Annotated in this window: 50 protein-coding genes and 1 pseudogene (1 of these 51 running past the window's edge); 34 read left to right on the top strand and 17 right to left on the bottom strand. The window is 65.1% G+C overall.

The genetic code is table 11. The features are described from left to right. From H1B27_RS27650 to H1B27_RS27625, 6 genes are all read left to right on the top strand, one after another. Positions 1-904, top strand: partial view of a hydantoinase/oxoprolinase family protein gene (locus H1B27_RS27650; protein WP_197968265.1) — the 3' end only. Its footprint begins 1,106 nt before the window's first position; only the last 904 of its 2,010 coding nucleotides appear in the window; its start codon lies off the left edge, out of view; it ends in the stop codon at positions 902-904. Then, entirely contained in the window at positions 901-2,481 is a 1,581-nt protein-coding gene (locus tag H1B27_RS27645) for a hydantoinase B/oxoprolinase family protein (RefSeq protein WP_197968264.1), read from the top strand. The genes H1B27_RS27650 and H1B27_RS27645 overlap by 4 nt, the downstream gene beginning before the upstream one ends. A gap of 10 nt (positions 2,482-2,491) precedes the next feature. Beyond that, a complete protein-coding gene (locus H1B27_RS27640; RefSeq protein WP_197968263.1) occupies positions 2,492-3,787 on the top strand; it encodes a class-III pyridoxal-phosphate-dependent aminotransferase in 1,296 nt (431 codons plus the stop codon). Further along, complete coding sequence (locus H1B27_RS27635) at positions 3,784-5,466, top strand: long-chain-fatty-acid--CoA ligase (RefSeq protein ID WP_197968262.1); 1,683 nt, start codon at positions 3,784-3,786, stop codon at positions 5,464-5,466. The genes H1B27_RS27640 and H1B27_RS27635 overlap by 4 nt, the downstream gene beginning before the upstream one ends. 112 nt (positions 5,467-5,578) lie before the next feature. Further along, entirely contained in the window at positions 5,579-6,511 is a 933-nt protein-coding gene (locus H1B27_RS27630; protein WP_197968261.1) for an N-carbamoyl-D-amino-acid hydrolase, read from the top strand. 5 nt (positions 6,512-6,516) lie between these two features. Continuing rightward, a complete protein-coding gene (locus H1B27_RS27625) occupies positions 6,517-7,176 on the top strand; it encodes a flavin reductase family protein (RefSeq protein ID WP_197968260.1) in 660 nt (219 codons plus the stop codon). On the opposite strand, the gene H1B27_RS27620 is transcribed toward H1B27_RS27625, so the two are convergent. Beyond that, on the bottom strand, positions 7,173-7,835 hold the full coding sequence (locus H1B27_RS27620; RefSeq protein ID WP_197968259.1) for an aspartate/glutamate racemase family protein: 663 nt from the start codon (positions 7,833-7,835) through the stop codon (positions 7,173-7,175). The genes H1B27_RS27625 and H1B27_RS27620 overlap by 4 nt on opposite strands. 56 nt (positions 7,836-7,891) lie before the next feature. Between H1B27_RS27620 and hydA the strand changes: the two genes are divergently transcribed. From hydA to H1B27_RS27555, 13 genes are all read left to right on the top strand, one after another. Further along, positions 7,892-9,361 carry a dihydropyrimidinase gene (gene hydA / locus H1B27_RS27615; RefSeq protein WP_061883361.1) on the top strand — a complete coding sequence of 490 codons (1,470 nt, stop codon included), beginning with the start codon at positions 7,892-7,894 and terminating at the stop codon, positions 9,359-9,361. Positions 9,362-9,377: 16 nt separating this feature from the next. Beyond that, complete coding sequence (locus tag H1B27_RS27610) at positions 9,378-10,352, top strand: NAD-dependent epimerase/dehydratase family protein (RefSeq protein ID WP_197968258.1); 975 nt, start codon at positions 9,378-9,380, stop codon at positions 10,350-10,352. A 1-nt stretch (position 10,353) separates the two neighbouring features. Then, the gene (locus H1B27_RS27605; RefSeq protein WP_197968257.1) at positions 10,354-11,103 is read left to right on the top strand and encodes an SDR family oxidoreductase; all 750 of its coding nucleotides are present in this window, start codon (positions 10,354-10,356) and stop codon (positions 11,101-11,103) included. Next, positions 11,100-12,536, top strand: a complete 1,437-nt coding sequence (locus H1B27_RS27600; RefSeq protein WP_197968256.1) for an NAD(P)-binding domain-containing protein — start codon at positions 11,100-11,102, stop codon at positions 12,534-12,536. The genes H1B27_RS27605 and H1B27_RS27600 overlap by 4 nt, the downstream gene beginning before the upstream one ends. 97 nt (positions 12,537-12,633) lie before the next feature. Further along, a complete protein-coding gene (locus H1B27_RS27595) occupies positions 12,634-14,253 on the top strand; it encodes an ABC transporter substrate-binding protein (protein WP_197968255.1) in 1,620 nt (539 codons plus the stop codon). 28 nt (positions 14,254-14,281) lie between these two features. Beyond that, entirely contained in the window at positions 14,282-15,316 is a 1,035-nt protein-coding gene (locus H1B27_RS27590; RefSeq protein ID WP_197968254.1) for an ABC transporter permease, read from the top strand. Continuing rightward, complete coding sequence (locus H1B27_RS27585; RefSeq protein WP_131870041.1) at positions 15,313-16,161, top strand: ABC transporter permease; 849 nt, start codon at positions 15,313-15,315, stop codon at positions 16,159-16,161. The genes H1B27_RS27590 and H1B27_RS27585 overlap by 4 nt, the downstream gene beginning before the upstream one ends. Further along, positions 16,158-17,828, top strand: a complete 1,671-nt coding sequence (gene nikE, locus H1B27_RS27580; protein ID WP_197968253.1) for a nickel ABC transporter ATP-binding protein NikE — start codon at positions 16,158-16,160, stop codon at positions 17,826-17,828. The genes H1B27_RS27585 and nikE overlap by 4 nt, the downstream gene beginning before the upstream one ends. A gap of 140 nt (positions 17,829-17,968) precedes the next feature. Continuing rightward, positions 17,969-19,573, top strand: coding sequence for an ABC transporter substrate-binding protein (locus tag H1B27_RS27575; RefSeq protein WP_197968252.1), 1,605 nt, complete (start codon positions 17,969-17,971; stop codon positions 19,571-19,573). A 17-nt stretch (positions 19,574-19,590) separates the two neighbouring features. Further along, the gene (locus tag H1B27_RS27570) at positions 19,591-20,532 is read left to right on the top strand and encodes an ABC transporter permease (RefSeq protein WP_061883188.1); all 942 of its coding nucleotides are present in this window, start codon (positions 19,591-19,593) and stop codon (positions 20,530-20,532) included. After that, positions 20,529-21,452, top strand: coding sequence for an ABC transporter permease (locus tag H1B27_RS27565; protein WP_197968251.1), 924 nt, complete (start codon positions 20,529-20,531; stop codon positions 21,450-21,452). Before H1B27_RS27570 ends, H1B27_RS27565 begins: the two co-directional genes overlap by 4 nt. Positions 21,453-21,483: 31 nt before the next feature. After that, on the top strand, positions 21,484-22,473 hold the full coding sequence (locus H1B27_RS27560) for an ABC transporter ATP-binding protein (protein WP_197968250.1): 990 nt from the start codon (positions 21,484-21,486) through the stop codon (positions 22,471-22,473). Continuing rightward, a complete protein-coding gene (locus H1B27_RS27555) occupies positions 22,470-23,462 on the top strand; it encodes an ABC transporter ATP-binding protein (RefSeq protein WP_197968249.1) in 993 nt (330 codons plus the stop codon). The genes H1B27_RS27560 and H1B27_RS27555 overlap by 4 nt, the downstream gene beginning before the upstream one ends. A gap of 428 nt (positions 23,463-23,890) precedes the next feature. Here H1B27_RS27555 and H1B27_RS27550 read toward each other — a convergent pair whose 3' ends face one another. From H1B27_RS27550 to H1B27_RS27500, 11 genes are all read right to left on the bottom strand, one after another. Next, the gene (locus H1B27_RS27550) at positions 23,891-24,178 is read right to left on the bottom strand and encodes a YciI family protein (protein WP_197968248.1); all 288 of its coding nucleotides are present in this window, start codon (positions 24,176-24,178) and stop codon (positions 23,891-23,893) included. Positions 24,179-24,254: 76 nt separating this feature from the next. Further along, positions 24,255-25,229 (bottom strand): sugar ABC transporter substrate-binding protein, encoded by a 975-nt coding sequence (locus H1B27_RS27545; RefSeq protein WP_061883183.1) that lies wholly within the window; start codon positions 25,227-25,229, stop codon positions 24,255-24,257. Between the two features lie 42 nt (positions 25,230-25,271). Then, complete coding sequence (locus H1B27_RS27540; RefSeq protein WP_197968247.1) at positions 25,272-26,249, bottom strand: ABC transporter permease; 978 nt, start codon at positions 26,247-26,249, stop codon at positions 25,272-25,274. Beyond that, positions 26,246-27,196 (bottom strand): ABC transporter permease, encoded by a 951-nt coding sequence (locus tag H1B27_RS27535; protein WP_197968246.1) that lies wholly within the window; start codon positions 27,194-27,196, stop codon positions 26,246-26,248. The genes H1B27_RS27540 and H1B27_RS27535 overlap by 4 nt, the downstream gene beginning before the upstream one ends. Continuing rightward, positions 27,189-28,712, bottom strand: coding sequence for a sugar ABC transporter ATP-binding protein (locus tag H1B27_RS27530; RefSeq protein WP_197968245.1), 1,524 nt, complete (start codon positions 28,710-28,712; stop codon positions 27,189-27,191). The genes H1B27_RS27535 and H1B27_RS27530 overlap by 8 nt, the downstream gene beginning before the upstream one ends. A gap of 10 nt (positions 28,713-28,722) precedes the next feature. Next, positions 28,723-30,117, bottom strand: coding sequence for an FAD-linked oxidase C-terminal domain-containing protein (locus H1B27_RS27525; protein ID WP_197968244.1), 1,395 nt, complete (start codon positions 30,115-30,117; stop codon positions 28,723-28,725). A gap of 55 nt (positions 30,118-30,172) precedes the next feature. After that, positions 30,173-31,057: an intradiol ring-cleavage dioxygenase gene (locus tag H1B27_RS27520; protein WP_197968243.1), complete on the bottom strand. Its 885-nt coding sequence runs from the start codon at positions 31,055-31,057 to the stop codon at positions 30,173-30,175. A 15-nt stretch (positions 31,058-31,072) separates the two neighbouring features. Further along, the gene (locus tag H1B27_RS27515) at positions 31,073-31,975 is read right to left on the bottom strand and encodes an NAD(P)-dependent oxidoreductase (protein ID WP_197968242.1); all 903 of its coding nucleotides are present in this window, start codon (positions 31,973-31,975) and stop codon (positions 31,073-31,075) included. Positions 31,976-31,996: 21 nt separating this feature from the next. Next, positions 31,997-33,370, bottom strand: a complete 1,374-nt coding sequence (locus H1B27_RS27510) for an amidohydrolase family protein (RefSeq protein WP_197968241.1) — start codon at positions 33,368-33,370, stop codon at positions 31,997-31,999. 5 nt (positions 33,371-33,375) lie between these two features. Beyond that, positions 33,376-34,455: a maleylacetate reductase gene (locus tag H1B27_RS27505; protein ID WP_197968240.1), complete on the bottom strand. Its 1,080-nt coding sequence runs from the start codon at positions 34,453-34,455 to the stop codon at positions 33,376-33,378. Then, on the bottom strand, positions 34,452-34,775 hold the full coding sequence (locus H1B27_RS27500; RefSeq protein WP_197968239.1) for a Dabb family protein: 324 nt from the start codon (positions 34,773-34,775) through the stop codon (positions 34,452-34,454). The genes H1B27_RS27505 and H1B27_RS27500 overlap by 4 nt, the downstream gene beginning before the upstream one ends. 107 nt (positions 34,776-34,882) lie before the next feature. On the opposite strand from H1B27_RS27500, the gene H1B27_RS27495 reads away from it, so the two are divergent. Beyond that, a complete protein-coding gene (locus tag H1B27_RS27495; RefSeq protein WP_197968238.1) occupies positions 34,883-35,806 on the top strand; it encodes a LysR family transcriptional regulator in 924 nt (307 codons plus the stop codon). 55 nt (positions 35,807-35,861) lie between these two features. On the opposite strand, the gene H1B27_RS27490 is transcribed toward H1B27_RS27495, so the two are convergent. The 3 genes from H1B27_RS27490 to H1B27_RS27480 all read right to left on the bottom strand — a co-directional run bounded on the left by H1B27_RS27490 (position 35,862) and on the right by H1B27_RS27480 (position 40,184). Then, positions 35,862-37,394, bottom strand: coding sequence for a glucosamine inositolphosphorylceramide transferase family protein (locus H1B27_RS27490; protein WP_197968237.1), 1,533 nt, complete (start codon positions 37,392-37,394; stop codon positions 35,862-35,864). A 29-nt stretch (positions 37,395-37,423) separates the two neighbouring features. Beyond that, positions 37,424-38,599: a glycosyltransferase family 4 protein gene (locus tag H1B27_RS27485; RefSeq protein WP_197968236.1), complete on the bottom strand. Its 1,176-nt coding sequence runs from the start codon at positions 38,597-38,599 to the stop codon at positions 37,424-37,426. 238 nt (positions 38,600-38,837) lie between these two features. After that, the gene (locus H1B27_RS27480; RefSeq protein ID WP_197968235.1) at positions 38,838-40,184 is read right to left on the bottom strand and encodes a lipopolysaccharide biosynthesis protein; all 1,347 of its coding nucleotides are present in this window, start codon (positions 40,182-40,184) and stop codon (positions 38,838-38,840) included. 464 nt (positions 40,185-40,648) lie between these two features. On the opposite strand from H1B27_RS27480, the gene H1B27_RS27475 reads away from it, so the two are divergent. Then, positions 40,649-41,872 (top strand): FAD-dependent oxidoreductase, encoded by a 1,224-nt coding sequence (locus tag H1B27_RS27475; RefSeq protein WP_197968234.1) that lies wholly within the window; start codon positions 40,649-40,651, stop codon positions 41,870-41,872. 24 nt (positions 41,873-41,896) lie between these two features. Here H1B27_RS27475 and H1B27_RS27470 read toward each other — a convergent pair whose 3' ends face one another. Beyond that, positions 41,897-43,033, bottom strand: a complete 1,137-nt coding sequence (locus H1B27_RS27470; protein WP_197968233.1) for a GNAT family N-acetyltransferase — start codon at positions 43,031-43,033, stop codon at positions 41,897-41,899. A 655-nt stretch (positions 43,034-43,688) separates the two neighbouring features. Here H1B27_RS27470 and H1B27_RS27465 point away from each other — a divergent pair. The 11 genes and pseudogenes from H1B27_RS27465 (at position 43,689) to H1B27_RS27415 (ending at position 54,837) form a co-directional block, all read left to right on the top strand. Then, positions 43,689-44,849 (top strand): transporter substrate-binding domain-containing protein, encoded by a 1,161-nt coding sequence (locus H1B27_RS27465; RefSeq protein WP_035669415.1) that lies wholly within the window; start codon positions 43,689-43,691, stop codon positions 44,847-44,849. Then, on the top strand, positions 44,846-45,511 hold the full coding sequence (locus H1B27_RS27460; protein ID WP_061883167.1) for an ANTAR domain-containing response regulator: 666 nt from the start codon (positions 44,846-44,848) through the stop codon (positions 45,509-45,511). Before H1B27_RS27465 ends, H1B27_RS27460 begins: the two co-directional genes overlap by 4 nt. Before the next feature lie 10 nt (positions 45,512-45,521). Further along, the gene (locus tag H1B27_RS27455; RefSeq protein ID WP_197968232.1) at positions 45,522-46,775 is read left to right on the top strand and encodes an urea ABC transporter substrate-binding protein; all 1,254 of its coding nucleotides are present in this window, start codon (positions 45,522-45,524) and stop codon (positions 46,773-46,775) included. A gap of 93 nt (positions 46,776-46,868) precedes the next feature. Then, positions 46,869-47,741 (top strand): ABC transporter permease subunit, encoded by an 873-nt coding sequence (locus H1B27_RS27450; RefSeq protein ID WP_061883165.1) that lies wholly within the window; start codon positions 46,869-46,871, stop codon positions 47,739-47,741. Positions 47,742-47,756: 15 nt separating this feature from the next. Beyond that, positions 47,757-48,661: pseudogene (locus H1B27_RS27445) on the top strand (branched-chain amino acid ABC transporter permease). Beyond that, positions 48,661-49,377, top strand: coding sequence for an ABC transporter ATP-binding protein (locus H1B27_RS27440; RefSeq protein WP_197968231.1), 717 nt, complete (start codon positions 48,661-48,663; stop codon positions 49,375-49,377). Before H1B27_RS27445 ends, H1B27_RS27440 begins: the two are co-directional and overlap by 1 nt. Continuing rightward, positions 49,370-50,098 (top strand): ABC transporter ATP-binding protein, encoded by a 729-nt coding sequence (locus H1B27_RS27435; protein ID WP_197968230.1) that lies wholly within the window; start codon positions 49,370-49,372, stop codon positions 50,096-50,098. Before H1B27_RS27440 ends, H1B27_RS27435 begins: the two co-directional genes overlap by 8 nt. Positions 50,099-50,131: 33 nt before the next feature. After that, positions 50,132-51,121 (top strand): acetamidase/formamidase family protein, encoded by a 990-nt coding sequence (locus H1B27_RS27430; protein WP_197968229.1) that lies wholly within the window; start codon positions 50,132-50,134, stop codon positions 51,119-51,121. A gap of 13 nt (positions 51,122-51,134) precedes the next feature. Next, positions 51,135-52,874: a nitrilase-related carbon-nitrogen hydrolase gene (locus H1B27_RS27425; RefSeq protein ID WP_197968228.1), complete on the top strand. Its 1,740-nt coding sequence runs from the start codon at positions 51,135-51,137 to the stop codon at positions 52,872-52,874. A gap of 33 nt (positions 52,875-52,907) precedes the next feature. Then, entirely contained in the window at positions 52,908-53,669 is a 762-nt protein-coding gene (locus tag H1B27_RS27420) for an SDR family NAD(P)-dependent oxidoreductase (RefSeq protein WP_061883159.1), read from the top strand. Between the two features lie 172 nt (positions 53,670-53,841). Further along, positions 53,842-54,837, top strand: coding sequence for a Bug family tripartite tricarboxylate transporter substrate binding protein (locus H1B27_RS27415; protein ID WP_197968227.1), 996 nt, complete (start codon positions 53,842-53,844; stop codon positions 54,835-54,837). A gap of 249 nt (positions 54,838-55,086) precedes the next feature. Here the strand turns inward: H1B27_RS27415 and H1B27_RS27410 are convergent, their stop codons facing one another. Then, positions 55,087-55,323 carry a hypothetical protein gene (locus tag H1B27_RS27410; protein WP_061883157.1) on the bottom strand — a complete coding sequence of 79 codons (237 nt, stop codon included), beginning with the start codon at positions 55,321-55,323 and terminating at the stop codon, positions 55,087-55,089. A gap of 495 nt (positions 55,324-55,818) precedes the next feature. On the opposite strand from H1B27_RS27410, the gene H1B27_RS27405 reads away from it, so the two are divergent. Continuing rightward, positions 55,819-57,108, top strand: a complete 1,290-nt coding sequence (locus H1B27_RS27405) for a c-type cytochrome (protein ID WP_197968296.1) — start codon at positions 55,819-55,821, stop codon at positions 57,106-57,108. Between the two features lie 156 nt (positions 57,109-57,264). Then, on the top strand, positions 57,265-57,671 hold a 407-nt coding region (locus H1B27_RS27400), incomplete at its 3' end, for an IS110 family transposase (protein ID WP_197968226.1).

Below are 57,671 nucleotides of genomic sequence, written 5' to 3'. Positions count from 1 at the left end.
GCTCGGCTATCTCAATCCCGAGACCAAGCTTGGTGACCGTATTGGCATCGACATCGAGGCAGCCAGGCGCGTCATCGCGCCGATCGCGGGCGCGCTCGGACTGAGCCTGACGGAGACGGCGCTCGGCATCATCAAGGTCGCGAACGCGACCATGGCCCGCGCGCTTCGCCGCGTCACGGTCGAACGCGGCATCGACGGACGCGATTGCACGCTGCTCGCCTTCGGCGGCGGCGGCCCGATGCATGCCGCGGGCCTCGCCGATCTCTACGGGATCGCGGAGGTCGTCGTGCCCAGTGCATCCAGCGCCTTCTCGGCGCTGGGCTGTCTAACCGCCGATTTCAGCTTCCTGCAGCAGCAGACCCTTCGCGCCGCCCTCGACGGCATCGACCTCGCACGCGTCTCGGAACGGATCGAGGCCCTGATTGCCGATGCCTCGGCGCCGCTTCTCGCAAACGGAGTTGCGAAGGCGGAGATCCAGGTCGAGCTGGTGGCCTTGATGCGCTATGCGGCGCAGAACGACGCCATTCCGGTGCCGTTCACACTGCCGCTCGATGTCGCCAGGCTGAAGCAGGATTTCCTGACGCGGCATCACGAGTTGTTCGGCTATGCGACCAGTGAGCCCTGCGTCATCGAATCCGTGCGGGTGCAGGCGCGCCGCCCGTCGACGACGGTCGTCAGCCGGCCCGCGACGGCAGTGAGGGCGGTGTCTACGGGCACGCGCAGCTGCTCGTTCGACGGCTTCCATGACATTCCGACCGCAATCATCGACCGCGCCTCGCTCACTGAGACCGTCAACGGTCCGGCTATCATCGAAGACGCATGGTCCACCGTGGTGGTGCCGCCGGGCTGGCAGGCAAAGCCTGATGTATCTGGCAATCTGTTCCTGACGCGGAGGGAGGCATGAAGCTCGACCCGTTCGTCGTCGAGGTCATCAGGCACGGTCTCTCGGCCGCAGCCGAGGAGATGAGCCTGGTGATGACGCGCTCGGCGCGCTCGCCGCTCTTGCGCGAGGCCGGCGACCTGTCGTCGGCGATCACCGACGGCCACGGCGGTCTGGTCGGGCAGGGGCGCGACATCCCGATCCACCTCGGCGCGATGGCCTACACCATCCCCGAATTGCTGAAGGTGGTGCCGCGTGACAGCCTGAACGACGGCGACGTCGTGATCTACAACGTCGGCGCGCTCGGCGGCAATCATCTCAACGACGTCAAGGTCGTGCGGCCCGTCTTCGTCGACGGCGACATCGTGGCGTTCGCGGTCAGCCTTGCGCACTGGCCCGATATCGGCGGCACCTGGCCCGGCAGTTATTTTGCCAAGGCAATCGACACCTTCCAGGAGGCGATGCGGATTCCGCCGGTGCTGATCGCGACCGCGGCCGGCGTCAATGCGCCGATCGTGCAGCTGCTCAAGGCCAATGTTCGCGACTCCGAATCCTGCGAAGGCGACCTCCTCGCCCAGATCGCCGCGACCAAGGCCGGCGAGCGGCGCATCGTCGAGCTTTGCCGCGAGCACGGCAAGGCCGTCTTCATGGCGGCGCAGTCGCGCCTGCACGATCTCTCCGAGATCGAGATGCGCGCGGCGCTGCGCGACCTTCCGGACGGCGTCTATGAGGGCGAGGATTACCTCGACGACGGCAGCGACAACAACGCGCCGGCACGCATCCATGTGAAGATCACCATTCGCGGCGACGAGGCGACGTTCGACCTCTCCGGCAGCTGCGACCGCGTCTCGAACTTCTGCAACACGACACCATTCATGGCGCGCTCGGCCGTCGCCTATGCCGCGCGCATCATGAGCGGGCGCGACATGCAGCAGAACGCCGGCGCGCTCAGGCCACTGACCATCATCACGCGCCCGGGCTCGATCCTGGAGCCCGGCTGGTCGGCATCCGTCGCGGCCGGCAACCATGAAACGTCCATGCGCATCGTCGATGCGATCTTTCGGGCCATGCAGGACACCATCCCCGAACGCCTGTCGGCCGGCGGGGCGACCACGGCGGGCGTGCTGTTCTTTGCCGAGCCGCGGCCGAACGGCTCCTGGAAGATGCTCTACGAGGTCCACGGTGGCGGCGAAGGCGCGCGCCATGATCGGGCCGGCATGTCGGCAACCCGGGTGCATCTGTCCAACACCTCGAACACGCCGGTCGAGGTGATCGAAGCGAATTACGCCATCCGGCTGGAGCAGCAGGCCATCCGCCGACAATCCGGCGGCGGGGGGGCGCACCGCGGGGGCGACGGCTCGGTCCGCACCTACCGCATCCTCGCACCGTCGATGCACCTGACCACTTGCATCGAACGGATGGTGATTGCGCCCTGGGGCATGCAGGGCGGCGAATCCGGCAAGGCGTGCCGTATCTCGCTGGTCAGGCACGGCGCGAACGTCGCGATCGACGGCAAGTCCAACCTGGTGTTGCAGCAAGACGATCTCGTCACGATCGAGATGTGCGGCGGCGGTGGCTATGGCGCCGCGGCTGCAGAGTGAGGAGATGGCGATGAGCAGATTGTTGCGAACCGGGCTGAATGCGGGCGAGGCCGCCCCGATGGCCGTGGTCGGCGGCGAGGGCGTCTACTTTCACCTGTCCGATGGCCGCAAGCTCATCGACGGTAGCAACACCGGCGGGGGTCTCGGCCATCGGCACCCCGCGATGGTGGAGGCGATCCGCCGCGCGGCGGATACGCCCGTCGTCAACGAGGGCTGGACCTGGATCGGCCGCGAGCAGGCCGCGGACGATCTGATGGCGACAGCTTTCAAAGGCGAGGAGGACTGGGTCGGCGCGGTTCGCTTCTGCATCAGCGGCAGCGAGGCCAACGACATGGCGTTGTCGCTCTGTCAGGCGCTGACGCAGCGGTCCGCATTGGCGACGCGCGAACGCGCCTATCATGGCATCACCGGCCTGTCGCGCAGCATGACGGTGCAGCCGCAATGGCATGGCGGGCTCGCCGTGCATGCCGGTGGTTCGAAGCTGCCGGCGCCGATGGCGCCGGTGCGGATCCTGCCGGCCCCGGATGGGGCGATCTACGGCGCGCCGGCCAACAATACGCCGCCGAGCGAGTATCTCGCGGACGCCACGCGCCTGCTCTCGGACACGGCGGCAACCATCATCGACTACACCCAGGGCGGCATCTATTACGACGGCGAATATCAGGATGAAGTGGCGCGCTGCGCGCGGCAGGCGGGCTCCTACTGGATCGCCGACGAGGTCGTCACCGGCGCCGGGCGCGCGGGCCGCTGGTTCGCGTTCCAGGGCGCGCAAAGCCGCCCGGACATCGTCACGCTTGGCAAGTCGCTCGGCGGCGGCGCCGCAGCGGTGGCAGCGGTCGTGGTGTCCAAGGACATCGTCGAGCGGCTCAAGGGGACGAGCTGGCAGAACTATGGCACGCTGCGCGGCCATCCCATCAGCATGGCGGCCGTCAGCGCCTATCTGAACGTTGTCACCGAGGACGGGATTCTGGAGCGTGTGCAGCAGCTCGAGAAGCTGTTCATCCGCCGCCTGCTCGCGATCGCGCAGAAGCATCCGAGCGTGCAGCGCGTCGCGGGGCAGGGGCTGCACTGGACGGTGGAGCTGCACGGGCCGGACTGGCGGACCTGGCATGCCGACACCGCGGAGGTGCCGATCGCCTCGCGCGTCGCGGAGCGGGCGCTGGAAGCCGGTGCGGTGATCGGCACCAGCGGCGAGCAGACCTCGCTGTTCCTGGCGCCGCCGCTGGTCATTTCCGAGCACGAGGCTGACCAGCTTCTGGATGCGCTCGATCACGGTCTCGATATCGCCGACGAGGAACACGGGTGAGCGCGGATCACGCAACGCCACGCCGGTCGCCGGCCTGGCCGGCGGATGAACCCTGGCATCTCGCGATGCCGGAGGGAACGCTCTACGACGCGCTGGCGCGTGCAGCAAGTGAACGGCCGTCGCATCCGGCGACGGTGTTTTACGGCGCAAGCCTGAGCTACGCCGAGCTGCGCGACCGTGTCGATGCCATGGCCGGCTTCCTGCAGGGCGCCTGCGGCGTCAAGCGCGGCGACCGCGTCATGATCGCGCTGCAGAACTCGCCGCAATATGTCATCGCCTATTACGCGGTGATGCGGGCGGACGCCGTGATCGTACCCGTCAATCCCATGAACAAGACCGCCGAGATCGCGTATCTCGCCGTGGACAGCGGGGCCAAGGTCGCGATCATCGGGAGCGAACTGAGCGATGTGTTTGCCCCGCTGCTGGGCGAGGCCATCAGGCATGCGATTGTCGCGCAGTATCGCGACGAGATTCCAGCCGCGACGCCCTATACGCTGCCATCATGCGTGACGGAAGCGCCGGCGGAGGTGCCGTCATCGCCGGGCTGGCATTCCTGGTCGTCCGCGATCGCGCAAGGCTTGAAGCCGGGCATGATGACCGCGGGGCGGGACGATCTCATGATCCTGCCCTACACCTCGGGTACCACGGGCAAGCCCAAGGCGTGCATGCACACACATCGCAGCGCGCTGTTCACCGCCGTGTTGCAGGCGCGCTGGTATCAGCTCGATGGCAGCGACGTGATGACCGGCTTCATGCCTTTGTTCCATGTTGCGGGCATGCAGGGCTCGATGAATGCGGCGATGGTCACCGGGGCCACGCTGCTCCTGATGGCGCGCTGGGACAAGGATCTGTTGCCGGATCTGTTTGAGACCCATGGCGTGACGTTCTGGAACGCCGCGCCGACCATGATCGTCGACGTGCTCGCCAGCGCGCGGTTTCGCGACAAATGCTTTGCGAAGCTCAAGGTTCTGACCGGAGGCGGCGCGGCGATGCCGACCGCGATCGCTGAGCGGCTCAAGGGGCGGTTCGGTCTCGATTTCGTCGAGGGCTACGGCATGACCGAGACGATGTCGCCGACCCATCTCAATCCGATGGCGGCGCCCAAGCGGCAGTGCCTCGGCATCGCTGTGCAGGAGACCGACGCAAGGGTCGTCGATCCCGAGAGCCTGATCGAGCTCGGCGACAACGTGGTCGGCGAAATCGTCGTGCACGGACCGCAGGTGTTGCAGGGGTACTGGAACAGGCCGCAGGCGAATGCAGAGGCCTTCATCGAACTTGACGGCAAGCGGTTCCTGCGTACGGGCGATCTCGGCTATCGCGATGCCGAAGGCTATTTCTTCGCCGTCGATCGCCTCAAGCGGATGATCAATGTCAGCGGCTTCAAGGTCTGGCCGGCCGAGGTCGAGGCCGCGATGTATCAGAACCGCGCGATCCGGGAGTGCTGCGTCATCTCGGCGCCGGACGATTACCGCGGCGAGACCGTCAAGGCGCTTGTCGTGCTGGACGAGGCGGCGCGGGCAACGACATCGCCCGATGACATCGTTGGCTGGGCGCGTGGCGCGATGGCGAGCTACAAGGCGCCGCGCGCGGTCGTCTTCGTCGACCAGCTGCCGCGCACCGCAAGCAACAAGATCAACTGGCGGCTGTTGCAGGATGCCGAATGGGGGCGAACGGCATGAAATCTGCTTGGCTGGAAAACGGACGCAAGGCGGCGCTATGCTGCCGCTACGCCCTTGAAGCTGCGATCCCCAGCCTCGCCAGGAAATTCGTGAAGAGATCAGGAAGTCGCTGATGCGAATCGTCAATGTCGCCGCCGCCCAGATGGGCCCGATCCAGAAAGCCGATAGCCGCGAGGCCGTGGTCAAGCGCATGATCGCGCTGATGGACGAGGCCAAGAGCAAGGGCGCCGACTTGATCGTCTATCCCGAATTGGCACTGACGACGTTCTTCCCGCGCTGGTATGTCGAGGACCGGGCCGAGTTCGACGTCTGGTTCGAGCGGGAGATGCCGAACGCGGCGACAAGGCCGCTGTTCGAGCGTGCCGCGCAGCACGGAATGGCGATGAACTTCGGCTATGCGGAGCTGACGCCCGACGGTCATCACTTCAACACAGCTATTCTCACCGACAAGTCCGACAAGATCGTCGGCAAATATCGCAAGGTCCATCTTCCGGGCCATGTGGAGTACGACACCAGGCGCTCGCACCAGCATCTGGAGAAGCGTTATTTCGAGCCGGGCGATCTCGGCTTCAAGGTCTGGCGCGAGCTCGGCGGCATCATCGGCATGGCGATCTGCAACGACCGCCGCTGGCCCGAGACCTATCGCGTCATGGGCCTGCAGGGCGTCGAGATGGTGCTGATCGGCTACAACACGCCGTCGGTGAATGCGGAGAAGAGCGAAGAGGGCGTCGAGAAGCGCCTGTTCCACAACCGCCTCTCGGTGCAAGCCGGTGCCTACCAGAACGCGACCTGGGTCGTGGCGGTGGCCAAGGCCGGCGTCGAGGACGGCCACCCGCTGTTCGGCGGGAGCCTGATCGTCGATCCCAATGGCGAGATTGTTGCGGAAGCCAAGACGGACGAGGACGAGGTCCTGGTCCACGCTTGCGACCTCGATGCGACGACCTTCGGCAAGACCACGATCTTCGATTTCGCCCGGCATCGCCGCATCGAGCACTACGGCCTGATCACCAGCCAGACCGGCGCGGTGCCGCCGCCGGAGACGTGACGCCGATGGCTGACAAGGGCATCTCCCTGCGCGAGCTCGACGCGCGTGACCGCTACAAGCTGCTCTGCGGCGTTGTGGTGCCGCGGCCGATCGCGCTGGTGACGACGCTGGACGAGAACGGAGCTGTCAATGCCGCGCCGTTCAGCTTCTTCAATGTCTTCTCGGAAAGCCCCGCGCTGATCGTGCTCGGCCTGCAGCACAAGCCTGATCACAGCCCGAAGGACACGACCCGCAATATCCATCGCGACGGCGAGTTCGTCGTGCACATGGTGGATGAAGCGCTGTCGGTGGCGATGAACGACTGCGCGGTCGATTTCCCCTCCGGCGACAGCGAGGTCGCCGCAACGGGCCTGGCGACGCTTCCGTCGGTGGACGTGAAGGTGCCGCGCCTCGCCGCGGCGCCGTTCGCACTGGAATGCCGGCGCCATGTGGTGCTGACCTTCTCGCCCGATCGCGAGCTCCTGGTCGGCGAAGTCTTGCGTGTTCACTCCCGCGAGGGCCTTGTCGACGAAACCAACATGTATGTCGATCTCGCGGCCTACCGGCCGATCGGTCGCATGTTCGGCAATCTCTACACCACGCAGCGGGACACCTTCGCACTTGTCCGCGAGAGCCATGCGCAATGGCTCGCCCGGCAGGACGCCAAAGAGCTGAAGGACGCCTAGTGAGCCGAGAACTGCACCGTGCCCAGCGCCATGGTGACGGCCGCCTGCGTCGGGTCGATCACGGGAATGCGCAGCGCCTCTTCCAGGGCACGGCGGTGGCGCGCCATGCCGGCGCAGCCCATCACGACAGCGCGGGCACCGTCCTCGTCGCGCAGCGCGCGGCCGACCTCGATCATCTTGGCAAGCGTGCCTTCGCCCGAAGCGGTTTCGGCGACGCTCATGTTCAGCGGCCGCTCGCCGGAAAAGCGGTCGGTCAGACCCATCTGCCTGAGGTAGCGCATGTGCCGCGGGATCGAACGCTGGGCGATCGCGATGACGCCAAAGGTCTCCGCGCGGGAAAGCGCCGTCAGCACGCCGCACTCGGCGATGCCGAACACGGGGCGGTCGGTGCCTTCGCGGCAGACCTGAAGCCCGGGATCGCTGTAGCAGGCGATGACGAAGGCGGCCGAACTGTTGTCGCTTTCGACGAGCTTTCGCAGCGGCATCGCGACGCTGTCGGCGTCCGCCTGGCTTTCGATGCCGAAGGGCCCCTCGGCCAGCGTCTGGCAGACCACTTCGGGCCCGCCCTCGAAGTCGAGCGGCTTCAGCGCGTCCTCCAGCCCTTGCGTAACCTTGTGGTTGGAGTTCGGGTTGATGACGAGAATGCGCGGCCGGGACATGATGGTCTTCCTGCAAAATGGAGATCACTTGTTTCAGGCATATCATGGAGTGCCTCATGACTGAACCAGTTTACGACCTGATCATCCGCGGCGGCCGCGTCGCCACCACCACCGACGTGTTCGAGGCCGACGTCGCCATCTCCGGCGAGACCATCGCGGCCGTCGGGAAGGGCCTTCCCCCCGCCAAGCGCGAGATCGACGCGCGCGGCAAGCTGGTGCTGCCCGGCGGTGTCGACAGCCACGCCCATATCGAGCAATTGTCGGCCGCCGGCATCATGAATGCCGACACCTTCGAGAGCGCGACCGTCTCTGCCGCTTTTGGCGGCACCACCACGGTGATTCCGTTTGCCGCCCAGCATGTCGGGATGAAGCTGCCGCAAGTGGTTGAGGACTATCACGCGCTCGCAAAGAAAGGTGCCGTAATCGACTACGCCTTTCACATGATCATTGCGGACGCGACGAAGGAAACGGTCGAGGAGCACATTCCCGCGCTGGTGAAGCAGGGCCATGCCTCGATCAAGATCTTCATGACCTATGATCGCCTGAAGGTGGACGACGAGCCATTGCTCGACATTCTTCTGGCCGCGCGCCAGTCCGGCGCGATGCTGTGCGCCCATGCCGAAAATCACGGCATCATCGCCTGGATGGTGAAGCGGCTGCTGGCGCGCGGCTACACCATGCCGAAATACCACGCCGTCAGCCACGCCCGCGTGTCGGAGGCGGAAGCCTTCACCCGGCTGATCGGCATGGCTGCGCTGATCGACCAGCCGATCATGATCTTCCACGTCTCGACCGCCGAAGGCGCCAAGGTGATCCGCGACGCGCGCGGGCAGGGGCTCAAGGTCTTCGCCGAGACCTGTCCGCAATATCTGTTCCTCACGGCAGGCGATCTCGACAAGCCCGGCGCGGAAGGCGCCAAATGGATGTGCAGCCCGCCGCCGCGCACGCATTCGGACCAGGAGGCGCTGTGGCAGGCGCTGTCGCTCGGCGATCTCCAGACCATTTCGTCGGATCACGCGCCGTATCGCTATGACGAGACCGGCAAGCTCCGCGCCGGTCCCAATCCGAACTTCAAGCAGGTCGCCAACGGCCTGCCGGGACTGGAGCTGCGGCTGCCGCTGTTGTTCGACGCGATGGTGTCGAAGGGACGCTTGGGCCTCGAAAAGTTCGTCGAGCTGACCGCGACGGCGCCGGCAAAGATCTACAATCTGCATCCGCGCAAGGGCTCGATCGCCGTCGGCGCCGATGCCGACATCGCGATCTGGGATCCGAACCGCGAGGTCACGATCGCGGACGAGATGATGCATGACCTCACCGGCTACACGCCGTTCGCGGGCCGCAAGCTGAGGGGCTGGCCGGTGTCGGTATTATCGCGCGGTCGCGTGATCATCGAGGGCAACAAGTGTCTCGCGAGCGCGGGCAGCGGAAAATTCCTGGCGCGCAGCGGCGGCGAGGCGGCGAAGCCGACCGGCCGGCTCGTCGCCGACATGGATCCGGAACGGAACTTTGGGGCAAAACTGCTGTGATGGCGGATCGCGCGCGATGAAGATCGTCATCTTCGGCGGCACCGGCTTTGTCGGCCTCAACCTGGCGGAGGCGTTGCTCGCGCGCGGCCACGACGTGACGCTGTATGATCGTTCGCCGCTGCCGCCGGCCGCGCAGCGATCCCTGCTGGATTTTCGGGAGCGGTTCCGAATCGTTCAAGGCGATATCACCGACGCGGCCGGTATCGATACCCTCATCGCTGAAGGCTGGGACGCAATCGTGCTGGGGGCGGCCATCACCGCCGGGGATGATCTCGAGAGGGCGTCGCCCGCGCGCGTTCTCGAGATCAACGTCATGGCGCAGATCCCGATCCTGCAGGCGGCGATCCGTCACGGCGTTCGCCGCGTCGTCAATCTGTCCTCGGCGTCCGCCTATGGCGCCGCAGGCCAGCGTCACCAAGTCCTGGACGAGGAAACGGCCTGCGATCCCGTCTCGTTCTACGCCATCAGCAAATTCACCTCGGAGCGCTCCGTCGCGCGCCATGCTGAGCTCTTTGGCGGCGATTTCCTCAGCGTGCGGCTGAGCGCCGTGTTTGGCCCGTGGGAGCGGGCCGGCGCTCTGCGCGATACGCCCAGCCTCCAATTCCAGATCCTGGCGGCGTTCGCCCGCGGCGAGCCGGCGATCATGCCGGGACCAGGCCTTAAAGATTGGACCTACGCGGTCGACGCGGCCGAGGCCGTGGCTGTGCTGATCGAGGCCGAGCGGCCACGCCATCGTCTCTACAACATCTCCAGCGGCGCAGCCTGGTCGGCGCTGCAATGGGGCGAGGCCTTTGCGGCACTTCATCCCGGCCTGCACTGCCGGCTGGCGGTGCCCGGAGAAAGCACGGTTATCAAGCTCCATGGGGGTGATCGTGCACCGCTCTCGGTTGCACGGATGGCCGACGAATTCGGCTGGCGCGCGCGGTTCGGCTGCGCCGAGTCCGCTGCTGCGATGAACGCCTGGTGGGTGCAGCACAAGGAGGGGATCTGATATGCGGCTGCAGGGACGCACCGCCATCATCACCGGGGCCGGCTCGGGCATTGGCCGCGCCAGCGCAAAACTGTTTGCAGAAGAAGGAGCGCGCCTCGCTCTGGTCGATCGCGATGCCGCGGGGCTCCAGGAAACGCTTCGCCTGCCGGGCGAAGCAACGACGCATGTCGGCGACGTCGGCGATGCCGCATTCGCCGAAACTGTTGTCGGCGAGGTCATCGCGCGGCACGGTAGGCTCGATATCCTGATGACGGCAGCAGGCTTTTCCTGCGGCGGCACCGTGTTGACGACGAGCCCGGAAGACTGGGATGCGGTGTTCCGCGCCAATGTCGGCGGCACATGGCTGTGGGCGCGGGCGGCGGTGCCGCAGATGCAGCGGCAGAACAGCGGCTCGATCATCACGCTGGCATCGCAGCTTGCGATCGCCGGCGGCAGGGGCAACAGCGCCTATATCGCTGCCAAGGGCGCGATCGTCAGCCTGACCCGGACGATGGCGGTGGATTTCGCAACGGACGGCATCCGCGTCAACGCCATCGCGCCGGGCGCGATCGATACGCCGATGCTTCGCCGCAGCTTCGCCCGTCACGCCAATTCCGAGGAAGTGCGCGAGGCCTCGCGCAACCGCCACGCCATGAAGCGGTTCGGTCAGGCGGAGGAGATCGCCCAGACCGCGCTGCATCTCGCCAGCGATGCGTCCTCGTTCACGACCGGCACCGTGATGGTGGTCGACGGAGGCTGGCTCGCGGCATGAGTGAGGCGCTCACCCAGCTCGAAGCGGACGTGCGCGCCGATCTCGCTCGGATCGCGCATCCCGGTGCCGCATGGCTCGAACCGAAGACCGGGCCGGACGGCAATCCTGCGCTGGATGTGCTCATCATCGGCGCCGGCCAATCCGGCATCGCCATCGGCTTCGGCCTGATGCGCTCCCGCGTCAGCAACATCCTGCTGATCGACAAGGCCGAGGAGGGCAAGGAGGGCCCGTGGCTCACCTATGCCCGGATGCCGACGCTGCGCAGCCCGAAGGATTACACCGGGCCCGATCTCGACATCCCGAGCCTCACCTACCAGTCCTGGCACGAAGCCCGGTTCGGCAAGGAGAGCTGGCAGACGCTCGATCTGATTCCGCGCGCGCACTGGGCCGAGTACCTGCTCTGGCTGAGGCGCACGATCGGCTTGCCGGTATGCAACGGCTGTGAGCTCCTGGAGATTGCGCCAGCGGCCGACGGCCTGCTCGCCGCGCGCGTGAAGCATGCCGCAGGGGTGGAGACGCTTTATGCGCGCAAGATCGTGCTGGCGACGGGGCAGGAGGGCATGGGCTGCTGGATGATCCCGGCGCAGCTAGCGCATCTGCCGGCGAGCTCGATCGCGACCGTCGCCGACGACATCGATTTCGAAAGCTTGCGTGGCAAGCGCGTGGCCGTGATCGGTGCCGGCGCATCCGCCTTCGACAATGCGGCCACCGCGTTGGAGGCGGGTGCTGCCGAGGTGCACCTGCTGTGCCGCCGGACGCAGATCCAGGTGATCCAGCCCTATCGCTGGCTGACCTTCCGCGGCTTCCTGCGCCATCTCAGCGATCTCGACGATGCCTGGCGCTGGCGCTTCATGCGCAAGGTCCTTGAGATGCGGGAAGGATTTCCGCAACCAACATATGACCGCTGCGCGCGGCACGCCAATTTCATCCTGCACGAGGGTGCGCCGGTTGAGGCGGCGCGCGAGACAGGCAAAGCGATTGAGTTGCAGACGCCGCGGGGCGCCATCACCGCCGATTTCGTCATTTGCGGCGCAGGCATCGACATGGACTTTGCCGGGCACGGCGAACTCTCCAGGTTTGCCGGCAACATCGCCACCTGGGCCGACCGCTACCAGCCGCCGGAGGGCGACCGCAATGAACGGCTCGGCCGCTTTCCTTATCTCGCCGACGACTACGCCTTCACCGAGCGCGTGCCCGGCAAGACGCCGTGGATCTCCGACATCCATCTCTTCGCCATCGCCTCCACCATGAGTTTTGGTGCCTCGGGATCGTCGATCAACGCGATGACCACCGCAGTGCCCAAGCTCGTGAATGGCCTGACACGCGGCCTGTTTCGCGCCGATGTCGAGCGGCACTGGGCCTCGCTCAGCGCCTACGACGTGCCGCAGGCGGTGGTTGCGCGGTCGGCGCGAAAGACGGAGGAGCAGCGATGATCATCCATGCCCCGCCGCAGCGAAGATTGGCGCGCAACTTGCTTCTTTCTTGACCAGCCTTGGCGACCTTCCTGTTCGACAATTCAAGGGAAAACGAATGCGTTTTGTGTCTTTCAGATCCGCGACCACGATCCTCGCCACCACCGCGCTGTTGCTGATCGCGACCGCGCCGTCGCATGCGCAATCCAGGGCGGAAACGCTGCGCTATGTGACCGGCGCATCGGTCAACACGCTCGATCCAAACATCCCCGGCGCGACCCGCGAGTCCTTCGGGCTCAGCATGAGCACTTACGATCGGCTGGTGTCGTTCGGTCGCAAGCAGCTCAACGGCAAATGGGTGTTCGATCTCGACACCATCAACGGCGAGCTCGCCGAATCCTACGACGTCAGCCCCGATGGCCTGAAGATCACCTTCCGCCTGCGCAAGGACGCCAAGTTCCAGGACGGCTCGCCCGTGACGGCGGACGACGTGAAGTGGTCGCTCGACCGCTGCGTCACCGCGCCGATCCTCGGCAAGGCGCAGCTGCTGACGGGATCGCTCACCTCGGCCGACCAGTTCAAGGTGATCGATCCCCTGACAATCGAGGTGACGCTGCCGAAGCCCGACAAGCTGGCGCTGCCGAATCTCGCTACTGTCTATCCGATGATCATCAACTCGAAGCTGGCCAAGGAGCATGCGACGGCGGACGATCCGTGGGCGATGGCCTGGCTGAAGGAACACACCGCCGGCAGCGGCGCCTATGTGATCGAGAGTTTCAAGCCCGGCGAGCAGGTGACCCTCAAGCGCAACGAGGCCTGGAATCGCGGTTCTCCCGACCGGCCCGCCTTCTTCAAGCGCATCATCGTGCAATCGGTGCCGGAGCCGGCGACCCGCGCCAATCTGGTCGAACGCGGCGATGCCGATATCGTACTCGATCTGCAGGCGAGCGACGTCCAGTCGCTCGAAGCCAAGGGCAAGCTGAAGGTGGTCTCGACGCCGCAATACAACGCGATCACCTACGTCTCGATGAACAACCAGATCCCGCCGTTCGACAACGTCAACGTCCGCCGCGCCATCGCGTTCGCGCTGCCCTACGAGGACATGTTCAAGGCTGCCTTGTTCGGCCGCGGCATGCCGCTGTACGGCGCCAGCTGGCCGGACGGCAAACCGCTGAACGGAATCTATCCGTTCCAGCAGCCGGTCAAGCTCGACCTCGACAAGGCAAAGGAATATCTCAAGGCCGCCGGATTCCCGGAGGGCTTCTCGACCACTTTCAGCTTCAATGTCGGGTGGGCCTCCCAGGCGGAGCCGATGGCGGCGCTGATCAAGGAGTCGCTCGGCAAGATCGGGATCAAGGTCGACATCCAGAAGCTGCCTGACGCGCAGATGTCGACGCTGATCAACGAGAAGAAGCTGCCCTTCTTCACCGAAGGCATCGTCGCTTGGCTGCCTTCGACGGACTACTTCTACCGCAACTTCTATACCGGCAATCAGCGCTGGAACTACTCGTCGATCAACAATCCCGACCTGGTCGCGATCGCGCAGGGAGCCCGCTTCGAGCCGGACAAGGCCAAGTACGAGGAGGCCGGCCGCAAGCTCAATGCGATGCATTTCGACCTGATGCCGCAGATCATGCTGTGGCAGCCAAATCAGGATGCGGTGATGGCGGCCACCGTCGAAGGCTACACTTACGAGTTCCACCGCCAGGTCGACTATCGCAACCTGAGCCGCAAGTAGCTTCCGAAAGCAGGAGAGGTGCCGAAAAGTGAAGACCGGTCTTGGTGCAACGATAGTGAGAGCGGGCAGGCGGCTTCTGTCGTCGCTGCCGGCATTGTTCGGTGTGCTGGTCTTCACCTTTCTCCTGATGCGCGTCCTGCCCGGCGACCCCGCGGTATTCTTCGCCTCGGGGCCCAATGCCGGCAAGGAGGAGATCGAGCAGATCCGCAGGCAGATGGGGCTCAACAAGTCGGTGCCGGAGCAGCTCGTGTTTTATCTCTCCGACATCGGCCACGGCAATCTCGGCCGCTCCATGATGACGGGACAGCCCGTGCTCAAGGACCTGCGCGAGCGGCTGCCGGCCTCGCTGGAGCTCACCTTTACCGCGCTCCTGATCGCGCTGATCGCGGCGGTGCCGCTCGGCGTGGTCGCGGCCTTGCGGCCCGGATCGATCGTCGACCATGGCGTGCGGCTGTTCTGCGCGCTCGGTGTCTGCGTGCCGACCTTCGTCTCGGGACTGCTGCTGATCTACGTCTTCTACTATCTGCTCGGGCTCGCGCCTGATCCGACCGGGCGGATCGACGTCTTCACCTCGCTGCCGCCGCAGCACACCGGTTTTCTCTCCATCGATTTCCTGCTCGCGGGCGATTTCGAGGGCTGGTGGGCGGCCTGCAAGCAGTTGGTTCTGCCGGCGGTGAGCATGGCCCTGTTCGTGATTGCGCCGCTGGCGCGGATCACGCGCGCGTCGATGCTGGTCTCGCTCGGCAGCGATTTCGTGCGCACCGCGCGCTCGATCGGATTGTCCTGGCGCAAGGTGGTCGTGACCTACGCGCTGCGCAATGCGATCCTTCCCGTCATCACCATCGCCGGCATCGTGTTCTCGACCATGCTGGGTGCCAACGTGCTGGTGGAGAAGGTGTTCTCCTGGCCGGGCGTCGCCTCCTACGCGCTCGATGCGCTGCTGTCCTCCGACTATGCGCCGGTGCAGGGCTTCGTGCTGCTGATGGCCAGCCTGTTCGTGCTGGTCAATCTCGTGGTCGATATCTGCTACGGCATCGCCGATCCCAGGGTGTCGATCGAATGACCAGTGCAACCCTTCGCCACTCGGTCTGGATCCTGCGCGGCAATCCGCTCACGGCCGTCGCTGCGGCCGGGGTGACGCTGTTCGTCCTGGTCGCGATCTTCGGACCGTGGATCGTGCCTTACGATCCCGTAGCCTCGAACGTCTCGGAGGCGTTGCAGCCGCCGAGCGCGACGCACATTGCCGGTACGGACCAGCTCGGGCGCGACGTGTTCAGCCGTCTCATCATCGCCGCGCGGCTCGACCTTGCCATCGCGGTCTCCGCGGTCGGAATCTCCTTCGTGATCGGGGCCGTCGTCGGCGCATTCTGCGGCTATGCCGGCGGCCGGCTCGATCGCGCCGTCGGCCGTTTCGTCGATGTGATGATGGCGTTCCCGCTGTTCGTGCTGGCGATGGCGATGGTGGCTGCGCTCGGCAACCGGATCGAGAACATCGTGATCGCGACCGCGATCATCAATCTTCCCTTCTACATCCGCTTTGCACGGGCCGAGGTCAACGTCAGGCGCAATGTCGGCTGGGTCGAGGCCGCACGCGCCTGCGGCGAGAGTCATTTTTCCGTGGTGCTGCGCTTCCTGCTGCCGAACATCCTGCCGGCGATGGCGGTGCAGATCTCGCTCAATCTCGGCTGGGCGATTCTGAACGCGGCGGGCCTGTCCTTCATCGGCCTCGGCGTCAAGCCGCCGACGCCGGAATGGGGCATCATGGTCGCCGAAGGCGCGCGCTTCATCTCGACCGGACGGTGGTGGCTGGTGGCCTTTCCGGGCCTCGCGCTGATGATGGCGGTGCTGTGCTTCAATCTCCTCGGCGACGGGATGCGGGACATTCTCGATCCCCGGATGCGCACATGAGCGAGGACCTGCTCAGGATCGACGACCTCCACGTCGCCTTCTCAACGCGGCGCGGAATGGTCGAGGCTGTGCGCGGCGTGACGCTGACCGTCAAGGCCGGCGAGATGCTCGGCCTCGTCGGCGAGAGCGGCTCGGGCAAGTCGGTCACCGGCTTTGCGACGACGCGGCTGCTCGATGCCGCCGGGCGCGTCACCGGGGGCAAGATCCTGTTTCGCGGGCAGGACGTCACAAAGCTCAGGGGCGATGACCTCCGCCAGCTCCAGGGCGCCGCGATGTCGATGATCTTCCAGAACCCGCGGGCGGCGCTCAATCCGATCCGCGCCATCGGATTGCAGATTGCGGATGCGATCCTCACGCACAAGCGCATCTCGAAGGAGGCCGCGCGCGCCGAGGCGCTGGACCTGCTGCGCGCGGTCCAGATCCGCGATCCCGAGCAGCGGATGAACGCCTATCCGCACGAGCTCTCGGGCGGCATGTGCCAGCGCGTCATGATCGCGATTGCGATCTCCTGCAATCCTGCTCTGCTGATCGCCGACGAGCCGACGACCGGGCTCGACGTGACCACGCAGAAGGTGGTGATGGATCTCCTGGCGGACATTGCCGCCGCGCGAGGCATGGCGACGATCTTGATCACGCATGACCTCGGCCTCGCCGCGCGCTATTGCCGCCGCATCGCCGTGATGGAGCGTGGCCGCATCGTCGAGGAGGCGAGCCCCGGCAAGCTCTTCAGCGCGCGGCAGCACGCCTATACGAGGCGCCTGGTCGCGGCATCGCCGACGGCGACGTCACGGATCGAAGACCTCGTGACTGAGGAGGAGAGAGAGCGTTACAACGCCGTTCTCGACAAGCCACGGCCGGTGCTGCCACATGGCACACCGCCGCTGCTGGAAGTGCGGAAGCTCGCGAAGCGCTTCGACCAGGGCTCCGCCGCGGTTGCCGACTTCTCGATGACCATGGCCGGCGGCGAGAGCGTCGGTCTGGTCGGCGAGTCCGGCTCCGGCAAAAGCACGACGTCGCGGATGATCTGTCGCCTGATCGACCCGAGCGAAGGCGACATCGTGTTCGACGGGCAATCGATCGGCCACGTGGCGTCGCGTGATTTTCACCGCTCGCCGCTCCGCAAAGACATCCAGATGGTCTTTCAGGATCCGAACGAGAGTCTCAACCCGCGCTTCACGGCGTTCGATTGTATTGCCCATCCCTTGATGCGGCTCGACGGAATGCGCACGGGTGAGGCGCTGCGTCAGCGTGTGGAAGAATGCGCGCAACGGGTTGGACTGCCGCTTGATCTGCTGCCGCGGTTTCCGCATCAGCTCTCCGGCGGGCAGAAAGCCCGTGTCGGTATCGCTCGCGCCATCGCCTGCCGGCCGCGGCTCCTGGTGCTGGACGAGCCGACCGCCGCGCTCGACGTTTCCGTGCAGGCCGTGGTGTTGCAGCTGCTCGACCGCCTCAGGCGCGAGAACGACATCGCGCTGCTGTTCGTCAGCCACGATCTCAACGTGGTGCGCATGCTCTGCGACCGCACCATCGTGCTGCGCAATGGCGGCATCGTCGAGCAGGGCGAAAGCCGGGCGCTGTTCGACAATCCGAAGACCGACTACACGCGCAAACTGGTCGAGGCGATCCCGCACATCGAGACCGGACCGACGCTGGCGGCCGCTCTTTGAAGCCTGGACCGGCCAAAAAGAGCGATGTGATCCGACTGGCGAGGCCCATTAGTGGCATACCATTTGCTTGCAAATGGGCTCGGTTTCACTTGCCCTTTGCCAATGAATAGCTGGCATCACGGCGTTTCTGGGAGGACTTCATGGATCGCAGGACGGTATTGAAGGGACTGGCGGGCGCGGGCGGTCTGGCATTGACGGGAGGCCTGTCGGCCCCGGCGATCGCCCAGGGCGCGGCTGCACGCACCCTGCGTTTCGTGCCGCAGGCCAATCTCGCCAATTTCGACCCGATCTGGGGCACGCAATATGTCGTGCGCAATGCCGCTGCGATGGTCTGGGACACGCTCTACGGCATCGATTCCTCGTTCCAGCCGCAGCGGCAGATGGTCGAGTCCGAGGAAGTGACCGACGACGGCACGACCTGGACGTTCAAGCTGCGGCCCGGCCTCAAGTTCCACGATGGCGAGCCGGTGCTCAGCAAGGACGTCGTGGCAAGCCTGACGCGCTGGTCGGCGCGCGATCCGATGGGCCTGATGATCAAGGCGCTCCAGCAGGAGCTCACGGCCGTCGACGACCGCACCTTCAAATGGGTGCTGAAGCAGCCCTTCCCGAAATTGCTTTACGCGTTGGGCAAGAACAATTCGCCTTGCGGCTTCATCATGCCGGAGCGCATCGCGCAGACCGATCCGTTCAAGCAGATTTCTGAATATATCGGCTCCGGTCCGCTGAAGTTCGCCAAGAGCGAGTGGGTCCCCGGTGCGAAGGCCGTTTTCGAGAAATTCGCCGACTATTCACCGCGGCAGGAGAAGTCGTCATGGCTGGCCGGTGGCAAGCAGGTGATGGTCGACCGCGTCGAGTGGGTGATCATGCCGGATCCGGCAACCGCGGCGGCCGCGTTGCAGAACGGCGAGATCGACTGGTGGGAGAACCCGATCGCGGATCTCGTTCCAGTTCTGAAGAAGAACAAGAATATCAGCGTCGATATCGGCGATCCCCTCGGCAATATCGGCTCGTTCCGCATGAACTTCCTCTATCCGCCGTTCAACGACGTCAAGGCGCGGCGCGCGGTGCTGATGGCGCTCAGCCAGGAAGACTACATGCGCGCGATCGTCGGCGACGACAATTCGTTGTGGAAGCCGCTGCCCGGCTACTTCACGCCGGATACGCCGCTCTACACCGAAGTGGGCGGCGATATCCTGAAGGGCAAGCGCGATCTGGACGCGGCCAAGAAGCTGCTCGCCGAGAGCGGCTATTCCGGTCAGCCGGTTACGTGCCTGGTGGCCCAGGACCAGCCGATTACCAAGGCACAGGGCGACGTCACGGCGGATCTGCTGAAGAAGCTCGGCATGAATGTCGACTTCGTTGCAACCGATTGGGGTACGGTCGGCTCCCGCCGCGCGCAGAAGACGCCTCCGGGACAGGGCGGCTGGAACATGTTCCACACCTGGCACGCAGGCGCGGATTGCGTCAATCCGGCTCCCTACACCGCCATTCGTGCTAACGGCGACAAGGCCTGGTTCGGCTGGCCCACCAGCGCGGCCACCGAAAAGGAGGTCGCCTCGTGGTTCGAGGCCAAGAACCTCGACGAGGAGAAGGCCGCCATCGGCCGCCTCAACAAGGCGGCGATCGATGACGTCGTCTACGCGCCGACCGGTTTCTTCCTGAGCTACACCGCGTGGCGCAAGAACGTCTCCGGCGTTGCCAAGGGACCGCTGCCGTTCTTCTGGGGCGTGTCGAAGTCCGCATGATCGTGCGCTGAGGCCAGATGCTCTCCTACATCCTCCGTCGCATCGTCGCGACCTTGCCAGTCATGGCGATCGTCGCGCTGTTCGTGTTCAGCCTGCTCTACATCGCGCCGGGCGATCCGGCCGTGGTGATCGCGGGCGACCAGGCGAGTCCGGAGGATGTGGAGCGCATCCGGCAGAGCCTCGGCCTCAACCGGCCGTTCCTGGTCCAGTTCGGAAGCTGGGTCTGGCGCATCCTGCACGGCGATCTCGGTACCTCTATCTTCACCAATCTGCCGGTCTCGGCGATGATCGGGCAGCGTCTCGGTCCGACGCTGTCGCTGATGATCGTCACGCTGCTGCTCACGATCGTGGTGGCGGTGCCGCTCGGCGTGGTGGCGGCGTGGAAGGCCGGCAGCCTGATCGACCGCGTCATCATGGGCTTTGCCGTGTTCGGATTCTCGCTGCCCGTGTTCGTGGTCGGTTACATGCTCGCCTACGTCTTCGCGCTGGAGCTCGAATGGCTGCCGGTGCAGGGCTATACGCCGCTCGCGCAGGGCTTCTGGCCGTGGCTCGAGAACCTGATCCTGCCGGCGATCGCGCTCGGCTGCGTCTATATCGCGCTGGTCGCACGCATCACGCGGGCAGCCATGCTCGAAGTGCTGCAGCAGGACTATGTCCGCACCGCCAAGGCCAAGGGACTCGGGCAGGGCGGCATCCTGTTCATTCACGCGCTGAAGAACGCGGCGGTACCGATCGTGACCGTGATCGGGATCGGCATCGCGCTCCTGATCGGCGGCGCGGTCGTGACCGAGAGCGTGTTCGCGATCCCCGGCCTCGGTCGTCTCACGATCGATGCGATCCTGCGCCGCGACTATCCGGTGATCCAGGGCATCGTGCTGCTGTTCAGCTTCGTCTACGTCCTCGTCAATCTGATGATCGACGTCGTCTACACGCTCGTTGACCCGAGGATCCGCTATTGACCGATACCACCGTCAATCCGCAATCGCTTCCGGCCGGCCTCGTCGTCGCGCCGCAGCTGCCCGAGATCCTGCGGCCGGTCGTAATCCGGCGCGGCCTCGTCGGCCTCCTGCGCGGCCATCCGACGGTCGCGATCGGCGGCGCGCTGCTGCTGACGCTCGTGCTGATCGCGGTCTTCGCGCCTTATCTCGGCACGGTCGACCCGACCGCGCTCGCGCCCGCCAAGCGCACCCGGGCGCCGTCGGCCGATTTCTGGTTCGGCACCGACGTGCTCGGCCGCGACATCTATTCCCGCGTGCTGTTTGGCGCGCGCGTTTCGCTCACGGTCGGGCTGTCGGTCGCGATCTTCGCATCTGCGGCGGGTCTCGCCATCGGCATGATCGCCGGATTCATCCGCTGGGCCGACGGCATCCTGATGCGGTTCATGGATGGCTTGATGTCGATCCCGCCGATCCTGCTCGCGATCGCGCTGATGGCGCTGACGCGCGGCAGCGTCGGCAACGTCATCCTGGCGATCACCGTTGCCGAAATCCCGCGCGTCTCGCGCCTCGTGCGCAGTGTGGTGCTGTCGCTTCGCGAGCAACCCTATGTGGATGCGGCCGTGGCCTGCGGCACGCGCTCTCCAATGATTATCCTCCGCCATATCCTGCCCAATACGGTCGCGCCGATGCTGGTGCAGGCGACCTATATCTGCGCCAGCGCCATGATCACCGAGGCGATCCTGTCCTTCATCGGCGCCGGAACGCCGCCGACCATCCCGTCCTGGGGCAACATCATGGCCGAGGGCCGCGCACTGTGGCAGGTGAAGCCCTATATCGTGTTCTTCCCGGCGGCGTTCCTGTCGGTCACCGTTCTCGCGGTGAATTTGCTCGGCGACGGCCTTCGCGATGCGCTCGACCCGCGCATGGCCAAGAGTCTGTGATGTTGCCTGTGATGGATCGAGGCTGATCGCGATGGCTTTGCTCGAAGTCGAGAACCTCCAGACCCATTTCCGCACCCCCAGCGGCGTCAATCGCGCGGTCGACGGGGTTTCCTTCCATGTCAACGAGGGCGAGACGCTCGCCATCGTCGGCGAGTCCGGCTGCGGCAAGTCGGTGACCTCGATGTCGCTGATGCGACTGATCCCGGAGCCCCCGGGCAGGATCGCAGGCAGCATCCGCTTTGCGGGCAGGGACCTGCTGCAGCTGTCCGACCGCGAGATGCGCGCGATCCGCGGCAACGACATCTCGATGATCTTCCAGGAGCCGATGACGAGCCTGAACCCGGTGCTCACCGTCGGCCGCCAGATCCGCGAGACCCTGATGATCCATCAGGGCCTCGACAAGCAGAAGGCAGAAGCGCACGCGATCGAGATGCTGACGCTGGTCGGCATTCCCGAGCCGAAACGCCGGGTGCGCGAATATCCGCATCAGCTTTCCGGCGGCATGCGTCAGCGCGTCATGATCGCGATCGCGCTCGCCTGCAATCCGAAGCTTCTCATTGCGGACGAGCCGACAACCGCGCTCGACGTCACGATCCAGGCGCAGATCCTGAAGCTGATGCTCGATCTGAAGCACCGCGTGGGTGCTGCGATCATCCTCATCACCCACGATCTCGGCGTCGTCGCCGAGATCGCCGAGCGTGTCATGGTGATGTATGCCGGCCGCAAGGTCGAGGAGGCGCCGGTGGCCGAGCTGTTCCGTTCGCCGCGTCATCCCTATACACAGGGTTTGCTTGGCGCGGTGCCGCGGCTCGGCTCCTCGCTGACGGGAACGGCAAGACGGCTCGCCGAGATTCCCGGGCAGGTGCCGGATCTCCGCAAGCCGATCACCGGCTGCGTCTTCGCCGGCCGCTGCGCGCTCGCGACCGATCTCTGCCGGCAATATGCGCCGGGGCTGGAGGAGAAGGGCCCCCGCCACGTCGCCGCCTGTCATTACGCCGCCAAGGGAGCCATCGCGGCATGAGTCCTCCGCTGCTCCAGGTCAACGACCTCAAGAAGCACTTTCCGGTCAAGACCGGCCTGTTCAACCGCAAGTCGGAATTCGTCTATGCGGTCGACGGCGTGTCGTTCGAGATCGCGCGAGGCGAGACCCTGTCGCTGGTCGGGGAGTCCGGCTGCGGCAAATCGACGGTCGGCCGCGCCATCCTGCGGCTGTTCGAGATCACCTCGGGCCAGGTCATCCTCGACGGCCAGAGGATCGACGACGCCGCGCCGAGCACGATGCGCCAGATGCGCCGGCGCGTGCAGGTTGTGTTCCAGGATCCGTTCTCGAGCCTCAATCCGCGCATGCGCGTGCGCGACATTCTCGCCGAGCCGATCCGCAATTTCGGCCTCGCCAAGTCTGCGGAAGATCTCGAGGTTCGCGTCACGTCGCTGATGGACACCGTACGTCTGCCGCGCGAGGCGCTGAACCGCAGGCCGCACGAATTCTCCGGCGGCCAGCGTCAGCGCATCGGCATTGCCCGCGCGCTCGCGGCCGAACCCGAGCTGATCGTGTGCGACGAGGCGGTTTCCGCGCTCGACGTTTCGGTCAAGGCGCAGATCGTCAATCTGCTGCAGGATCTCCAGAGCGAGTTCGGCCTCGCGCTGCTGTTCATCAGCCATGATCTCGCGATCGTCGAGCACATGACCCATCGCGTTGCGGTCATGTATCTCGGCAAGATCGTGGAAGTGGCGCCGCGCCGGGAGATCTTTGCCGCGCCAAGGCATCCCTACACCAAGGCGCTGCTCTCGGCGGTGCCGCTGCCGGAGCCGGGGGCGCAGCGCAATCCCATCATCCTCAAGGGCGACGTGCCGAGCCCGATCAATCCGCCCAGCGGCTGCCGCTTCCACACCCGCTGCCCCTTTGTCTTCGACCGCTGCCGGACAGAGGAGCCGATGCTGCGCGCGGCGGGAGCCGAGCAATGGGTGGCGTGTCATCTCGAAGAGGCCGCGCCGGCCATGAGCAGTTGAGGGATCTGAAGCCAGTTCGCGTCGAGTTAGTCGCGCCAACGCTTGGGATCGCCTGTGGCCATCCTTCGAGACGCCCGCCGTTGGCGGGCCCTCAGGATGAGGACCGAGTGCGTTGCTCTAGTTTCAACGAGCACCGATGCCGCTTAGCCTCATCCTGAGGGCCCGCCAACGGCGGGCGTCTCGAAGGACGAGGCGCGCGCTCAGCTCGCGCAAAGCACCATATGCGATTGCTCTGACGGAGGACGGGACTGACATCGGGTGATGATGGCATTATGCTCCTGTTTTGCCCGACGAGTCAAAATCACCGCCGATCCGGGGCGGTATCGGCCTCGGATGCGAGGCCGCGCGATGCATCGGAAATTCGTAAGCGAAAACAAGCCCCGCTCTACTGTGCATGGGGTTGTTTTCGCACTTTGTCGTCGCGGGCCTCAACCCTGCCGGCGCAGGAAGCCGGTGATCGTCACCTTGTCCCAGATCCCGGCCGCGGCAAACGGATCGGCGCGATTGAAGGCCTCGACCTCGGCCCGGCCCGGCGCCTCGATCAGGAACAGGCTGCCGATCATGGCCTGGCCGTCATCGGAGACCAGCGGTCCCGGCATCACGATCTTGACGCCGAAGCGCGAGGTATCGCTCAGGAAGGCCTTGTGCGCGTCGTAATTGGCAAGCCGCGTGGGCAGCGCACCGGTGCGGTCGAGGGCGTGAATGGCGAACAGCATGATGGTCTCCGTTTCTTGCTTCAGTTCTTGGGACGGCCGCGGGGGCGGCCGTCCGGACTCGACGTGATCGGGTGGTCTACTTCGCGCCGAGCTTGCCGGCGTCCTCGAAGGTCGGACAGGTCCGCTGCTCCAGCGGGACGTCGAACGGCTGGTAATTGGCCTTGGTGATGACGGTCGGCTTCAGCACGATCTCGCTGATGACAGGCTGATTGCGCAAGGAGCGGATCGCCATCATGGTGCCGAGGCAACCTTGCGCAAAGCCGTTGTAGTCGCCGCTCGCCAGCAGCTTGCCGGATTTGATCGCGTCGATCGCCTCCTTGGTGCCGTTGATGCCGATCACCTGGGCCTTGCGATTGGCCCCGTCGAGCGCCTCGATCGCGCCGACCGCCATGGCGTCGTTGGCGGCGAGCACGCCGTCGATCTGCGAGTTCGACTGCATCAGGTTTTCCATCACCTGGAGCGCCTGGAGCCGCTGATAGTTGCCGGGCTGGGAGGCCAGCAGCTTGGCGCCCGGATTCTCCTTCAGCGCGTCGTTGAAGCCGCGGACGCGGTCGACATTGGTCAGCGAGCCCTTGACGCCCTCGATGATGACGATGTTGCCCTTGCCGCCCAGCGTCTTCAGCAGGAAGCGCGCGGTCTCCAGCCCGAGGCTGTAGTCGTCGGCGCCGACGAAGGACAGGAACTTGCCGCCGGCTGAGCGGTCGGTGATGTTGACGACCGGGATCTTGGCTTCGTTGATCTTCTCGACGCCCGGGACCATCGCCTTGTAGTCGACCGGCGTGAACACGATCGCGCTCGGCTTCTTCACCACGACGTCCTCGATCTGGCTGAGCTGCTCGGGGATCGAGTCCGGCTTGGTCGGGATGTACTGAAGCGTCTTCGCGTTCAGCGTCTTCGCCATGTTGTCGGCGCCGACCCGCACCGTCTGGAAGAACGGATTGGTCTGGTTCTTGGTGAAGACGGCGATGGTCTCGCCGTCGGCGCGTGCCCCGGTGGTGAACGCGGCCGCCATCAGCAGCGGCAGCGTCAGATAGCCAAGTTTCTGTTTCATGTTGCCTCCATCCCTTGTTTTGCTTGTTGGAATTTCAAGAACTCATTGCGCGCGGCGGCGGGTCTTCATGTCGAGCCAGACCGCGAGAATGACGATGACGCCGGTGACGAGCGGCTGCCAGTTGGCGCTGACCGAGAGCAGGTTCATGCCGTTCAGCACCAGGGTGAGGATCAGCGCGCCGATGAAGGTGCCGAACACGGTGCCGACGCCGCCGAACAGCGAGGTGCCGCCGATCAGCACGGCCGCGATCGCGGGCAGCGTCAGGCTCTCGCCGATGTCGGCCTCGGCCGAATTGAGCCGCGACAGGAAGATGATCGAGGCGAGCCCGGCCATGGTGCCCGAGACCGCGTAGACCAGCAGCAAGCGCCGCGCGACCGGGATGCCTGAGAGCCGCGCCGCGACGGGATTGGCGCCGATCGCATAGATCTCCTGGCCCCAGATCGTGCGTTGCGCGAAGAACGTCCCGATCCCGAGAAAGACCAGCAGCAGATAGACCGGGATGGGCAGGCCGAACAGATAGCCGCTGCCGATCTGGCGGAAGCCGGCCGGGAAGCCGTGCAGGGTCTCGCCCGCCATGTACCAGTAGGTGAGGCCGTTCAGCACCCACAGCATGCCGTAGGTGGCGATGAAGGAGGGGATGCGGAGCGCGGTGACCATGATGCCGTTGAGCAGGCCGACGATGCCGCCGCAAGCAAGGCCGGTGAGGATGCCGAGCGCCGGCGAGCCGGTCGTGTGGATCACGGTCCCGGCGATACAGGCGGACAGGGCGACATTGGCGCCGACGGACAGATCGAGGCCGGCGGTCAGCACCACCAGCGTCAGGCCGGAGGCGATGAAGAAGGTCAGGCTCGCCTGCCTGAGCACGTTGAGGATGTTGCCGAGGCTCAGGAAGGAATCGCTGAGCACGGCGAGCACCGCGCAGATCAGGAGCGCCGCCAGCAGGCGGTAGAACACCTGGATCGCGTCCTGCGAGAGGAACGAGCGGGGCGGCGCGATCGCGTCCTTGGTGATGTCGGTCATGCGCGGCTCCTGAGGCCGTCGAGGAACAGGGCAACGATGACGAGCACGCCGACGCTTGCGACCTGCACGGAGGACGGCAGCGAGATCAGGTTCAGCCCGTTGCGCAACACGCCGACCGAGAGGACCCCGAGCAGCGTGCCGAGCAGCCAGCCATTGCCGCGCTCGAACGAGGTGCCGCCGACGGCGACGGCCGCGATGGCATCGAATTCGAGGCCGAGGCCGGCGGTGGGGTGACCGGAGTTCATCCGCGCGGTCATCAGGAGACCGGCGATGCCCGCCATGGCGCCGCCGATCGCGTACACCGCGATCAGGAGCCGGTTCGGCGAGAGGCCGGCATAGCGCAGCGCCTCGCGGTTGCCGCCGAGGGCGAAGATGTAAGTGCCGAACCTGGTATGATAGAGCAGCACGTGGAAGACCGCGTAGGTCACGAGCGCCATCACGATCGGAACGGGGACTCCGAGAAGAGTCGCCGAGTAGATGTCGCGCACGCTGTGGGGAATGCCGACGACGCTCTGGCCGTCGCTGACGATCAGCGACAGCCCCTGCGCCATGCCGAGCGTGCCCAGCGTCGCGACGAAGGGCGGAATGCCCACGATCGCGACCAGCCAGCCATTGGCGAGGCCGAAGGCCGTGCCGACCAGCAGCCCGGCGCCCAAGCCGAGCAGCATCGACTTGGTCGCGAGCGACACGATGGCGACGCAGAGCGAGGTCAGCGTCAGCACCGCGCCCATCGACAGATCCAGCCCCTCCGTCATGATGATCAGCGTCATCGGCAGCGCGAGCATGGTCAGGATGGTCGACTGCACCAGCACGTTGGAGAGATTGGCGACCGACAGGAAGCCGGGTGCGATCACGCTGAACAGCGCGATCAGCAGCACCAGCACCATGGCAACGCCGGGGATGCGCTGCAGCGGATTGGGCTCTGAGACGATCGCGGCTTCACGCATGATGCATCCCCAATCGCACGATGTTCTCCTCCGTCAGTTCGCTGCGCGTCAGGTGCCCGGCAACGCGCCCCTCGCGCATCACATAGGCGCGGTCGCAGACATGGCAGATCTCGACCTGCTCGGACGAGATCATCAAGGCCGCCGCGCCTTCCGCGACGAGGCGGTCGATCAACGCAAAGATCTCGGACTTGGCGCCGATGTCGATGCCTCGCGTCGGCTCGTCGAAGATGAACAGCTTTGAGCCGGCAGCGAGCCACTTGCCGATCACGACCTTCTGCTGATTGCCGCCCGAGAGCAGGCCGACGGTCTGGCGCGCGCTCGGGGTTGCGATGCGGAGTTGGCGGATCAGCCCATCGGCGGTGCGCTGTGCTCTGCGCTGGTCGAACAGCCCGCTCGGGAACAGTCTGCGCAGCGCCGACACCACCAGATTGTCGCTCACCGAGCGCAGCAGCGCCAGGCCCTCGCTCTTGCGGCTCTCCGGGATCAACGCGATGCCGCGGCGGGCGGCGAGGTCCGGCTCGCCGGAAATGGTCTTGCCGTCGAAGATGATCTCACCTGACGTCACGGGATCGGCGCCGAAGATGGCGCGCGCGACCTCGCTGCGGCCGGAGCCGACGAGCCCGCACAGGCCGACGATCTCGCCCCGGCGCACCTCGATATTGATGTCCGAGATGCCGGTTGGCGCGGTCAGACCCTTGACCTCGAGCAGGAGGTCGCCGGGCTTGTCGGCAAAATGCCGCGGATAGGTCATGTCGACGTTGCGGCCGACCATCATGCGCACCAGCTGGTCCGGCGTGACGTCAGCGGGACGGACGCCGTCGATGCGGCGGCCGTCGCGCAGCACGGTGATGCGATCGCCGAGCGCGAACACCTCGGCCATGCGGTGCGAGATATAGACGATGGAGACGCCGTCCGCCTTCAGCCGAGCAATCAGCGCAAACAAGAGCTCGGTCTCGCGGTCGGAGAGCGCCGCGGTCGGCTCGTCCATGACCAGGATACGGGCGTTCTGGCTGATCGCTTTCGCGATCTCGACCATCTGCTGCTGCGCCACGCCGAGCTTGTCGACGGTGGTGGAGGGATCGATGTCGAAGCCGATCGAGTCGAGCACGCGCCTCGCATCAGCCAGGATCTTGCGGCGGTCGATGGTACCGGGGATGCGGCCCTTCGGCTCGCGTCCCAGGAAGATGTTCTGGGCGATGTCGAGATGGGGGACCAGCGAGAATTCCTGGAAGATCACGGCAATGCCGAGCTTCTGCGCGTCCGCGGTGGAGTTGATCGCGACCGTCTCGCCCTTGTAATAGAACTCGCCGGCGTCGGCGCGGTAGGCGCCGCAGAGCACCTTCATCAGGCTCGATTTGCCGGCGCCGTTCTCGCCCAGCAGCATGTGGACTTCGCCGGGGTAGACGGCAAAGGACACGTCATCCAGCGCCTTGACGCCAGGAAACTCCTTGCTGATGCCGCGCAGCTCCAGCAGCGGCGTGGGTGAGGTGACCTCGATCGGGAGCGCGTCGCTCATGACTTTGCACTCATGCCTTGGCTCCGCCTGAAAAGATCTTTCCAGGGTTCATCAGTCCATTCGGATCGAGCGCGGTCTTGATCGACCGCATCACGTCGACGGCCTCGCCGAGTTCGTCGGCGAGATAATCGATCTTGCCGAGCCCGATGCCGTGCTCGCCGGTGCAGGTGCCGTCCATGGCGATGGCGCGGGCGACCATGCGGGCCTGCAGCGCCTTGGCGCCTTCGGTCTCTTCTGGTTTTGTCGGGTCGATCAGGATCAGCATGTGGAAGTTGCCGTCGCCGACATGGCCGACGATGGGAGCGGTGAAGCCCTGCTCGTCCGCGTCGCGCCGCGTCTCGGTGAGGCATGCCGCCAGATTCGAGATCGGCACGCAGACATCGGTGATCACCGCGCGTGCGCCGGGGCGCAGGCCGAGGCCGGCATAGAGCGTGTTGTCGCGTGCGTGCCAAAGCCGGCTGCGATCTTCCGGCGCCTTCGCCCAGGCAAAGCCATGGCCGGCATGATCGGCGGCGATGGCCTGCGCCGCTTCGGCCTGCTCGGCGACGGAGGTCTCCGAGCCGTGGAATTCGAAGAACAGGGTGGGCGCCTCGCGATAGCCGAGCTTGGCGTAGGCATTGATGCCCCGCATCATGACGTCGTCGAGCAGCTCGATGCGCGCCACGGGGATCGCGGACTGGATCACCGAGATCGCGGTATCGACGGCATCGTGCAGGGTGTCGAAGCTGCACACCGCGGCCGAGATGGCCTGCGGCACCGGATGCACTTTCAGCGTGATCTCGGTGATGACGCCGAGCGTGCCTTCGGCGCCGACGAACATGCGCGTCAGGTCGTAGCCGGCGGCCGACTTGCGCGCACGCCGGGCGGTGCGGATCACGCGGCCATCGGCCAGCACGACCTCGAGCGCCATGACGTTGTCCTTCATGGTGCCGTAGCGCACGGCCATGGTGCCGGAGGCGCGCGTCGAGGTCATGCCGCCGATCGAGGCGTCGGCGCCGGGGTCGATCGGGAAGAACAGGCCGGTATTGCGCAGCTCGGCATTGAGCTGCTTGCGCGTGATGCCGGGCTGTACGACGACATCCATGTCGCTGTCGTGCACTGCGAGAACCTTGTTCATGCGCGCGAAGTCGAAGCAGACGCCACCGGCGACCGCGGCCGCGTTGCCTTCGAGCGAGGTGCCGGCGCCGAACGGAACCATCGGCATGCCCGCGCCGGCGCAGAGCTTGACGATGTCCGCGACCTCCTGCGTGGTCTCAGGGAAGACGACGATATCGTGCGGCAGGCTCTGATAGTGCGATTCGCTCTGCCCGTGCTGATCGAGCACGCCGCGCGCAACGCTCGCACGCTGGCCGATCATGCCGGTGAGGCGCTCGGCCAATATATCCGTGCTGACCCGCGGTCCCATCCTTAAGCTCCCGTCTGCTCCCTGCTGCCGGACTCTTGTTGGTCCGTAGCCCAGCTTAAGCGGCTCTCGCGTTGCTCGCGACCTGCTTCAGCCCGAAATCATAGTTGAGATGAAAATACTCGGTGTCCACCATGCGACCATCCGGCGCACGGCCGGCGGGATGACGGACGAATTCCCGGATCAGGCTGTCCTTGACGCCGAACACCACGTCGCTGTCGAGATACTGGTCGCCGGCAACGAAGACGTGCGTCACCAGCTGCTCGAAACCTGGCGCTGAGATCATGAAGTGCACGTGCGCCGGGCGCCAGGGATGGCGTCCCTGCACCTCGAGCATCTCGCCGACCGGTCCGTCATGCGGAATCGGATAGGCCGCCGGCTTGATCGACCAGAAATGGAAGCGGCCGTTGGCATCTGTATGGAAGCGGGCGCGCATCGCGAGATCGCCGATCTTGTCGAGCTGCTGCACGTCGTAATAGCCGTCATCGTCCGAATGCCAGACGTCGACCACGGCGCCCGCGAGCGGCTTTCCGTCGGCGGTCGAGACGGAGCCGGTGACCAACATTGGATCGCCTTCCATAGGGCCGGAGATATCCGCGCCGCTGTCTTCTTCCGGGGCTGCCTGAACGAAGAACGGGCCGAGCACCGTGGTCTCGGTCGCGCCCTCCGGCACCGGATGGTTGATGGCGTCGACCAGCATGGAGACGCCGAGCGTGTCCGACAGCAGGATGAACTCCTGGCGCTTGTCGTCGCACATGTGCCCGGTGCGGGTCAGGAAGTCGATGCCGTACTCCCACTCCTTCTGAGTGGGCCGCACCTCGCGGACGAAGGCGTGAAGGTGGCGCACCAGCGCTTCGCTGACCTGCTTGATCCGCGGGTCGGTTGCGCCGGCGATCCGCTCCAGCACCGCATCCGTGATCGTGTTTTCGTTGAAGTTACGCATGCAGGCCTCCGTTGATCACAGCTTCGGCTCGCCGAGGCCGGACAGCCGTTCGAGATGCTTGACGGTCGCGATGAAGTCGGTGTCGCCGTCGCCCTGTGCGACCAGCGAGCCATAAGTCTCGCGCACTTGGGCGGCTAGCTGGAGCGGCACGCCGACAGCGTGGCCGGCGCCGAGGATGAGGTCGAGATCCTTAGCCATCTGCCTGCAGGAGAAGGTGGACTCGAAGTCGCGAGTCCGCAGTGGCGCTGTCTTGTACTTCACCATCGGCGAGGCAACGGCGCTGTCGTCGAGCACCTTCAGGATGTCCTGCCAGGCGATGCCGCCCTTGCGCGCCAGCGCCAGGCTCTCGGCCATCATCGCGGCCGACACCGCGATCATCAGGTTGACGGACAGTTTTGCGTAGCGGGCTTCCTCTGCCGGCCCCAGATAGGTCTGGGCGCGGGTGAAGGCGGCGAACAGCGGCTTCGCGCTTTCGAAGGCGTCCTTCGGCCCCGACACGAAGCAGGTCAGCGCGCCGGTGTGGACGATGCTGGCATTGCCGGAGACCGGCGAACGGAGATAGGAAATACCGCGCGCCTGCGCCGCGGCGGCAACTTCGGTCGAGGCCTCGACGCTCACGGTGCTGGTCTCGATCAAGACAGCGTCGGGCGCCATCGCGGCGATGAGGCCGGAGGGGCCGAGCAACGCGCCGCGTAACGCCGCGTCATCGGGCAGGGACGTCACAACGGCCGGCTTGCCGCTCACGGCGGCGGCCGGCGAAGCTGCAACCGATACGCCGAGTGCGCGTGCCTCGTCGAGCCGTGCGGCACTCTGATCGAAAGCGGTCACGGCATACCCGGCCTTGATAACGAGCGCCGACATCGGCAGACCCATCTTGCCGATCCCGATGAAAGCAACATTCCTCGAAGCGTTAGTCATTGTTCTTGTCCAATGGCGCTGCTAGGCAGCGCGTCCCTGTCGTTCGATGTCCTGCACCAGCCGCCGGCCGGATTGCGCCAGCAGCTCCTTCTTCGTCTCCAGTCCATCGGCCAGCAACCGGCCGTTACGTTTCTTCCAGGCGCCGCCGATCATCACGGCCTCGATGTTGGCGAGGTCCATCTGCATCACGACGGTGGCGACGGGATCGTGCACCGGGACAAGATTGAGATCGGAGGCGTTGATGATGACGAGGTCGGCGAGCTTGCCCGGTGTCACCGAACCGATCTGCCTCTCGCGGCCGAGCATGCGCGCGCCTTCCGTCGTGATCCAGCGGAGCGCCTCACGCGCGGGGATCGTGGTCGTTGCCGGAATGGTGCCGCTCGTTTGTCGCGACGCCGCATTGTCGAGCGCCCGCTGCATCGAGAGCGCGAGGCGGGCGGCAGAGAAGAGATCGCCTGCCAGCACGGATTCGAGATCGATCCCGATCGTCGGCCGAACGCCGCGCTTGAGGAGGCGTCCGGTGATCGGGAAGCCGTGGCCCTGGATCATCTCGTTCTCAGGCGTCACCGAGAAGGACACGCCGAGATCGATCATCCGGTCCAGGAGTTCATCGGGCAGATCGTTGCCATGGACGATGTTGACGCCCGCGCCGACGAGGCCGGCCTCGATCAGCTTCTCCCAGCCGCCGGGCGTCTTGGCCGGACCGCCGCCCTGATGCATCGATGCGATCAGGTTCAGCTCCCGCGCCAGGCGGAAATCGTGCATGGCGACGTCGAGCGTCGAATAATGCGGACCCAGGATCGCGAGCCCGAGCGTGACGAGGCCGTCGCGGTCGGCGAGGGGACCTGCGAGCAGCCGCTCGACCTCACGGCGCGGATGCGGGATCTCCGAGAAATGCGGCTCGCCCGGTTTCGGCTCTGGCTTGGGCGAGCCGTGGAAGAAGGCGGCACGGATGCCGCTCTCGATCAGGCCGCGCACGGCGGCATCGGTGTGAGCAGGCGTCGGATTGTTGTGGCACCAGTCGACCAGCGTGGTGACGCCGTGGTGGATCTGGTTCAGCGCGCCGACCAGTGTCGCGATATGGATGTCCTCGGGCCGGAATACGGTCGCAAGCCCGGCATGCATGCGGCGGAAATATTCCAGCAGCGTCCAGTTCGCGGCATAGCCACGCAAGCCCGTCTGCCAGGTGTGCATGTGCGCGTTGATCAGGCCGGGGATGACGATGCGCCCGGCGCCGTCGACGATTTCGGTCTCGGCGGCACCGCTGCCGAGCTCGATCGATGGGCGTACGTCGACGATCCGGCTGCCTTCGACCAGCACATCACCGCTCGAAAGGTCGCCGATCGCGTCATCCATGCTGATGACGGTGGCCGATTTGATCAATGTGCGCCGCATCGCTTTCACGCCGCCGCTTTTGCAGTGCCCGGCGGCTCGCCGGCCCAGGCGCGTGCAATCAGGTCGCGGATGGCGTTTCGCTCGAGCGGCCGCGGATTCCAGTAGGCATTGGTGACGGCGAGGTCGGCCGCCTTGTCGATGCCGCTTTGGGGCATGCCGATATCGCGCAGTGCGACCTTCGCACCCAGCCGCTCCGCAAGCTCGAAAAGCCCCTGCGACGGGTCTGCAGCGCCGATCGCGCGCGAGATGCGCGCCATCGCATCGGGCACGGCCGGTGCATTGTAGGCCAGCGCGTGCGGCAGCACGATCGTGTGCGTTTCGGCGTGCGGCAGGTCAAAAGTGCCGCCGAGCGTGTGGCAGAGCTTGTGATGCAGCGCCATGCCGACGGTGCCAAGGCAGACGCCGCACAGCCACGCGCCGTAGAGCGCCTCGGTGCGGGCCTCGCGATCGTCGCTTTTCGCGGCAATGGCGGGCAGGGCTCGCGCCAGCGCGCGGATGCCTTCTTCCGCCATCAGCGACGTCACGGGATTGGCATCGCGCGCGTAGAGCGCCTCGACCGCATGCGCGATCGCGTTGATGCCGGAGGTTGCGGCGAGGCTCGCCGGCAGCGTCAGCGTCAGCTCGACGTCGTAGATCACCGTCTCCGGCAGCACGGCCGCATCGCGGACCGTGGTCTTCAGGCCGTTCTCGGTCTGCCCGACGATCGGTGTCATCTCGGAGCCGGCATAGGTGGTGGGGATGCAGAGCTGGTTGATGCCGGTGCGCAAGGCCAGCGCCTTGCCGAGGCCGGTGGTCGAGCCGCCGCCGAGCGAGACGACGCAATCCGCCTCGCACGCCTTCAGCGCCGCGAGCGCCCGTTCCGTGACCTCGACCGGCGTGTGCATGGTCGCGCCGGAAAACAGGCCGGCATAGAGCGGGCCGAGCGCGGCGCCCAAGCTCTTGCCTTGCGCCTCCTGCTGCGCCGTCGTCAGCACCAGCGCGCGTCTGCCGCCGAGCCGCTCGACCTCGGCCCTGGCGGAAGCCAGCGTTCCGCTGCCGAACACGACGCGGCAGGGCAGGTTTTCGTAGGTGAACGAGCCGATCATGCGCCGGTCTCTTTGATGGGATAATCGACCTGGAAGCGCCCGATCCGCAAGTCGCCCAGCGCCTCGCGGACGCGCAGATGTTCCGGATGGTTGGCGTAGGCGGCAAGCGCCGCCTGGTCGGTAAATTCGGAGAACAGGACGACGTCGCAGGCGTAGTCGACAGCGCTGACATCCATGCCGACTTCGATATGGGTGAGGCCATCGATCCGGCCCTTGAGGCCCTCGAACAGGGACTTGACCTTGACCCGCGCCGCGGTGCGCTCCTCGGGGGTGTCCCCGCGCAGCCGCCACATCACGATGTGCCTGATCGGGCCCGACATTTCCTGATTTCCTCGCCTGCAATTGTGCTTTGTTGGTGCCATTTTGCCTTGCAGAAAGCGGAAATAAAGGTCAAAATTTGTAAGTCTCTTTTCCTTATTTCGCAAAAATGGACCGGCTGCTCCAACTCGAGGTCTTCTCCAAAACCGCTGAGCTCGGCAGCCTTTCCAAAGCTGCCGAAATCCTTCGGATGTCGAACGCGGCCGCGAGCCGTCATCTCAGTGCGCTGGAGGAGCGGCTTGCGGTGCGGCTGATCGAGCGCAACACGCGCCGGCAATGGCTGACCGAAGCAGGACAGGAGCTGCTGCAGCGTTGCAGCACGCTCCTGAACGAGCTCGCCGAGGCCGAGGACGCGGTTTCCGACCGTGCGCTGTCGCCGAAGGGCATGCTGCGCGTGACGAGCTCGCTGTCCTTCGCGATGATCTACCTCGCGCCGATGCTGCCTGCCTTCCGCGCGCTCTATCCTGATCTCAGCGTGCAGATCATCAGCGCAAACCGCTATCTGGACTTCATCGAGGCCGGCATCGACGTCGCGATCCGCACGCGCGAGCACGAGCCGGATTCAAACATCGTCGTTCGCCGCATCGGCCAGATGCACCGCGTGCTCGCGGCGTCGCCGGCCTATCTGGAGAAGCATGGCCGGCCGGAGCACCCGGCCGATCTCGCACGCCACAATATGCTGATCTACAATCTCGCCAACGATCCCTATTCGCTGCGGCTCAGCCAGGGCAGCACGACGCAGACCATTCGGATCGCGCCGACGCTCGACAGTAATGACGGCCAGATCATCTGTGGCGCAGCCCGTGCCGGGTTAGGCATCCTGATCCAGCCGCTCTATATCGTGCAGAGCGATATCGCGGCCGGCCGGCTGGTGCCGGTCCTGATGGGCTGGGAGCTGCCTCTGCTCACCATGAACATCGCCTATCAAAACCGCGTCAGGCTGCCCGCCAAGATCAGGGTCTTTTCCGACTTCCTGGTCAGCCACATCCGCGAGCATTCGCAGCCCGGCATCTGGATCGACGCGGCGAAGTGAGCGGGCAACCCGAGAATTCGGGTCGCCGTGGGCGGATCGGCGAGCGAAACGCAGATCAAACAGCCGAACTCGGGCTGGTTCGCGCAGACACGAGCGTCGACGGAAAGTGACTCGCGAACGCGCGCGTCTTGGGTTGGACGCGCGATCCGTCGATCACTTCGAGCCGGCCGCAGCGGTTCAAGGTATGCAACTTCCTGCCGGGCCATAGCGGTCCGGGCTTCAGAGAGTGGCGGACGATCTGCTTGAACGCCGTCGGCGACAGGTCGACCACCTCCGCCAGTGCGAGCGCCGCGCCGTATCCGTCGGCACAATCCTGGACCGGTCGCCACAATTTGCCATTGAGGGTGACGAAATTCCCCGCCGGCCGCGTGCTTGCGCGGTCGATCAAGACCGGATTGCTGGCGTGGGGCAACCAGGGCCCCAAGAGGCGGTCGGCGTAGTAGATCGCCAGCGAATCCGAATAGCCACCCGCTCCGTCGCGCCAGGCGCCGAACAGATAGTGCAGGCCATTGTGCCGCGTGATCGTGGCGTCGGCCAGCTCGAGGCCGGAAAGCAGCGTCGCATATCGCTCCCATTTGTCCGGAAACCGAACGCATTTGTAGAGGGCGACGTCCCCGCGCGTCGAGCTCTCCGGGATCATCCATAGCTCGCCATCGTCTTCGATCAGAAACGGATAGGAGAGGTGCCAGGGCTCCTCCAGCACGGGCATCACCTCGCCGACCGGCCCCGCGTCACTGAACTCGATCGCCGAAATGATGCCTTTTCCGACGCGGTGATCGAGATCCTCGAAGAAGACGAATGTGCGTCCCTGCCACGTGATCGGAAACGGATCGGCGTAGAAGTGGTTTCCAGGATCTCCCAGCACGTTCCAGCCTGGGCCGGATAGATCTGCGGTCTGCCAGACGCCTCCGCCGTCATTGAAGCGCCATCCGACATGCCAATGCGGGGCATAGCAGCAGAGGCGATAGATTTCCTTGGCGATCGATGCGGCAAGGCCGCGAGCGACATAGCCGACGGGTTCGCGGCGCAAGCCATCGCCGGCGGGGCGCGCCAGTTGCGGCACAATTCGCGGTCTTCCCGACAGGACCGCCACCACCATGGTCAGGGTTCGCGCCATGACGGTTTCGAGCGCGCCACTGAGGCCCGCGGCAATCTCTCCGGATGGATGGCCGCGGTCGAGGACCGAACCGTCGACCTCGTTGACGATGTCGATCACGGGCAGGTCGCCGGCGAGAATGGCGGCGAGGGCGGCATTTTCGCCCGCAGCTCCGTTGAACAGCGGACGCAGATACAGCCGGGCAGAGCAGTCCGGATCCCGCTCGGCGCCCGTAAAATCGACGATCACGTCGGCTGCGCTGCAAGCCTGCGCCCCTTCGGGAACGATCTTCAGCCTGTCTGCGCCGCCATGCTTGCCTTTGCGCAGCACCGCGCGTTCGAGCTCGAACAGGGCGTCGAGGCCTGCGGGCCGCGGCTCCGCCGTTGGCGCCCATACGATTTGAACCGGCACGTCCCGGCCGTCGATCGACAGCGTCTCGCGGGCCATCCATTGCCGCGCGTACTCGCGTTCACAGCGAAACTCGATGATCATGTCGAGCCAATCTGTTTCAACGGATCATGTCAAATGACCTGCTCGAGAATACGAACGTATTCGTCAACCATCGCATCTACCGAATAGCGCAGTCGCAGGCCTTTGGCGTTTTGTCGCAGTTCGTCGCTCAGGTGCTTGTCCGTCAACAGCGTGGAGACGGCTGCGGAGAGCTTCGCATGATCGGAGGCATCGACGAAAAGCGCAGTCGGTCTCCCTTCGTAGGACAACACTTCGCGCAGGACGGGAAGATCGGTCACGACCGAGGGAACACCGGCGTTCGCAGCCTCGACAGCGGCGAGACCGAAGGTTTCGGCCTGTGTCGGAAACACGAACACGTCCAGGCAGGCCAGGAAGTCCGCCATCCGGCTGGGAGGAATCTCCCCGAGCCAATGCAGTCGGTCCGAGACGTTCAAGTCGTTCGCGAGCTGTCTCAGTCGGGCCTCGTCGGCGCCCTGGCCGGCAAGCGCAAGGCGCCAGGATGGCTGATCCGGCAACAGGCGTATCGCCAGATCGAGCCGCTTGTGCGGATGCAGCCTTGCTGCGCAGCCAAGCAGGACGCAGTCCGGCGGCAGGTTGAACCTCTGTCGTGCAGCCTCCTTCGACAGCGTGAGGGCCTTGTCGTCGAAGCCGTGCGGCACATGCACCATGCGCGACCGGTAGGCCGCGGGGTAGCGCGAATATTCGCGCTGCATGTCCTTCGAATTGAGCGTGATGCAGTCGAAGAAGCCGAGGCTGCCCATGACGATGTCGGCGGTGCGGACCGGCCAGCTCATCGACATTGCCGATGAAACCTGATTTGCGACAACCGGTGCACGGCTGACGAGGCGCGTCACGCCACCGCCGATGACGTTGCCGAAATGCTGGAAGGTCAGGACGGCGTCGGGCCTCGTGGCCCTGATATGGCGGCCGAGCGTCCGCAGCATCTGCAGCAGCGTCACCGGATTGCCCGGCCGGCTCTGCGCGCAGTAGAGCGTATCCGGCGGTTCATCGAAAGAGTCCGATTTGCGGAAGAAGAATAGATTGGTGACCCGGTAGCCGCGAGCGGTGAGCCCGGCGCCGAGAAGCCGCGAGATTTCCTGCGCACCGGCGTTCTCGGCCTGGGTTTGCGCGAGAAGCACGTGCAGTTTCGGCCCGCCGTTGTCCGGCCGCGCCAAAGCCGTCGCGCTCGTCTCGCCCAATTGCTTGTTTGGCTGATAGTGGAGCACGAATCCCGACCCGCTAAAGAAACGAAATCTTCACCTTCTTAACTCCGTACCTATCATGCGGGTATCGCCCGGACATCGGCTAGCGACAAACGGAGTTAATGCGAGGCCTTTGCAACCACATCGTTCGCGCGGCATTTCAGCTGTTTCCCCGAGGGTGCGCGGCGAGTGCGTTAACCAATCCGTCTTGCACGCTGCCGGCGCGTGACTGCGGATTTCCCGAGCCGCGGCCTGATGGCATCTAATCGCTCGAGTCCGCGCCGCGAACTGCATAGTTGCCGCGCCTCGAAGCAGAGAAGCGCAAGAGCACCAGGACCGAGGGATCCACCCCGGATCGCCGGCGGCAGAGGATATTCAGGGCAATGGTCGCGAGCGCGAGCGACACCGTCGCCGAAATCGCCGCGCCAAGCACCCCGAGCCAGGGAATGAGGACGATAAATCCCACGAGCCGCAGCGCGACGTTGGCCGCAACAACCGGCACATAGATTCGTTCATGGCCGGTCAGCTGCAGGATCGCAGCAGACGGGCCGCCTGCCGCCTGGATGGCGGTTCCGATCGCGAGCACGATCAAGACCGAATGCTGCGCGGTGAAATGAGGTCCGAACAGGTTGAGGAGATAGGGGCCGCCGATCCAGATGGTGACGAGGCCGGCGATCACGCAAAGTGCGGTCACTTCCGCCATCAACCGCAAGGTCCGCTCGAACTCCCGGTGGTTCTTGCTGAAATACAGCGACGGCAGCCGGCGCGCGCCGAAAGTGTACAGCGCTGCGGACAGCATGGCGAAGATGTTGGCAAGGCGCGAGGCGGCAAAGTAGATTCCGGCGGTCGCCGGATCCAGCATCCAGTAGACCAGAATGACGTCGAAATACTGATTGGCGGCTTCAAGGATGGATGCGAGCCAGAAGTGAAGGGCGCTCGATCGCCAGCGGGACGTCTCGGTGCGCGCCGGCGTACCGCGCAAATCCGGCAGCACTCGCGCGATCGAAATGATCTGCGCCGCCAGGCCCACCGACATCGCCATTGTCATCACCGCGAACAACTCGGCGGGATCGAGCTGCCGATGGCGGAGCAGCATGGCGAGCAGGAACAGGACGACGATGACACGCCAGAAGAACTCGCGATTTCCTTCGCCCATGAGAATGCTGACCAGCGAGCGAGCGATCTGGCTCCCAAGCATCACCGCGGCGTTGACGGCCGTGTAGGCCGACACCGCGAGGATCAGCAGCCACCAGTCGCCTCTCATGCTTGCCGCGATGGCGATCCCGGCGATCACGATCAGCATTGCGACCGAGGCAATCTTGAAGCTCGATAGGAGGACACCTTTGGTGAGGTCCGGCCTCTCACTGACCTGATACTCGTTGAGGAAGCGCACCAGCAGGGATTCCTGGCCGACCAGTCCCAGGACGGCTGCGATCTGGGCGACCGAGAGCCAGGTCGCAAAGATGCCGAAGCCGTCGGGCGACATCGTCCGTGCCGCCAGCGAGAACAATGCAAACGCGAGCACGCCGCTGCCAACCTTGAGGAGGATGGTCCCGGCAACTCCGCGCGTGACATCGCGCCGCATGAACTGGAGGATGGCTTCGATCATGGAGATTTAAGGGGCTACGCTCCCCTGAAGAGACGTGTTCAGATACCGGCGACAACCTAGCATGCTGCAACGGCGCGAGTGTTAATGGACGAGATGCAGGATCTCGCCGGCCGCGACGATATTGCGGCTACGTCGGCTGCCTCACTCTGGAACATCGTCGTCCTCATTGTCCCGGTTGGTGCAAAGTCCAGCTCGACCGACTGACGGCCTGGCCCCGCATCGACGACCGAAGAAGACGAGATCGGCCTTTCGAGTGCGGAATGGCGCGCGGGATCGGTCGCCGGGATGTCGAAACCCGGAATCTACGGAGCAACTCGAGCAAGACGCGTGCCGGAACGGCAACAGCGCGCCCGCCGCTTCCGGTCATTAACCTCAATCCTCGGAAATGATCGCACTTGGCTCCGCGATGCGACATCAGGCGGGAGAGTTGCACTGGAACCGCCGTTAACCTGGGAGCCGAAGCCATGACGACGGATGGAGCCGTGACCGAGCCAATCGATGAGGGCGAGACGGCAACGATCGTCTCCGACATCGTCGTTGTCGGCGGTGGCCTTGCGGGATCGCTTGCGGCGGCCGTGCTGGCGCGGGGAGGGCATCGCGTTGCTCTCGTCGACAAGCGCGCGATCTATCCGGACGAATTCAGGGTCGAAAAGATCGGCGGCCATCAGCTGGAGCTGTTTCGCAAGCTGGGCTTTCTCAACGCGCTCGAGGGCGTCGCCTGTCGATATGACCAGGTGCTCAATATCCGGGAGGGCAAGGTGGTTGATGTCAGCGTCGGCCAGGCCTACGGATTCCCCTATACCGATCTCGTCGCCATGGCGCGTCGCCAGATCCCCGATCCATCCCACCTGATCGTCGACGAGGTCACTGCGATCAGCAGCAGCGACGATGTCCAGCATCTCGAGCTGGCCTCCGGACGGCGCGTCACCGCGCGCCTCGTTGTTCTGGCCACGGGCATGGCGGGAGTTCTCGGTTACAAGCTCGGCATCAGGCGGCGCGTGCTGGCCGAGCGCCATTCGGTCTCGTTCGGCTTCACGATCGCCCGCCACGACGGCACTCCGTTCGATTTCGAGGCGTTGACCTGCTACGGCGAACGTACGGCGGATGGCATCGACTATCTCAGCCTGTTTCCGGTCCGTGCCGGCATGCGGGCCAATCTCTTCATGTTCCGCGATCCGACCGACCCGATCATGCGCGAGTTGCGTCGCGAGCCGGAGGCGACGCTCTTGCGCCTGCTGCCGGGATTGCGGGACTACCTCGGCGATTTCCGCGTGATCGACCGGGTCCAGAACTGGGTGATGGATCTGACTGTCGTCGAGGGGCATCTCCAGCCCGGCGTCGTGCTCATCGGCGATGCGTTCCAGACCAACTGTCCCGCCGCCGGCACGGGTGTCGCCCGCCTGCTGGTGGACATCGACCGTCTTTGCACCGAGTACGCGCCGCGGTGGCTCATGACCCCAGGCATGGGCCTGGAGAAGATCTCGCAGTTCTATTCCGATCGCGACAAGATCGCGGCTGACCAGCAGTCGCTGAAGATGGCGCGCTTCCGCGAGGCTCTGACGTCCCGCAGCGACATCGGCTGGGACGTACGGCGACGGTTGCACTTCCTGCGGCGCAGTCTGACACATCGCGTCGATCAGATGCGCCCGGGTTGGCTCGGGCGTGTCCGCGGCGCGTTGCGCGCCTAGTTCTGCCCCTTCGTCTGCCGTCGGTCAACGCGTGGGAGTGGGGGTGCGCGCGGGCTGGAGCCTCAAATCCGATAGCCGCTTGGCCGCCAGCTTGAGCCAGGGAGCCTGCTTCAGCGCGAAGAGGGCGATGGCGCCTGCAGCGCTGCCGGCCTGCGTGACCGCCCACATCGGCGAGGGCTGCCCGCCGAACAATTTCTTGTATGGCTCGTCGCCAATGGTGAAATCGAGCGTCTGATCTCCGCGCTCGATACAGTCCCGCGCCACCTGCTCGAACATCAGCGCGCCGAGGGACTGGCTCTTGTAGCCGGCGATGTCGAAGGCGCTCATGATGACGAGGAAGTCGCCCCGATGGCATAGGCCGAGCACGGCGGCAATCACCTCGCCGTCCATCTTCATGGCGTAGAGGCGGACAAAGGAGCCGAGGCCGCCAAGCGCGACGGCGGAATAGAAGTCGTAATATTCGGAGCGCTGCAGCAGGTCTCCGTCGCCCTGTGCGCGAAAGCGCGGACCCCGGAACTTCCTCATGATGTCCAGCGCCTCGAGCACGGACGCGCTGTCGGCGCAGCACGAGAAGCTCAGCGCGCCCTTCTTCTCGAGTTGACGGCGTTTCTTTGCGAGCTCCTTCTGATAGGAGCGATCGAGCGTGCTGGCCCGCCATTGCTCGAACGGCGCGACGAGAACCGTCGCGTAGGCATTGGTGTCCATCGCTACGCGGCGGGATGCAGCCAGGAGGTCTTCGATCGGAAGCCGTCCGTCGGGCAGCTTGACCATTCGGAGCAGATCGAAAGGACGGACAAGGCGCCGAATCTGCGCGCACGCAGCCGCGTCGTCGAGCAGTTGCGAGAACACGTCCGGGCTGCAAACCGGCGCCAAATAGTCGGAAACGCGGAGGTCGGCGAACTCGACGGTTCGTAACGGACCGCGCCGGATCCGGAGCAGGGGCAGCACCATCGCAAGGGCGCCCGTCGCGCGGTGGCGGACCACGACGATCAGAGGGGTTGCGCCCGTTTCCGGCGCGAGCCTGGTGTAGAGGCCATGCAGCCAGACCGGATGCTGGAACGCAGTGGCGGCCGAGCGATCAAACAGCTCTGCATATTCCGGAGACAGAAAGTCGAACGACTGCTCGACGACGATGTCGAACGTATTGCTAAGCTTGTTCATGAGCAATCAATGAAACCAGGTCGATTTCGCGAGCGTCGATCGCGCCTGGCCGGGCTTATAGCAAGGTCGTTACGGGGCAGACACCGGCAGCGTGCGATTTGCATTAATGCGTTCAGCGACGTTCGTATCGTTACCAAATTCTTAAAATGCCGGAGGTGCATGGACCCGGGGGCTGAGGATGAGATCGAGCGCGGCCGGCTCGATGCCAGATGATGCTCAGCCGGCCGGAATTCACACCGGCGAATTCGAGCGCCCGCAGAGATGCCTGTCGCTCGTAGCGGGAAGTGCCGACGACTTGGCTTGGCACGGATCCATTGGCAGGTTCGACCGCGCAACCTTGGATAGCGCACGTCAGGCCTGAAAGCAGGACTTCGGGCGTACCGTCATGTCGACGGCGCATCGACGCGTGGGCTCGGATCGGATGCACAGTTTTGCTGCACCACGATACGAATCGTAGCAGCTTTCGCTGCAATAACGCGCTTGACTTCGTAACTGATCTCAACGACCGTGCTGGACAAGCGTTGGGCAGTTCAGCCCGTCAACGCAGCGAGTTTCAACCATTTCCAACATCGCGCGGATTTCGCGTGCTCGGTTGGCGGCGAGGGCGCCCTCGGCTTAACGGCCGATGGGCGCCTTTTTCATTTCGGGACGAGTGATGGCGCGGACGACATACCGGATCGGCGTAATGCTCTCGACGACGGGGTCCTATAGCGTCGTGGCGCGATCGATGCTGAATGGGGCGCTGCTCGCCTTTCGCGAGATCAACGCGAGCGGTGGCGATATTGCGCTCGAGCCGGTGGTCGTGAATCCGTCCGGCGACCTCGCGAGCTATCGCTCGCTCAGCCTCGAGCTGCTCGGTTCGGGGGTCCGGCATGTGGTCGGCTGCTACACCTCGTCGAGCCGCAAGGAGGTGATCCCGTGCTTCGAGAAGCTCGACGGACTGCTGTGGTATCCCTCTCACTACGAGGGATTCGAGAGCTCCGATAACGTCATCTACACCGGCGCCGCGCCGAACCAGCACGTGCTGCCACTCGTCGACTACCTGGCATCCCGCCTGGGTTCGCGTGCCTTCTGCGTCGGCTCGAATTACATCTGGGCCTGGGAAAACAACCGCATCTTTCGAGAGGCACTGACTGCGCGCGGTGGCACCGTGCTCGCCGAACGCTATCTCTCCGTCGGCGACACCGAGGTCGATCAGGTGATCGCCGCAATCATCGACCAACGCCCCGACTTCGTCTTCAACAATCTGATCGGCACCAGCGCCTACGCGTTCTTCCGGGCGTTCCGGGCCGCCTGCCGTGCGCGCGGCATCGATCAGGCCGCGGAAATCCCGGTCGCGAGCTGCACGCTGTCGGAGCCGGAATTGCCGGAGATCGGCCCGGATGCGATCGATGGGCATCTATCCTCGAGTGTCTATTTTTCTTCGCTGAACTCGGCGGAAAACGGCGCCTTCATTCGCGCCTATACGACGTCCTTTCCGGACGGACCGGCCTCGTCGGCGGATGCCGAAGCGTCCTACATCGCCGTCAAGCTGCTCGGAGCGGCCTTGTCGCAGGCCGGCACCGACGACGCCCGGACGGTCCGCGCCGCCGTGGCGGACCAGCGGCTACATGCGCCGCAAGGCGAGGTCCGCATCGATCGCCAGACCTTCCATGCCTGGCTCACGCCTCGGATCGGCCGGTCGACAGCCAACGGACAGTTCGAAGTGCTGCTGGAATCGCGCGAGCCGATCGCGCCGGATCCCTATCTCGTTCAGTCGTCGCCGCGCTTTGCCAGCGCAATGCGCTCTCCACATTTGAAGGTGGTGCAATCATGAGCTCCCGACTGCTGCAGAACTTCAAGGGCGGCCGTGCCATCGTCGTCACCAGGCGAGGAGGGTGGGAGAGCGCGCTCGAAACGACACTGGCCAAGCTCGGCGTTTCCACGGAGTACCCGGAGATCATCGACGGTCGCGCCCAGATCGATGTCGCGAGTCTGCAGGCCGACCGTGACATCCTGTTCATCGACGGCGATCTCGAAGGCGCCGTCGCCATCGAGGTCAATCCTGCCTCGCGATTGCCGCCGGCGCCGGTGATCGGCCTCGTTGGCGTCGAAGCGCCGAGCCGGCTCAAGGCGCTGGTCAATCTGGGCGCGACTTCATTCCTGCGCAAGCCGGTGCATGGCGGCGCGGTCTACACGTCCCTGTTCATGGGCATCAACCAGTTCCTGCTGCGCGCCGAGATGTATGAGCGCTTGCAGGGTCTTGAGGAGCGCCGCCGCGGCCGCCGCGCGGTGATCCGGGCAGTCATCCTGCTGATGCGGCAGGAGGGCCTCGACGAGGAGGGTGCCTATTCCCAGCTCCGCCGCGAGAGCATGCGCGCGCGGCAGAACATGGAACTCTATTGCGAGGAGTTTCTGAGCAGGCGGGCGAAGCCGCCCGACACGTCCAGCCGCACGACCGGCATTACGCTGCAAGGCGGCAACAAGCAGGCCATCTAGGAGAAGCAAAATGAGCAAGTCTGTATTGCGGGGGCTGCGCGCCGCGGCCCTCACGGGGACGCTTGTCCTCGGATCACCCCTTGGATCACACCTGGCGCTCGCGGCAGAAAACCCGATCAAGCTCGGCGTGCTCGAGGATCAGTCCGGCGACTTCGCAGCGGCCACGATCGGCAAGGTTCACGCCATCCAGCTCGCCGCCGAGGAGATCAACAAGGCCGGCGGCATCATGGGCAGGCCGCTGGAGCTCGTCGCTTACGACACGCAGTCCGACAACACCCGCTACCAGGAGTTCATGCGGCGCGTGCTCCAGCGTGACAAGGTCGATGTCGTGTTTGCGGGCTTCTCTTCGGCCTCGCGCGAGGCGTACCGCCCGATCGTCGACCAGTTCAACGGCTTTGCTTTCTACAACAACCAGTACGAAGGCGGTGTTTGCGACGGCCACATGATCGTCACCGGTGCCGTGCCCGAACAGCAGTTCTCGACGCTCATTCCGTACATGATGGAGAAGTACGGCAAGAACGTCTACACGCTCGCCGCCGACTACAATTTCGGCCAGATCTCGGCGGAGTGGGTCCGCAAGATCGTCAAGGAGAACGGCGGCAAGATGGCCGGCGAGGAGTTCATCCCGCTCGGCGTGTCGCAATTCTCGCAGAGCATCCAGAACATCCAGAAGGCCAAGCCGGACTTCGTGGTGACGCTGCTGGTCGGCACCGCGCAGGCCTCCTACTACGAGCAGGCGGCCTCCGCCAACGTCAACCTGCCGATGGCCTCCTCGGTCAATGTCGGCCAGGGCTACGAGCACAAGCGCTTCAAGCCGCCTAGCCTGAAGGACATGTTCGTCACCACCAACTACATCGAGGAGATCGACTCGCCCAAGAGCAAGGAGTTCTACGCCAAGTTCAAGGCCAAATTCCCGAGCGAGCCTTATGTGAACCAGGAGGCGGAGAACTCCTATCTTGCCGTCTATCTCTACAAGCAGATGGTGGAGCGCGCGAAGTCGACCAAGCGCGAGGAGATCCGCAAGGTGATCGCGCTGGGCGACGTCTGCATGGATGCGCCGGAAGGCAAGGTCTGCATCGACCCGAAGAGCCAGCACATGTCGCACACGATCTATCTCGCCAAGGTCGGCGCCGATCACTCGATCTCCTTCCCGAAGGTCTGGGAGGACATCAAGCCGTACTGGCTGGGTGAGGCCGGCTGCGATCTCACCAAGAAGGATCCGATGGCCCAGTACACGCCATCGAATCCGCCGCCGAAGCCCTGACCGGCGGCTGATCGCCCCGGCGCTTGCGGCGCGCCGGGGCGGTCACGGACATCTGCGCGGCGACGCCGCATCCTCCCACATCCTGGTTGATTCATGGACATCGCGACCCACGTATTCTCGGCGCTCTATCAATTCGGCGACGCCTTCGCATTCCTGGTGCTCTCGGCCTGCGGGCTCGCGGTGATCTTCGGCATGATGGGCGTGATCAATCTTGCCCATGGCGAGTTCATCATGTGCGGCGCCTACGTCACCGCCGCGACCGTGCATGCGGGCCTGCCACTGCCGCTGGGAATATTGGCCGGCACGCTCGTCTCGGCTCTGGTCGGGGTCGTGGTGGAGCTCGCGGTCATCCGTCATCTCTACGACCGGCCGCTCGACACCATCGTCGCCACCTGGGGGTTGAGCCTGATCGCCACGCAGGGCACGCTGATCATGGTCGGCTCGACCATGGCGGGCGTCGGTACGCCGTTCGGCAGCTTCCAGGTCGGCGACTACTCCTATTCGATCTATCGCATCGTGCTGTTCTGTGCCGCACTCGGCGTGCTCGCCGCCCTCTATGCGCTGTTCAACTGGACGCGGTTCGGCGTGCTGGCACGCGCCACCATCCAGGTGCCGCACATGGCGGCCGCGCTCGGCGTCGACACGCGCCTGGTCTACAGCCTCACTTTCGCCTGCGGGGCAGGGCTCGCCGGTCTTGCCGGTGGCCTCTATGCGCCGACCATGACGCTGGTGCCGACCATGGGCGCCACCTTCATCATGGAGGCCTTCGTCACCGTGGTGATCGGCGGCGCCGACGTCTTCCTCGGCACCGCACCGGCCGGCGGCGTGCTTGCGGTGGTGAAGTCGGTGATGACGTCATGGCAGGGACAGCTGTTCGGCCAGATCGGTCTGCTGGTCGCCGTCATCATCGTCGTCCGAGTGTTGCCGAAAGGCATTTCCGGCTTCGTGCTGCGCGAGCGCACCTGACGGAGTGATGGCGTCGTGACCGGTCTTCTCGCAATGTTCCGCCGTCTCGAAGGCCCGCAGACCGTCGGTCGCGGTCCGGCCTTCTGGGGCCTGTTCGCACTCGTGCTCGCTGCCGCACTCGCCTATCCGCTGTTCAGCGACGGCTACACGGTTGGCAACACCGTCTACTTCTTCGTCTGGGTCTTCATCGCGCTCAGCCTGTGCCTGATCTGGGGCTATGGCGGCTCGCTCTCCTTCGGCCAGACCGCCTTCTTCGGGATCGCGGGTTATGGCTATGGCGTCCTTACCATCAATTTCGGCTCCGCCTACGGCTTCACGCTGCTGGCGCTGGTGATGGCGGTGGCGATCGCCGCGCTGTTCGCGGTGTTGCTCGGCTATTTCATGTTCTTCGGCCGCATCGCCGGCGTGTTCCTCGGCATCGTCACGCTCGCGGTGACCCTGATGCTGGAGCGCTTCATGGCACAGACCGCGGGGCCGGAATGGCACATCGGCAGCGCGCGGCTCAACGGCTTCAACGGCATGAGCGCGATGCCGCCGCTGACCATCCCCTGGCCAGGCGAGCCGATCGTGCTGTTCGCCGATGTCGGGCTCTACTACCTCGTGCTCGGCCTTCTCGTTTTCGTCTATCTCGCCTTGCGCATCCTGATGAACTCGTCTTTCGGCAACGTCATACGGCCGCGGCGCTGCCGCTGATCTGGGTCGCGGTCGGCGGCCGCAGCGACCTGACGTCGACCGTGATCGGCACGCTGGTGGTGCTCGCAGCGTTCCAGGCGCTCACGATCTATGGCAGCCAGTACGCGCTGGTCTTCATGGGTGTGCTGCTGGTGCTCACGGTCCTGATCGCCCCGAACGGTCTCGTGCTCGGGGTGATGAACTGGCTCGGCCGCATCGCCGCCCGCTTCACGCAGAGGGCCGGCTGATGTCGCTGCTCGAACTGCGTCAGCTGAACAAGCATTTCGGCGGCCTGCACGTCACCAATTCCGTGGATCTCACGCTGCAGGCCGGCGAGATCCATTGCCTGATCGGCCCGAACGGCGCCGGCAAGAGCACGCTGTTCCGCCTGATCCTCGGCGAGCATCATCCCGGCAGCGGCGACATTCTCTTCGCCGGCGAGAACATCACGGCGCTGAAATCCTTTGCGCGGATTCACCGCGGTCTCTCGGTCAAGTTCCAGGTGCCCGGCGTCTTCAAGGGCCTGTCGGTCCGCCAGAACCTCGAGATCGCCCTGCAGAGCCGGCATCGCGGCGCTGAGCTCGAAGCGGAGATCGGCCGGCTGCTGACCTTCCTCGGGCTGCAATCGGAGCAGGCGCAGATCGCCGGCAATCTCAGCCATGGCCAGAAGCAATGGCTCGAGATCGGCATGGCGGTCAGCCTGAAGCCGCGCCTTCTTCTGCTGGACGAGCCCACCGCCGGCATGTCGCCCGAGGAAACCCATATGACCGGCAAGATGGTGCAGCGGCTCAATGCCGACGGCATGACGGTGCTGGCGATCGAGCACGACATGGCGTTCGTCCGGCAGGTCGCGCACCGCGTCACCGTGCTGCATCTCGGGCAGGTCTTCGCGCAAGGCTCGATCGACGAGATCGTTGCCGACGAACGCGTGGCGGCGATCTATCTGGGGCAGGCCCATGCTTGATCAGCCGCGCAAGGAAGTCATCCTGTCGACCCTGGGCTTGCGCGCCGGCTATGGCGGCAAGCCAGTGCTCCAGGGCCTCGAGATCGAGGTGCGGGAAGGGGAGATCGTCGCCGTCATCGGTCGCAACGGCGTCGGCAAGTCCACGCTGATGAAGAGCCTTATCGGGCTCGTGCCGGCGATGAGCGGCTCGATCGTCTATCGCGGCGAGGCGGTGGAGCTTCTTCCCGCGCACAAGCGGGCGCGCCTCGGCATGGGCTATGTGCCTCAGGGGCGCGACGTGTTTCCGCGGCTGACCGTCGGCGAGAACGTCGCGGTCGGCGCAGCGATCAAGGGCGGCGGCATTCCGGAAGCGGGCCGGCGCAAGATCGTCGAAGCCTTTCCGATCCTCGAAGAGCGTTGGCATCAGCGCGCCGGCACCATGTCCGGCGGCCAGCAGCAGCAACTCGCGATCGGACGGGTCCTGATCGCCGACCCGAACCTCATCCTGCTCGATGAGCCCTCGGAGGGCATCCAGCCCAACATCGTCCAGGAAATCGCGCGCAACATGGTCGAGCTCAACCGCAGGACCGGGGTGACTATCATCCTGGTCGAGCAGAATCTCGACATGATCCGCGCCATGGCGCAGCGCTGCTACGTCATGGACAAGGGACGCATCGTCGCCAACCTCGATCGCGCGGCGCTCGACGATGCGGCCGAGATGCGCCGTCACCTCGCGGTTTGAAGACCTACGCCAACGACAGAAGGAGAAAAGCAAATGTCCTGGCAGAAAGACTCCATCATGGCCCGCAAGGGCGTCGCCAAGGGCGAGCGCGGCACCGGCTACACGATCACGGAAAGCGAGCAGGGCAAGTACCACTATGTCTACGGCCCCTATGTGAAGCCGGTGCTGACGGTCGATCCGGGCGCGGTGGTGGCCGCCGAAACGCATGACGCGTTCGAGGGCGCCATCAAGAACGAGACCGACAGCCCGTCGAAGATCCTCAACTTCCCGTTCCTCAATCCGCAGAACGGGCCGATCCACGTCAACGGCGCCGAGAAGGGCGATACGCTCGCGGTCTATATCGAGAGCATCGTGCCGCGCGGGCCGCAGCCGCGTGGCACCACGGTGATCATGCCGGAATTCGGTGGGCTGGTCAGTACGGGCAACACGGCGCTGCTCAATCCGGCGCTGCCCGAGCGCGTCAAGAAGCTGGAGATCGACGCCAAGACCGGCACCAAATGGAACGACAAGATCACGCTGCCCTATGAGCCGTTCATCGGCACCATCGGCACCTCGCCGGAGATCGAGGCGATCTCGTCGCTGGTCCCGGATTACTATGGCGGCAACATGGATCTGCCCGACGTCGGCGTCGGCGCCATCATCTACCTGCCCGTCAACACAAAGGGCGCGCTGCTCTATCTCGGCGACTGCCATGCGGCGCAGGGCGACGGCGAGCTCTGCGGCGTCGCCATCGAGCATCCGACCGTGACCACGGTGCAGGTCGACCTGATCAAGGGCTGGACCATCGCCTGGCCGCGGCTGGAGACCAAGGACTTCATCATGACCATCGGCTCGGCCCGTCCGATGGAAGATGCAGCCCGCATCGCCTATCGCGAGCTCTGCCGCTGGATGGCCGCGGACTACGGTTTCGACGAGATCGATGCCTACATGCTGCTGACCCAGGCCGGCCGGGTGCGTCTCGGCAACATGGTCGATCCGAAATATACGCTCGGCGCTTCCATCAAGAAGTCCTATCTCGGTTGAGGCCAGCCAGCTCATGTCCACCGTGCACAAGGTCGCCACCGTCCAGTTCGAGCCGATCATGTTCGAGAAGGAGCGCAACATCGCGCGACTGCTCGAGCTCTGTGAGCAGGCGGCGGTGGCCGGCGCGAAGCTCATCGTCACGCCGGAAATGGGAACCACGGGCTATTGCTGGTTCGACCGTGCCGAGGTTCGGCCCTTTGTCGAGAGGATTCCGGGGCCGACCACCGACCGGTTTGCGGCGCTGGCACGCAAGCATGACTGCTACATCGTGGTCGGCATGCCTGAAGTCGACGAGGACGACATCTATTTCAACTCGGCCGTGCTCGTCGGGCCCGATGGCATCGTCGGTCGCCATCGCAAGACGCATCCCTATATCTCCGAACCGAAATGGGCGGCGGCTGGCGACCTGCACAATCAGGTCTTCGACACGCCGATCGGACGGATCGCGCTCCTCATATGCATGGACATCCACTTTGTGGAGACCGCGCGGCTGATGGCGCTGGGGGGCGCGGACGTCATCTGCCATATTTCCAATTGGCTCGCGGAGCGAACGCCGGCGCCTTACTGGATCAGCCGCGCGTTCGAGAACGGCTGCTACGTGATCGAGAGCAACCGCTGGGGTCTCGAGCGCACCGTCCAGTTCAGCGGCGGGAGCTGCGTGATCGCGCCGGATGGCCAGGTGATCACGGTCCTCGACAAGGGCGACGGGGTCGCACTGGCCGAGATCGATCTCGATATCGCGCGTGCGCGCCGCGTGCTGGGCGAGCCTGTCTTCCGTCAACGCCGGCCCGAGCTCTATCCGGAGCTGCTCACCGACACTTTCAGCTGGAATCCGCGCGATTTCTTCGGCCTTTATGGCCACGAGCCCTGGCCGGAAGGCCTGCGCTCGCGCATTGCCGCGGCCCAATTCGCACCCAGTGCCGATGTTGCGCGAAATCTCGAGGCGATCGCGAACCTTGCGCGGCAGGCCAAGGCGGACGGCGCGGCGCTCGTCGTATTCCCGGAGCTCGCGGTCACCGGCCTCGCAGATCCGGCGAGATCGGCGCAGCCGATACCGGGCCCGGCCACGGAGAGCCTGCACGCGCTCGCTGCGCAGCTCCAGATCCACATCGTCTGTGGGATGGCCGAGCGCGCGGGCGAGGCCGTCTATAACAGCGCCTGCCTGATCGCGCCGGATGGAGAGATCACGCTCTATCGCAAGACGCATTTGACGGAAGAGGAGCGGAGCTGGGCTGCGGCGGGCGACGACTGGGCCGTGGTCGACACGCCGATCGGGCGAGTAGGCCTCCTGATCGGCCACGATGCGGCGTTTCCGGAAGCGGGGAGGGTGCTCGCACTTCGCGGCTGCGACATCATCGCGTGCTGCGCGGCGGTCAAGGGTCCCTTCGGTTCGCCGCATCCGGGGACATCCGTTGTGCAGCCGGCCCCAATCCCGACCGGCGCCGATCCGCATCATTGGCACCACTTCCGGGTCCGCGCCGGCGAGAACAACGTATTCCTGGCGTTTGCCAATGTCTTCGATCCCGAACACGGCTATCCCGGCCTGAGCGGTGTGTTCGGCCCCGATACGTTCGAATTCCCGCGCCGCGAAGCGATTGCAGCTGACGGCACGAACCTTGCTACTGCTCTCGTTGACACCACCAATCTCGACAGCGTGTATCCGACCAACGTCGTGCGACGAAAGGACCTCGTTTCGATGCGGATGCCACACAGCTATCGCGGGTTGGTCAAGGCAACGGCAAACAACCATTGAACGCGTGAATCTACTGGGAAGAAGGAGCCGATCATGGATCTAGGACTTGCGGGCGCCAGGGTTCTCGTCACCGGCAGCACCAAGGGGATAGGCCGTGCGATCGCGGAGACCTTTGCCGCCGAGGGCGCAAATCTCGGCATCTGTGCGCGCAATCAGGCGGACGTCGACAGCACCGTTGCAGCGCTCAAGAGCAAAGGCGTCGCGGCCTTCGGCGCTGCGGTCGACGTATCAGATGGTGCGGCGCTCAAGGCCTGGGTGGTCGACATGGCGACCAAGCTGGACGGAATTGACGTCGTTGTGGCCAATGTGAGCGCGCTCGCCATTGGGCAGGACGATGAAAGCTGGGCCAAGGAATTCTCGACCGACATGATGGGCACGGTCCGGCTGGTGAATGCGGCCATGCCCTATCTGGAGAAGAGCCGTGCCGGTGCGATCGTCGCCATCTCCAGCGTCTCCGGGCGCGAGGTCGATTTCGCGGCCGGCCCCTACGGCACGTTCAAAGCCGCCATCATCCACTACACGCAGGGTCTCGCCAATCAGCTCGCACACAAGGGCATCCGCGCCAACACGGTTTCGCCGGGCAACACCTATTTCGAAGGCGGTGTCTGGAACACCATCAAGGACAACAACCCCGAGCTCTACAAGGCGGCGCTTGCGCTCAATCCCACCGGCCGGATGGGGACGCCGCAGGAGATGGCGAACGCAGTCGTATTTCTCGCAAGTGGCGCCGCCAGCTTCATCACAGGAACGAACCTCGTCGTCGACGGTGCCTTGACGCGCGGTGTGCAATTCTGAAGGCGTGAACGCTGAAACGCGAACCTGTCACCTGTGTCATGATTGACCGTGTGATCGCAGGGCCGGCGCGGCCACTGCTGCCCGCATTGTGCAGGGCAGCGATCTCTCCGCGTGGATTTTCGGGACCTCTCATTCGTGCAAGATAGCGAGCCCGGTCCCGAATACGCAGACGATGTCCCTTCTCTCACGGCGAGAACTGCTCGATGCGGCGGCGCGTCTCACGGCGCTGGCTGCCTGGCCCGGCGGTGCGACCGCCGACGATTATCCCTCCCGCTCCATCAAGCTGGTCATTCCCTATACGGCTGGCGCCGCAGGTGATCTGATCGGCCGTCCCTGGGCCGACAAGGTCGCGCCGCTGCTCGGCCCGGTCCATGTCGAGAATATCGGGGGCGCCGGCGGTGCGATCGGCTCCGCCGCGGTGGCGCAGAGTGCTCCCGACGGCTACTCGCTTCTGCTCGGCAATGGCAGCACGAAGGTGACGATTCCGTTGTCCTCGGCGCAGCCTGCCTACGACACGATTCGCGATTTCCGTGCCATCTATCGGCTGATTACCAGCACGCTCGCATTCGCGGTTCATCCGTCCCTGCCGGTGAAGGACCTGCGGGAGCTGGCAGCGTTCGCCAAGGCGAATCCGGGCGGGCTTTCCTATGGCACTCCGGGGGTCGGCACTGGCAATCATCTCGTCGGAGAGATGTTCAGGCAGCAATCGGGTCTGGCGGCAGATTTGATCCACGTCCCTTACCGGGGCATGGCGGCCGCTACCAACGACCTCGTCAGTGGCCAGATCAACTCGGTCATTGCGGTGGTCTCGAGCCAGAACCTGCAATTGCACTTTGCAGGCAAGCTGCGGCTGATCGCCGTGACGAGCGACCGGCGGCTGAGCGGCGCGCCGGAAGTACCGACGGTCATCGAATCCGGCATGCCCGGCCTCAGATATGCCGGCTGGTTTGGCCTGTTTGCCCCAAGAGCAACCCCGGATGTGATCGTGGGGCGGATCGCTGCGGCGACCCGCACGGCGATGGCTGATCCTCAGTTGCAGGAAAGCTATCGTTCGCAAGGTCTGGAGCCGGACATCGATTCAGGCCCCGACAAATTCCAGCGCCTCGTCGAGGACGAACTCGTCCGCCTGGCTCCGATCGTCAAGTCGATCGGGCTCAAGCGCGACTGAGCGCATCTCAGAGTCGTACCGCGGACGTAGCAAACGCCTGAGCGACGGGCTCCTGGACTCGATTCAGGATCTCCATTCCCGCAATCGCGATGACCAGAGCCGCGACGCAGCCAAGTAAAAAAGCCTTCATCCTCAGCCTCCCCGATTTGGAACATCAAGCCATCTATACGACGCGACATATCGCGAGCAAGCGCGTCGATCGCGCCAAGGCATCTGTGGCAAGGCATCCGTGGCAAGGCATCCGCGATCCTATGGGCTCTTGAACACGGGATCGGCGGAAAACGCATTGCCCATCAAGCCAAGGGACTGAAGCCCGGCGCTGTTCGAATCGACTTCCAGGATTGCGAGCAGCAGCGCGAGCACGACGGCAACGAGGAGGAGGAAACGGGAGGCTTCTCGCGCGGCGGGATCTTGCAGGCCATCAATGCCGCCAAGAACGCGTAGCCGCGCAATCATCCGCAGAATTGGCCCCGTTCGCCCCTGCATGCGGTCTTCCTTGACGTGAGCAGGCAGAGTCTAGTGTTCGGCCTGTCGGCATTCAAGCGGCGGACGTACGAGGTGGGCTGTTGCGGTGCACGGTTCGGAACGGAAGCAGGCCTTGCAAGTTTCTTGCAAGCCTGGTGAGCGTATCGGAGGACCCTGCGTGACATTATCGAGAGCGATTTTGTGCTTCGCAGCACTTTGCCTTGTTGAAAGCGCCATGGCCCAGCCTGCGCAAACCAACTCACCGGCGAGGCAAACTCCACCCGAAGACAAGGGCCAGGCACAGCCGCAAGGTTGGACGGGCCCAATCAATACAGGTTCGGGTGGTGCGCCGGCGGAAAGTCCCCAAGGCCAGAGTCCGCCTGGAATGCAGGCCGCGCCGGCGGGATCCTCCAAGACCACCACGGAACCGGCCAAGTAGACCGGTCCGGGATGTTCATTTCGGCCGCCTGTTCTGGCAGTCTTGAGAATGCGAACGTCAAGCAGGGCCGGCCGGAAATGAACAGATCACCTTTGTGCGCGAAGGTGGCCGTAGCGTTGTGGGCCATCTTTGCCGGATCATCCGTGCACGCCGACATGGTCGGACACGGTGGCCCAATTCGGGCTCTTGCCGTTTCCCCGGATGGGGAGGACCTTCTCTCCGGCAGCTTCGACACGGCAGTCATTCGCTGGTCGCTCAAGACGGATACTGCAGAGCAAGTGCTGCGGTATCATGCCGGTGGCGTCAATGCCGTTGCCTTTCTGAAGGACCGCCGCCTGATCACGGCCGGCGCCGACGCACGCATTGCGGTATGGACGGCGGGCCGGGTGGAGCCGGACCGGGTGCTGGAGGGACATATCGCTCCGATCGCGGCGCTTGCTGTGTCGCCCGACGGGGCGCTGCTCGCATCGGCGTCATGGGACCGGACGGTGCGGCTCTGGTCGCTGTCGGACGGCACGTCGCGCGTGCTCGAAGGGCATACGCAGAACGTCAACGGCGTCGCTTTCGCGCCGGACGGCGGGCTTGTCAGCGTTGGCTACGATCTTGCGCTGCGCATCTGGCGTTTGCCGGATGGCCAGCCTGAAATCGTGACTTTGCCGGCGCCGCTGAACGCCGTGGCGGTGGCGCCGGATGGTGAAATCGTCACAGGCGCGGTCGATGGCAGGCTGCGCATGCTGACCAAGGACGGCAAGGTCAGCGGTGAGGTCGCGGCCAGCCCGACACCGGTGGTGGCCTTGACGATGTCGGGGGACGGCGCGTTGATCGCTGCGGCCGGCATCGGCGGCACAGTGGCGATCATCGATCGCAAGTCGCGCAACCTGCTGCGCACGCTGGTCGGGCCGGGGCCGCCGGTGTGGTCGGTCGTCTTCCTTTCGGATCGCGAGACATTGATGACGGGTGGTGCGGACGGCAGGATCAGGCGCTGGAATGCGCGCACCGGCGATCCCATCGGCTTAGGTCTGATCGGCACACCCGCCGATCCGCTCGCCGCCTATGCCGGCGATCATGGCGCCGATGTCTTTCGGGCGTGTGTTGCCTGTCACACGCTGTCGGACAAGGAGGTGCAGCGTGCGGGTCCGACACTTGCGGGACTCTACGGCCGCAGGATCGCTTCGCTACCGGGATATCGCTTCTCCGATGCGTTGAAGACGATGGACATCGTCTGGACGCCGGAAACGGTCGCAAGACTGTTCGAAATCGGGCCGAATGCCTACACCCCCGGAACCAAGATGCCGGAGCAGCGCATCGGCTCGGCCGAGGACCGACGCGCGTTGACCGACTTCTTGGGCCGCGCAACATCGCGATAGTTGCCCCTTCTGCCCTTGGAAGATATTCGCTTCGTCTAGATGCCGTAATGGGCCCGGCTCCGAGCAAGGGGTGATGATGGTGGCTGTCCCCCGATAGATGATGAAACGGGGTCACGACTTAAGTCGGCCCCAAGCATCTGGAGACGGAGGACAGCCGTGGAGAACTATGCCGGAATTGACGTGTCATTGGAACTGTCGAGCGTATGCGTCGTGGATGCCCAGGGTAAGATCCTGAAGGAAGCGAAGGTCGCGAGCGAACCCGACGCCTTAGTTGAGTTCCTTGAAACGCTTGGCTTTGCAGTGAAGCGGATCGGGCTGGAGGCTGGGCCGCTGTCGCAATGGCTGCATGCGGGGCTGAAAGAAGCGGGCTTCGAGACGGTTCTGCTGGAAACACGGCATGTGAAAGCAGCATTGTCAGCGATGACAGTGAAGACTGATCGCAAGGATGCACGCGGGATTGCCCAGTTGATCCGGATGGGATGGTTCAGCCCGGTGCACGCGAAGTCGATAGGGGCTCAAGAAATTCGAGCGCTGCTGGTTGCGCGCAAGCAGCTTCTTGGGCG

The sequence above is a fragment of the Bradyrhizobium diversitatis genome (assembly GCF_016031635.1).
Taxonomy (GTDB): Bacteria; Pseudomonadota; Alphaproteobacteria; order Rhizobiales; family Xanthobacteraceae; genus Bradyrhizobium; species Bradyrhizobium diversitatis.
This window is presented reverse-complemented; position numbering and strand designations above follow the sequence as displayed.

Coding starts and splice junctions, on each gene's coding strand:
- H1B27_RS27475 (WP_197968234.1), top strand. CDS start 40,649: ATGACGACGGATGGAGCCGTGACCGAGCCAATCGATGAGGGCGAGACG.
- H1B27_RS27535 (WP_197968246.1), bottom strand. CDS start 27,196: ATGCGTGAAGCCGCGATCGTCTCAGAGCCCAATCCGCTGCAGCGCATC.
- H1B27_RS27440 (WP_197968231.1), top strand. CDS start 48,661: ATGTCGCTGCTCGAACTGCGTCAGCTGAACAAGCATTTCGGCGGCCTG.
- H1B27_RS27450 (WP_061883165.1), top strand. CDS start 46,869: ATGGACATCGCGACCCACGTATTCTCGGCGCTCTATCAATTCGGCGAC.
- hydA (WP_061883361.1), top strand. CDS start 7,892: ATGACTGAACCAGTTTACGACCTGATCATCCGCGGCGGCCGCGTCGCC.
- H1B27_RS27505 (WP_197968240.1), bottom strand. CDS start 34,455: ATGATCGGCTCGTTCACCTACGAAAACCTGCCCTGCCGCGTCGTGTTC.
- H1B27_RS27550 (WP_197968248.1), bottom strand. CDS start 24,178: ATGCTGTTCGCCATTCACGCCCTCGACCGCACCGGTGCGCTGCCCACG.
- H1B27_RS27435 (WP_197968230.1), top strand. CDS start 49,370: ATGCTTGATCAGCCGCGCAAGGAAGTCATCCTGTCGACCCTGGGCTTG.
- H1B27_RS27625 (WP_197968260.1), top strand. CDS start 6,517: ATGGCTGACAAGGGCATCTCCCTGCGCGAGCTCGACGCGCGTGACCGC.
- H1B27_RS27515 (WP_197968242.1), bottom strand. CDS start 31,975: ATGACTAACGCTTCGAGGAATGTTGCTTTCATCGGGATCGGCAAGATG.
- H1B27_RS27455 (WP_197968232.1), top strand. CDS start 45,522: ATGAGCAAGTCTGTATTGCGGGGGCTGCGCGCCGCGGCCCTCACGGGG.
- H1B27_RS27520 (WP_197968243.1), bottom strand. CDS start 31,057: ATGCGTAACTTCAACGAAAACACGATCACGGATGCGGTGCTGGAGCGG.
- H1B27_RS27425 (WP_197968228.1), top strand. CDS start 51,135: ATGTCCACCGTGCACAAGGTCGCCACCGTCCAGTTCGAGCCGATCATG.
- H1B27_RS27405 (WP_197968296.1), top strand. CDS start 55,819: ATGAACAGATCACCTTTGTGCGCGAAGGTGGCCGTAGCGTTGTGGGCC.
- H1B27_RS27620 (WP_197968259.1), bottom strand. CDS start 7,835: ATGTCCCGGCCGCGCATTCTCGTCATCAACCCGAACTCCAACCACAAG.
- H1B27_RS27470 (WP_197968233.1), bottom strand. CDS start 43,033: ATGAACAAGCTTAGCAATACGTTCGACATCGTCGTCGAGCAGTCGTTC.
- H1B27_RS27465 (WP_035669415.1), top strand. CDS start 43,689: ATGGCGCGGACGACATACCGGATCGGCGTAATGCTCTCGACGACGGGG.
- H1B27_RS27530 (WP_197968245.1), bottom strand. CDS start 28,712: ATGAGCGACGCGCTCCCGATCGAGGTCACCTCACCCACGCCGCTGCTG.
- H1B27_RS27595 (WP_197968255.1), top strand. CDS start 12,634: ATGCGTTTTGTGTCTTTCAGATCCGCGACCACGATCCTCGCCACCACC.
- H1B27_RS27430 (WP_197968229.1), top strand. CDS start 50,132: ATGTCCTGGCAGAAAGACTCCATCATGGCCCGCAAGGGCGTCGCCAAG.
- H1B27_RS27600 (WP_197968256.1), top strand. CDS start 11,100: ATGAGTGAGGCGCTCACCCAGCTCGAAGCGGACGTGCGCGCCGATCTC.
- H1B27_RS27570 (WP_061883188.1), top strand. CDS start 19,591: ATGCTCTCCTACATCCTCCGTCGCATCGTCGCGACCTTGCCAGTCATG.
- H1B27_RS27510 (WP_197968241.1), bottom strand. CDS start 33,370: ATGCGGCGCACATTGATCAAATCGGCCACCGTCATCAGCATGGATGAC.
- H1B27_RS27415 (WP_197968227.1), top strand. CDS start 53,842: ATGTCCCTTCTCTCACGGCGAGAACTGCTCGATGCGGCGGCGCGTCTC.
- H1B27_RS27605 (WP_197968257.1), top strand. CDS start 10,354: ATGCGGCTGCAGGGACGCACCGCCATCATCACCGGGGCCGGCTCGGGC.
- H1B27_RS27525 (WP_197968244.1), bottom strand. CDS start 30,117: ATGGGACCGCGGGTCAGCACGGATATATTGGCCGAGCGCCTCACCGGC.
- H1B27_RS27585 (WP_131870041.1), top strand. CDS start 15,313: ATGACCAGTGCAACCCTTCGCCACTCGGTCTGGATCCTGCGCGGCAAT.
- H1B27_RS27500 (WP_197968239.1), bottom strand. CDS start 34,775: ATGTCGGGCCCGATCAGGCACATCGTGATGTGGCGGCTGCGCGGGGAC.
- H1B27_RS27545 (WP_061883183.1), bottom strand. CDS start 25,229: ATGAAACAGAAACTTGGCTATCTGACGCTGCCGCTGCTGATGGCGGCC.
- H1B27_RS27630 (WP_197968261.1), top strand. CDS start 5,579: ATGCGAATCGTCAATGTCGCCGCCGCCCAGATGGGCCCGATCCAGAAA.
- H1B27_RS27420 (WP_061883159.1), top strand. CDS start 52,908: ATGGATCTAGGACTTGCGGGCGCCAGGGTTCTCGTCACCGGCAGCACC.
- H1B27_RS27490 (WP_197968237.1), bottom strand. CDS start 37,394: ATGATCATCGAGTTTCGCTGTGAACGCGAGTACGCGCGGCAATGGATG.
- H1B27_RS27480 (WP_197968235.1), bottom strand. CDS start 40,184: ATGATCGAAGCCATCCTCCAGTTCATGCGGCGCGATGTCACGCGCGGA.
- H1B27_RS27410 (WP_061883157.1), bottom strand. CDS start 55,323: ATGCAGGGGCGAACGGGGCCAATTCTGCGGATGATTGCGCGGCTACGC.
- nikE (WP_197968253.1), top strand. CDS start 16,158: ATGAGCGAGGACCTGCTCAGGATCGACGACCTCCACGTCGCCTTCTCA.
- H1B27_RS27645 (WP_197968264.1), top strand. CDS start 901: ATGAAGCTCGACCCGTTCGTCGTCGAGGTCATCAGGCACGGTCTCTCG.
- H1B27_RS27460 (WP_061883167.1), top strand. CDS start 44,846: ATGAGCTCCCGACTGCTGCAGAACTTCAAGGGCGGCCGTGCCATCGTC.
- H1B27_RS27610 (WP_197968258.1), top strand. CDS start 9,378: ATGAAGATCGTCATCTTCGGCGGCACCGGCTTTGTCGGCCTCAACCTG.
- H1B27_RS27555 (WP_197968249.1), top strand. CDS start 22,470: ATGAGTCCTCCGCTGCTCCAGGTCAACGACCTCAAGAAGCACTTTCCG.
- H1B27_RS27560 (WP_197968250.1), top strand. CDS start 21,484: ATGGCTTTGCTCGAAGTCGAGAACCTCCAGACCCATTTCCGCACCCCC.
- H1B27_RS27640 (WP_197968263.1), top strand. CDS start 2,492: ATGAGCAGATTGTTGCGAACCGGGCTGAATGCGGGCGAGGCCGCCCCG.
- H1B27_RS27575 (WP_197968252.1), top strand. CDS start 17,969: ATGGATCGCAGGACGGTATTGAAGGGACTGGCGGGCGCGGGCGGTCTG.
- H1B27_RS27540 (WP_197968247.1), bottom strand. CDS start 26,249: ATGACCGACATCACCAAGGACGCGATCGCGCCGCCCCGCTCGTTCCTC.
- H1B27_RS27495 (WP_197968238.1), top strand. CDS start 34,883: ATGGACCGGCTGCTCCAACTCGAGGTCTTCTCCAAAACCGCTGAGCTC.